This is a genomic window from Cyanobium gracile UHCC 0139, from assembly GCF_034931325.1.
Classification (GTDB): Bacteria; Cyanobacteriota; Cyanobacteriia; order PCC-6307; family Cyanobiaceae; genus Cyanobium; species Cyanobium gracile_B.
The window spans coordinates 1-54,501 of the sequence record NZ_JAYGHX010000010.1 but is presented as its reverse complement, the minus strand read 5'-3'; the positions used below and the strand labels follow the sequence as shown (position 1 = coordinate 54,501).

Genomic DNA, 54,501 nt, shown 5'->3' with positions numbered 1-54,501 from the left:
GCCCCCAGGGAGGCGGAGGGGGACTCCAGCCCCACCGTCAGGCTGGCGCCATGGGTGAGCAGCAGCAGCGGCAGCCGGGCCAGCTGGCGCCTGAGATCCAGGGACTCCAGGGCCGCGGTGCGGGCGGGACCCTGCCGCACCCGCTCCAGCTGCAGGGCCAGCACCCCGGTGAGTCCGCCCCCCCGGCCGCCCTTCAGGGGGCCGTTCGCCAGCAGGGTCAGCAGTGCCGTGCCGGCGAAGACGAGCAGCAGGCTGCCGCCGGGGATGCCCCCAACCCCGCCCAGGGGCCAGGCCTGCTGGAGGCGGAAGCCGAGGGCCGAGAGCCACTGGTAGGGCTGCAGCAGCAGCAGCAGCGGCAGCGCCGCCAGCAGCAGGGCGACCACCTGCCCCAGGCGGAGGCTTCCGTCACGCCGGGCATCGGCGGCATCGATCGCTTCGGGGGGGATCGTCATGGGCTCCATTGCAGGCGCGCTGGAACCGCAGCGTCCGGATCCGTGGGCATGGGCAGCAGTTCGCGCAGCAGTTGGGCGTAGGTGATGTTGACGTTCACGGTGGCCTCCAGCCGCTGGACCAGGCTGGCGATCAGCCGCTCCTGGGTGTTGGAGAGATCCAGCTCGCTGCTCAGCCCCGCCTGGTAGCGCAGCCGGGCGTCCCGGAAGGCCTCCAGACTCGCCGTCACGCCCCGCCTGGCGGCCACCAGCCGCGCCAGGCTGGCCTCGTGGCCCAGGAAGGCCTGCTCGATCCGCAGCCGGATGTCGTTGCGCTGGGCGGCGTACTGCTGGGCCACCGCCGCACCGCGGCGGGCCAGGGCCCGGGCCTGCCCCCGGGTGGTGCCGGCGTCGAAGAGCAGCCAGCTCACCGCCAGGCCCACCGACCAGTCGCTGCCGTAGGTGTTCAGGGAGGTGGCCACCGTGCTGCCACAGCAGCCGCCGTCGGCGATGCGCACGTTCCAGTTGTTGGCATTGCTGGCACCGGCGCCGGCGCTGGCGAACAGCGACAGCTTCGGCAGCAGCTCGGCGGCGACCGCATCCTTCTGGCGCAGCAGCGCCTCGCGGGTGGCCAGGAGGGCTTCCAGTTCCGGGTTGTCCCGGTAGGAGGCCAGCAGGCTGGCCTCCAGGTCAAGGGGCCAGCGCGGCTGCAGGCGGATCGGGTCGCTGGCGGTGGGGGTCAGCTGGGGCGGCAGGTTGAGCAGGGCCGCCAGCCGGCGGCGGGCGACCGCCCGTTCCGCCAGGGCCGCGATCAGCTGCTCCTGGCCGTCCGCTTCGATCGCCTGCCGACGCAGCACGTCGAGCCGGGGCACCAGCCCGGCCTGCTTGAGGTCCAGGCTGTCCTGCAGGATCAGCAGGTCGTTGCGCACGACGGCCTCGCGGATGCGCACCAGCTGGTCGGCCCGCTGCAGCTGGTAGTAGCTCTCGCTCAGGGATAGCTGCAGCCGCCGCAAAGAATCGGCGTAATCCAGACGGCTGCCGCGCAGCCGTGCCAGGGCGGCCCGCACCTTCGGTGTGCGGGCGAAATCCAGCAGCGCGTAGCGGAGCTCCAGGCCGCCGGCGATTCCGTTGGTGTTGGTGTTGAGCGAGCCCCGGCCGCCGGGGGGGATGAAGAAGGGGTTGCTGGGGGCGAACAGGGTCCCGGTGCCGGTGGGGGAGAAGAAGCTGGTGCTCGCCTGGTCGGTGCCGCCGTTGGCATAGGCGGAGATCCGCGGCCAGTAGGTGCCCATCTGGCTCTGCAGTTCGGCCAGGGCCGCCGCCACCGCTTCGCGGCGGGCCTGGAGGCCGGGACTGTTGGCGAAGCCGATCGCCAGCGACTGCTCCAGGCTCAGGGCCTGAAGCTGGCCCGGACGCAGGTCACCGGCCTCCGGCAGCGCCAGCGGCGGCAGGGGAACGAACCGCTCGCCCGTCCCGGGGCTCGCGCCGGCCTCCGCCGGCCCCAGCAGCGCCTCCGGCAGCGGCGGCCTCGTGGGACCCTCACCGGACAGGGGCTCCGCCTCGGCGGGGAGCAGTTCCTCCAGGGCACGGATCTGGCGATCCAGTTCATTCCAGCGGCGCTCGAGGCGCCGGACGTCGCCGGCACTGGCCGCCGGCAGGGGCTGGCCCGCGACGGGCCCCGACCCAAGGCCCAGACCCAGCACCATCCCGGCGAGGATCCAACTGGCCAGGGGCCGCCCCGTTCCGCTGCCCCCCATGGACCCCCGATCTCCCCATCCGGCGCCCAGTTTGCTCGACATCAGCCTCTGCGGCTCTTAGAAGCTGAAACCCAGCTGCAGACCAGCCGCGAACAGGCCCGGCACGCGGCCGGCACCACCGGGATTGAGGATCCACTGCAGGCTGGGCTGCAGGTTGAACGACTGGTTGAAGCGGATCTGATACCCCAGCTCCACCACCCCCTCGTGGCTCAGACCGGGCTGGCTGATCGGACTGAAGCCGGTGCGGGCGACGCCGAGGATCAGCAGGTCGAGGGGACGGCGGGGCAGCACCCCCTGGCTCACCAGACCGCCGCCGATGTAGCTGGGCGTGGGATTGGCGGCGGTGTCGAAGCCCGCGGCGGTGGCGGCCCAGATCCGGTGGTCGAGGCCCCAGGGCAGGGCCACGGGCACGGTGGCGCTGCCGTACAGACCCCGGTTCGGCCCGGTGCCGGCATAGGCCGCCAGCTGCAGCAGCCCGCCCGGCAGCTGGCGCTCCACCATCACGGGCCGGCCGCAGTTCCGGCCCCGGGCCCGGAGGCCACCCCCCTCGCGGCAGGCGGCGATCGGGAGCCGGAGCCGGCGGTTGAGCCAGGGGGCCGCATAACTCCACTGCAGCTGGTGGGTCCAGCCACGGCCGGGGGGGAGGCCGCTGGCGGTCCCCAGGAGCCTGGCAACGGCGTCGGTGGCAGCCAGGTCGAAGCTGGCCAGCCGCAGGGTGGTGGCCGGGGTCGGGCGCAGCACCAGCAGGGCGCCCGGCGCCGCCACGGGAAAGATGGGGAAGTTGGGGATCGTGAACAGCACCGGAGCCCCGTTGAGGGCGTCATGGACGTAGAAGCCTTCGATCGGAGTGCTGAACAGGTCCGGGTCCATGCCCAGCAGCCCCGCCTCCAGGCTCCAGCGGCCGTCGTCGGAGCGGCGCTCCAGGCTGGCGCGGGTGAGCCAGAACCCCACCGGGTTCGCCACCTCCTGCAGGGGCAGCGCCGCCCCCACCCGCTGGGCGTAGGCGGGGTCGCCGTTGTAGCCGGCGACGGCCAGATGCATCGCCCAGCGTTTCCCTTCCCCTCCCGCAGCCGCGGCGGCGGGGGCTCGCAGGGTGAGGGCCAGGGTCGTCTGCTGGATCCAGCTCGCCTCCTTCACCAGACCGCCGACGGGATTGGCCATCGGTTCGGCCAGGATCTCCAGATCCAGATCCAGCCAGGCCGGCAGACCCAAGGTCTGCTGGAGGGTGCCCCAGCCCGGCTCCAGCCGGACCAGGGGCGGCGCTGGTGCGGGGGGTTCCGGTGGCGGTGGCTCAACCACGGGCCCGGCGGGGAGCGGTTCGGCGTTGCCGGATCCGGCAGCGGCCAGGAGCAGCAGCAGGGTCAGCGCCTGGCGGCGCCAGGGGGTCTGCGGTGGGGAAGGGGGCGCGGCAGCCATGGCGTCAGCCGCGGGCCTCGCCCAGGGCCCGCCAGCTGTGCTCCGCCTGCTCGACGCTGCGCAGGGCCTGGCCGCAGAGCATCAACCGGCTGGCATTGCGCTGCAGCAGGGTCAGATCGAAGCTGTCCAGGTCTGGATCGTGCAACGAGCGCTCCAGGTTTCCCCAGCGGGCCGGAGGGCTCATGGACGTGGCCGGGGGCGCGGGCCGGTGGCGGTGCGGCACCTCGAGGCAGTGGCGCCATTGCTCCAGTCGCCCGGCCACGGCCCGCAGCAGTTCGGCCTGGGCGCCGTGGAGTCCCTCCAGGGGCCCCCGATCCGCCGGTGTGTGATCGAGGAGCCGCAGCCCGTCGACCACGCCGACCAGCTGGGAGCCGGCCCCGTTGAGGAGCTGGAACAGCCGGTACGTGGCATGGCTGGTGGGGTTGTTGCCGAGCTCATCGGCCACCGCCGGCATGGCCTGGCGCAGCGCCACCAGTTGGCGCCGCAGCCCCTGGGCCGTCTCCTGCTCGCGCCGCTGGGCGGCCACCAGGGCCCCCGGCGGCGCCGGAGCGGCCGGTGCCTCGAGGCGGTCGGCCTGGGCGACGAGGGCCCCGCCGAGTTCGGCCAGGAACCGGCGCAGCCGCTGCCGGGTGCCCTCCACCGCCAGGTCGGGCCAGAAGAGCCGCAGGGACAGCAGGGCCACCAGGATGCCGGCCGCGGTCCAGAACAGCCGCACCGGGACCCAGATTCCCAGCTCACCGTCGTGGACCAGCCAGCCCATCACGATGATGTTGCTGCCCACCTTGTACCCCACCTCCAGCCCCAGCGCCGCCCCCACCAGCCGCATCGCCACCAGGGACAGGCTCAGCCCCAGGGGCAGGGGCAGGTGGCTGAGACCGGTGAAGGAGACCACCAGCACCACACCCCCCACCACCGACCCCATCAGCCGCTGGCGCCCCAGGCCGATCGAGCCCCCGTAGGTGCCGGTGCAGACCACCAGCACCGCCATCGGCGCGTAGAAGCCATAACCCAAGGGAGCCAGAGCGCCCAGGCCGTTCATCAGACCGGCGGTCAGGGCCAGGCGCAGCTCGGAGCGGCGGATCAGCATCGGGCCACCAGGCTGAGGGTCCGCAGGCTGGCCAGCAGCGGATGCTGCTCCTCGGCCAGGGCCAGCAGCGGCAGCAACGGCAGCGAGTGGCGCCGGGCCAGGCTCTGCCAGGGCCCGGGGTCCGGGTCCAGCAACGGCAGGGTGTCCCCCCGGAGCAGGGCCGCCATGCGTGCCATGCCGGCTTGCAGGGGATCGCCGGTCGGATCCCCGGCAGCCTCCATCTTCGGGGCCAGCCGGTCGGGGAGGCCCCCCAGCAGTCGCTCCCACTGCACCCAGTGGTGCTGGACCGCGCCCCACAGCTGCAGCCGTTGGGACCAGTGCTGCCGCTGCAGGCGCCGGCCATGGGGGCCGCGGCGCTCCTGGGCCAGCAGCTGCTCCATGGCCACCAGGTCGTGGCTGAGTCCGGCCGGGGGCAGGGGCTGGGGTCGCTCGCCACGGCCCTCGAGCCAGTTCCGCTGCTGCTGCAGCTGCGCGGCATAGCCCTGGCGCAGCCCGGCCTCCAGAAGCATCAGACGGTCGAATCCCCTCCGGGGCCAGAACAGCAGGCCCACCACAATGGCGATCACGCAGCCGACGGCCGTGTCCAGGGTGCGGTTGAACACGTAATCCCAGTTCAGGGCGACATGGCTGGGGATCATCAGGAACATCAGGCTGACCAGCGTCGCCGTCCCGGCGGCCGACTGCCAGCCGAGCCAGCGCAGCAGGGGCAGCATCAACAGCAGCGACACCAGCACGCCCGGCCACCCGGACAGCAGGGTGTGGACCAGGAAGGTGACCAGCCCTCCGGTGATCGTGCCGAAGACCCGCACCCTGGCAGCCTGGAGGCTGAGGTCGTCACCGTCCTCCATGACCGTGACCACGGCCAGCATCGGGTACCAGACGTAGGCGATCCTCTCGAACCAGAGCGACAGGGCGGCGGTGAGGAAGGCGGCCACCCCGAGCCTCAGGCTGTTGCGAAGCAGGGCGGACCGCACGGACCTCGAGGCGCAGGGCTGGCAAGAGCCTATGGAGGCCCATGGTCCACGGCCGTTCGCCGATGCGCCATGGTTGATCACTCCCACCGTGCCGCGGACAGCCATGGTCCCTTCGCTGAGCCCGGATCTGGAGGCCCTGCTGCGGCTCGGGATGGCGGTGCTCTGCGGACTGGCAGTGGGCATCAACCGGGCGCACCATGGCAGCCGCGCCCACCCCAACCGGCTGCGGGTTCATGTGCTGGTGGGGATGAGTGCCTGCCTGATGGTCCTGGCGGCCGGCCCCGATGCCCAGGCCCGCAGCCGCGTGATCCAGGGGGTGGCGGCGGGCATCGGCTTTCTGGGGGCCGGCGAGATCCTGGTGCCTCCGGTGCGTCCGAAGCACGGCATCCCGGAGGTGCGGGGTCTGAGCAGTGCCGCCTCGATCTGGTTCACGGCGGCCCTCGGGGTCACGGTGGCCGTCTCCAGTCCGGTGCCGGTCCTGATGGCCCTTGGTCTGGCCCTGATCACCCTTTCCGACCGGGACGGCCACCCGCCCAACGGGGGCGACGCGACGCCAGCCCCGACCGGGGAGGTCAGAAAAGGAAACGGTGGCGGGCGTTCGTAGCGTTGGCCTGGCCCTCGTTGCCGGCCTCCAGGGGGTCGTTCTCCGGAGCCGGCCAGACGGCGTCCCAGTAGCTGATGCCACCTTTGTAGAAGGGGCGACCGTCCAACCGCTGGGTGTCGAGCTGGGTGCTGCCCATGGCCGTGATCAGGCCCCCGAGCTCCATGGGCCCGAGGTCGGTCTTGATGTCCCTACGGGCGGCCATCATCAGCGCCGGCAGCCGCACCAGATACTCGGGCCGGGTGAGCTTGCGGAACAGGGACTTCAGGGCCAGCTGCTGGCGGTCCATGCGCCCCAGGTCACCGGTTTCGTCGTGACGGAAGCGCAGAAAACCCTCCAGATCCTTGCCGCGCAGCGTCTGCATTCCTGGCTGCAGATCGATCGATAACCCTTGGCTGCGGTCAACGTAGACCATGCGCTTGGGAACATCCACCTCGATGCCCCCGAGGACATCGGCCATCTGGCGGATCGAGGAGAGGTTGACAACCAGATGGTGCTGGATGGGGCGGCCGAGCCGCTGGGAGATCTCCCGCTTCACCGCTTCGATGCCGCCCAGGTTGTAAAGGGCGTTGATCTTGACCGGGCCGAAACTCTCGGCCTCGATGTAGGTGTCACGGGGGATCTGGGTGATGCTGGTCTGCTTGCCATCGACGCGCAGGGTGGCGATCACATCGGTGTTGCCACCGCCCACGTCGGTGCCCAGAATCAGGATGTCCTGACGGTCCATGCCGCCGCTCCAGGCGGCGAAGGGATTGGTCAGCGCCGGATTGCCCCCGGCGGTGGCCCTGGCCGAGATCAGCTGGGCCAGGGGGCCGGCGAGCAGCAGGCCAGCCCCGAGACCGCAGACCATGGCGAGGAGCACGGGAGTGCGCCGGCGTGATGATCTGGGCTGGGCCCCTTTTCTGGGTTGCGTCATCTTCATTGAATCCACGCTAAGCCCATCGGGCTCAGCGCAGGGCTTCCTCGGGCCTCAGCCCCGTCTGCACCCGCCAGAGCGCCCCATAGGCGCCGTTCCTGGCCAGCAGTTCGTCGTGCGCGCCGCTCTCGACGATGCGGCCCTGTTCCATGACGACGATGCGGTCGGCGTGGCGCACCGTGCTCAGGCGGTGGGCGATCACCAGGGTGGTGCGGGAGGCCGTGATTCGATCAAGGGAACGCTGGATGGCCGCCTCGGTTTCGTTGTCGACGGCGGCGGTGGCCTCATCCAGCACCAGCACCGGTGGATCCTTGAGGATCGCCCGGGCCAGGGCGATGCGCTGGCGCTGGCCCCCGGACAGGCGCAGTCCGCGTTCCCCCACCACGGTGTCGTACCCCTGGGGCAGCGCGTCGATGAATCCCGACGCCTCAGCCAGGCCGGCCGCCCGCTCGATGGCCGCGCGCGTGGCGGCGAAGCTGCCATAGGCGATGTTCTCGGCCACGGTGCCGTGAAACAGGAACACCTCCTGGCTGACCAGGCCGATCGCCCGGCGCAGGTCCTGGAGGGACAACGTGTCGATCGCCACGCCGTCCAGCAGGATCCGGCCCCCCTGGATGGGGTAGAGCCGCAGCAGCAGCTTGACGATCGTGCTCTTGCCGGAGCCCGTGGCCCCCACGATCCCCAGGGTGGCCCCGGCGGGAATCTCCAGGTCGAAGGATTCGAGAAGCCGCTCCCGGCCGGCGTAGGCGAAGTCGACCCGCTCGAACTGGATGTTCCCGCGGACGGCGGAGATCGGGAGCGGCAGGCTGCCGCTGGGGATGGCGACGGGGGTGTCCAGCAGGTCCATCACCCGGTGGGTGGAGGCCATGGCGCGCTGGTAGTCGTCAAGGGTGCGGCCCAGGGTGGTGAGGGGCCACAGCAGCCGCTGGGTGATGAAGACGAGAAACGAATAGGTGCCGATGGCGATGGCGCCTCTCCAGGCCTGCAGGCCGCCGATCACGAGGATGGCGATGAAGGCGAAAAGGATCGCGAAGCGGATCAGGGGGATGAAGGCGGCCGACAGGCGGATGGCCCGACCGTTGCTGGCCCGGTAGGCCTGGCTCTGGGCGATCAGCCGCTGCTTCTCCCACGCCTCCGCGGCGTAGCTCTTGATGGTGAGCATGCCGCCGAGGTTGTTGCTCAGCAGGCTGGCCAGGTCACCGGCCCGCTCGCGCACCTCCCGGTAGCGGGGGGCAAGACGCCGCTGAAACCGGAGCGAGCCCCAGAGAATCACCGGGATCGGCAGGAAGGAGACGCCGGCCACCGTGGGGGAGAGGACCACCATGGCCCCACCCACCGCCAGAACGGTGGTGATCAGCTGCAGGATCTCGTTGGCGCCCTGATCGAGAAAGCGCTCCAGCTGGTTGATGTCGTCGTTGAGGACCGTGAGCAGACGCCCGCTGCTGCCGGCCTCGAAGAAGCCCATCTCCAGCTGCTGGAGGTGGTCGTAGGCCTCGATGCGCAGCTCATGCTGCACCGTCTGGGCGAGGCGCCGCCAGAGAAGGGCGTAGAGATATTCGAACAGGGACTCGGCACTCCAGATCAGGAACGAGAGCACCGCCAGCACCCCAAGCTGGCCCGGCACGGTGGTGTAGCCGAGCCCGGCCAGCCAGGAGGTGCGCTGCTGGACCACCACATCGACCGCCAGTCCGATGAGGACGGGGGGCGCCAGGTCGAAGAGCTTGTTGAGGACCGAGCAGGCGGCCGCCAGGCCGACAAGCCTGCGGTGGGGCCGCAGGCTGCGCAGCAGGCGACCGAGCCCTGCCGCTGTCGGCTCTGGGTCCGGGGAGCGATCAACGGCCATGGCCGCCGCCGGAGTCACCAGCGATTGCCGCCGCCACCACCGCCGTAACCGCCGCCGCCGCCACCGCCGTAACCGCCACCGCCGGAGCGGCCACCGCCGCCACCGGGGCGACCGCCGCCGCCGCCGTAGCCGCCGCCGCCGGCGCGGCCACCGCCACCACCGCTGCCACCTTCACGGGGCGTGGCTTTGTTGACACGGATCATGCGACCCATCCATTCGACGTCCTGGAGGTCGTCGATGGCCTTCTGCTCGGACGCATCGTCGGCGAGTTCGATGAAGGCGAAGCCGCGCTTGCGGCCGGTCTCACGGTCGAGGGGCAGGCTGCACTGACGGACCTCGCCGTACTGGCCGAAGAGATCGAGAAGGTCCTCGCGTTCGGCCTGGAACGAGAGGTTGCCGACGTAGATGGTCATTCAAAGAAAAAGCTGGAACGGATTCCTCCGGTGTCGGGAATCCCATGGAAAGCAGGCGGTCGGCATGGAGGTCAGAACGGTCCCAGGATCGGGTCCGGTTCTGGTGGGCCTGAGCCGTCGATGCGTGCCGAAGGGAGCCAGAGCGGCATGGAACTCCACGAAGCCTACAACCGTGACCCGGGGCCCCATGGCGAAGTTTGAAGCAGATGCGAAGGAAAACGAAAAAATCTCCCCACCCCCGCCCGCGCCGCTCCATTGTCAGCAAACCCTGATCCAGTTGATCCCATGAAAGCCGCCCCTGTGCCCTGGAGCCTCACCTGGCGTGAGGACGGAGAGCTCGGTTCCCAGGATCTGTTCGACCTGCTGCAGGTCCTGGTCGCCAGCGAAAGTCACGAGGTCCAGATGACACTGATCGCTGCCGTGGAGCAGCTCTCGGTCAGCGAGCTCCAGGTGACGGGCTGTGAGCAGGTCACCCGCCTCTGCGCCTGAGGCCATCTCCTGGCACCTGGTCCGGGTTCAGATCGGATAACGCTTCGAGGTGGCGTCCCGGCAGCTGCTGCGCGCCGAGGCGATGCTGCTGCCGCTGGAGATGCGATCAGCCACGCAGTTGCAGGCGAAGCTGGCCATCCCGTCGGGGGCCTTCTTCCCGGACTGGGCCAGTTCCGTCTCGAAGGCGGACAGGCAGATGGAGCGCACCACCTCGAGGATGGGACCGGAGGCCGCTTCGGCCCGACGCTCCAGCGACCCGAAGGCCGCCAGAACCACCAGGCCGAGGATCAGACCGGCCTGGCCCGGCAGGCGCCGGGAACGGAGGGAAGGCCAAGGGGGCCGCTGCTGGGAAGGCATGGGGGACTGGCGTGTGGAGCGGCCGCTGAGGGGATTCAGGAGCCCAGTCGGGAGATCTGAAGTTCCTTGTTCATCACCCGCAGGCGACGCAGGTCCGCGAAGACGTCGTCGGGCATGCCCTTGGGCAGGTCGACGGTGCTGTGGGCGTCGAAGATGCGGATCTTCCCGATCGATCGTCCGGCCAGGCCGGACTCGTTGGCGATGGCGCCGACAATGTTGCCGGGCTTGACCCGATCACGCCAGCCCACCTCGATGCGGAACCGTTCCATGTTGTCTTCGGGAGCGTCCTCGCCGCGCTCCTGGTGACGGTCATTGAAGGGGCGGCGATCCCCGCCCCGGTCCCGCTCACCCCGGTCACGGTCGCGCTCCCTGGTGGGGGCGCCGGCACGGCCCTGGCCCCAGCGCTCCTCGCCCTGCAGCAGCAGGGGTTTGCCCCCCAGTCCGAGCTCCAGGGCGGCCAGGGCCAGCTGCTCGGGAGTGCAGGCCTGCTCCTGGGCCACCCGCTGCAGGATCTCGCCCAGCAGGGCGCGCTCCTCCGGATTGCAGGCGGGCTGCTGCAGGGCGGTGGTGAGTTTCTGGCGCAGGCGGTCGAGGCGGTGCTGGTTGATGCTGGCGTTTCCAGGCACCTCCATCAGTTCGATGGGCTGGTTCACCGCCCGCTCCAGACCCCCGAGGAAGCGCCGCTCGCGGGGCGTCAGGAACAGGATCGCCTCACCGCTGCGCCCGGCGCGGCCGGTGCGACCGATGCGGTGGACGTAGGCCTCCCCATCGAAGGGGATGTCGTAGTTGATGACCAGGCCGATGCGGTCGACGTCGAGGCCCCGGGCGGCCACGTCCGTGGCCACCAGCACATTGACGCGGCCGTCACGGAGCCGCTCGATCGTGCGTTCCCGCTGGGTCTGGGGAACGTCGCCGTTGAGCACCGCCACGTCGTAACCGTGCTGCTCGAGGGACTCGGCCACCGTGAGGGTGATGGCCTTGGTGCGGGCGAAGATGATCACCCCTTCGCTGCCTTCGGCTTCCAGCACCCGTTCGAGGGCCTCGAGCTTCTGGGGACCGTTGACCACCAGGTGCCGCTGGCGGATGCGGCGGCCGTCGGCGGCCTTCTGGCGGATCGTGACCTCGGCCGGGTTCTTCAGGTGGTTCTGGGAGATCCGCCGGATCTCCGGCGGCATCGTGGCGGAGAACAGCACCACCTGCCGCTCGGCGGGAAGCTGCTCCAGCACCCATTTGACGTCGTCGATGAAGCCCATGCGCAGCATTTCGTCGGCCTCGTCCAGCACCAGGCTGCGCAGCCCGGAGAGGTCGAGGGTGCCCTGGCGCATGTGGTCCATCACCCGGCCGGGGGTGCCCACGACGATCTGCACGCCCCGGCGCAGCTGCTGGATCTGGTCGCGGAAGTCGGCGCCGCCGTAGACGGGCAGCACCTTGACGCCCTTCATGCAGGCGGCGTAGCTGTTGAACGCCTCCGCCACCTGCATCGCCAGTTCGCGGGTGGGGGTGAGCACGAGCACCTGGGGGGTGCGCTGGCCGGGATCGAGGCGCTCCAGCAGGGGCAGGCCGAAGGCGGCCGTCTTGCCGGTGCCGGTCTGGGCCTGGCCCACCAGGTCGCGGCCGAGCATCAGCTCGGGGATGGCAGCCTTCTGGATCGGCGAGGGTTCTTCGAAGCCGATGGCCGCCAGGCCGTCGAGCAGCTCCTGGCGCAGCCCGAAGGCGGCGAAAGCGCTGACGGGGACCGTGGTTTCGAGGCCGGTCGTGTCGTTGGCGGTGGTGTCGTTGGCGGTGGTGGTCGAGGTGGTGGTTTCGGAGACGGCGACTTTGGGGGCGTCGTCGTCGGTGGGGCCATCGGCCTGCTCGGTGACGGTCACCGCAAGGTCGGGTGCCGACAACGACACGGTCTCGCAGGGCTGCGCGAGGGCCGCCTGGGAATCGGCAGCACCGGTGAGGGTGCTGCCGTCAATGATCTGGGTCACGGGATGCGGGAGCCTGGTGAATCCTTTTCAACGCAGGCCGGCAGCGGACCGTTGGAGATGGGTGCCTTGCACCCGGGCTGCCTTGCCCTTGCTCAAAGGTTGAAATGAGACTTTACCACCCTGCCGTAATCGTCGTCGAAACGCTCGATGTCCTCTTCCCGCAGCACGTCGCCCAGCTGCACCTCAATGATCTCCAGATCGGTGGCTCCGGCTGACGCCCGGTGCAGGCCACCCCGGGGGACGAACAGGGTGGCGCCGGGGCAGGCGATGGTGCAGCCGCCGTCGGCTTCCATCACCCCCTCCCCCGCCACCACGACCCAGTGCTCGCTGCGCTGGCGGTGACGCTGCAGGCTGATGCGCTGCTCTGCCGTGATCCGCAGCCGCTTGACGAGGTAGCCAGGGCCAGTGGCGAGGGTCTCGAACCAACCCCAGGGTCGCTGGGTCCGCTCAGCCATCGCCTCGCTCTCCCGGGATCGCAGACAGAGGCACCGACTGCAGCACGGTCAGCGGGTCCGAAACGGTGGCGGTGGCAGGGGGCGAGGGGGATGGGAAAAAGACTGACCGGAACCACCTGGGGCCAGGGAATCCATGGGGTTGTCCCTGTCGACCTCGGGGCACCTGAAGGGAAGGTTCCGGCTGGGCCGGTTCACTCCTTCGTGACGATGCAGGAGGGCATTCCTCAAGGGGGGACTGGAGGAATCAAGGGGCTCCCGAAAAGGGAGAGATCCCAGCGGTGGAGACTATTGGAGCAGGGGCTCCGGTGAGTTCGGCCCGGGGATACCGCGCCGATGGACGAAGTATGGAACGGGGCTCGGAGCTCCCCCCGGGCGGTTCACTTTTCGTAGGCACATTGCCGGCTGTGGCGATGAATGAAGAAGCCTTACGGCCCCTCCCCGGCCGCGGACCCGTCCTCCCCGGCGCTGAACAGCAGGGCCCCCTGCCGCGCCCGGGTGAGGGCGGTGTAGAGCAGCCGCCCGTCGCGGGCGGCGCCGCCGGGCAGCAGCACGATCACCTCCTCGGCTTCGCTGCCCTGGGCCTTGTGCACCGTCAGGGCCAGGGCCGGTTCGGCGGCGCCGGCCAGCTGGCCGGGGTGGATCCAGAGCGGCTCCCCTTCCCCGTCCCCGAACAGCAGGCGCGCCGAGGGCCCGGGGCCGCCCACGAGCAGGCCCACATCCCCGTTGGCCAGGTCCAGTTCCGGCAGGTTGCGACGGCAGAGGACGGGGGTGCCCGGGGGGAGATCCTGCAGATCACCGTCCCGCCGAGCCCCCAGCAGGGTGCGGTGGATCGCCTCCAGCCCCCAGCGTCCCTGGCGTTGGGGGGCCATCACCAGCAGGCGGTCCCGCTCCGCCAGCAGCGCCCGGCATCCCCGGGGGGACCCCGGCCGGCAGCGACCCGCCAGCCCGGCCAGCGCGTCCTGGTGGCGGCGCAGCCGCTCCAGCAGCTCCACCGGCAGGGTCCGGGGGGAGCTGGGGCGCCACTGGAGGTTGTCGGTGCTTTCCAGAGCCTGCAGCAGGGGGCGAATGGCGGCGATCGGATCGGGATCCTGCGGGTCTGGAGCGGATTCCAGCCCCTGGCGGAGGGCGGCAGCCACGGCGGCGATGGCCCCGGCGTTGCGGTAGGTGGTGGTCAGGGTGATGGCGGCGCCCCCCAGCCGGCGGCGGTGTTCGGGCCGCTGCAGTTCCTGCAGGACCGCCCCGGGGGCGATCGGGGGCAGCTGGGCCGGGTCGCCCACCAGCACCAGTCGGCAGGTGCCGGGCAGGGCCTCCAGCAGGGCGCCCATCAGGCCCAGATCCACCATCGAGACCTCATCCACCACCAGCAGGTCGAGGTCGAGGGGGCGGCCGCGGTGGCGGCCGAAACGGTCGCCGCGGCTCTCCAGCAGCCGGTGCAGGGTCGTGCAGGGAAGGGTGCCCCCGGTGGCGGCCCGCAGCCGGCCCGCCGCCTTGCCGGTGGGCGCCGCCAGATGGACGCGGGCGTCGGGCTGCCGTGCCAGGTGGGCCGCGATCATGGCCGCCACGGTGCTGGTCTTGCCGGTGCCGGGGCCCCCCTCCAGCAGCACCAGTCCGTGGCTGAGCACCGCCGCCACCGCCTGCCGCTGCCTGGCATCGAGGCTCCGGGGGGCGCCGGGGTCCGCAGCACCGGGGCCCTGGTCGATCGCGCCCGGCTCCAGACGCCCGGCGCGATCGATCAGGGCCCCGATCACCGCCTGCCGCTGCCGCTGCCAGCGGCGCCACTGCAGACGATCGTCCTCCAGGGCCAGGGGGCCGTCCGGATCGCCGCAGAGCGGACTGGCCGCCAGGGCGCGGCGGTGCTCCTCCGGCCAGGGCCCTTCGCTCACCTCCACTGGTCGCGGGCCCCGCAGATCCAGCTCCAGCTCGCCCCGGGCCAGGGCCCCGGTGAGGGCGGCGATCAGCTCGCCGACCAGGGGATCGGGGGGGGTGCCGTGGAGACGGGGCAGGGCTTCGGCCAGGCTGAGGGCCAGGGCTCCGACCCAGGTCTGGGGGGTGAAGAGAAGAGGCTCTCTCATGGCGCCCCCTCGGCGGTGCCGGCGGCGGCATGGCCGCCCAGGGCCCCGTCGAGGGCCAGGAGCCTGCCCAGGGGCGGGCGCTCCACGAACATGCCCGGCACGGCTCCGCCCGGCGCCATCGCCCCCGCTTCCCCAGGCGCTCCGCGCAGGAAGACGTAGGCGTACCCCCCCAGATGGCGCTCGGGGTCGTAGCCGGGCAGGCGCCAGGCCAGGTAGCGGTGCAGGGCCACCAGATAGAGGTGGGCCTGGAGGGGGTAGTGGCTCTGGGCCATCAGGGTGGCCATCGCCTCCCGGCCGTAGTGGCGGGGGCCGCAGGCCAGGGGCCTGCCCTCGGCGTCCCGCCGGCCCAGCCAGTTGCTCTTCCAGTCGGCCACCCACCAGCGCTCTTCCCCATCGGCATCGCTGGCGGTGAAGATCAGGTCGATCGAGCCGGTGAGGAAGCCGCGGCTGGCGACCGGCAGGCTCGCCACGGTGGCGGCATAGGCGGCACCGAAGGCGCCGCCGGGGTGGTCGGCGAAGGCCGCCGCCAGCTCCGCCGCCCTGGCGAAGCCGAGGGTCAGGTCGAAGCTGAGTTCGTTGAGTCGGCGCTCCGGACCCAGATCGGCCACCCGCAGTGACCCCAGCCCGCCGCCGAAGGGGGTGAGGCGTACCTGCTCCAGGCCCCGCAGCAGGGGCTCCAGGTCCTCCGCCTCCAGCCCGGCCCGGCGCAGCTCCCGTTCCACCAGCTCCCGGCTGGCGGGCGTGTTGGTGGGAAGCCGGTAGTCCAGCTGCTCCAGCATCCGATGCAGACAGTCCCCGGCCCCCGGGCCGCGGGCGAAGCCGGCCAGGGGACCCTGCTCCGGCCACAGGGCCACGTCGCCCCCTTCCGGGGCCTCGCCCTCGGGGCTGGGATCGCTGGTGTCACGGCCCTGCTCGATGGCTGCCTCCGAGACGCCGGCGCCGTGGGTGGCGCGGGTCCAGCCGGTGTAGCTGCTGCGGCCCCAGCTCGTGTCCAGCGTGCGCCGGGGCACCGGTCCGCAGCGCAGGGCCTCCACCGCCGCCGGTCCTGGCGCCAGGGTCCGCTGGGTGCCCGGCTCCAGGGCGGGCTGGCGCAGCTCGACCCCCAGGCCCCGACGCCCGATCTGCTCCTGCAGCCGTAGGAGCCAGTCCCCGTCGCTTCGCCCGCCGATGGGGCCATCGTCCTCTGGGTCGGGGAGGGGCTCGCCAGGGAACAGCCAGGGGAACAGGGGGTTGGCCTGCTGGCCCTTCGCCGGCCCCCAGGCGAGCAGCAGCAGGTGCTGGGCCCGGGTGACGGCCACGTAGGCCAGCCGCTCCCGCTCGGCCCGTTCCGCCTCCCGGTGCTGGCGCAGCGCCTGCCACCCCTGCCCCCAGCCGGGACGGAGGTGGAGGTCGAGGCGGGCGCCCGCGCCGCCGGGCGGATGCCAGCGGAGGCCCACCCGGTGGCCGCCGGCGGGGGCGGTGCCGGCCGCCTGCCACAGGTAGGGACAGATCACCACCGGGAACTCCAGACCCTTGCTGCGGTGCACCGTGATCACCGTCACCGCCTCGTCGGCCTTGTCGCTGTGGGCCTGGTGCGACTCCGGAATGGTGCCGCCGGCGCGGGTCTGGTCGAGGCGCAGGCGCCGCAGCCAGTCGGCGGCGGCCACCAGGGCGAGCTGTTCGACGTGCAGTCGCTCCTGGAGCAGTTCGGCCACCTGCTGCAGGTCGGCCAGCAGCCGGCCGCTGACGCTCAGCCGGGCCAGCCCCTCGCCGTCCACCAGCCGCGACAGCACCCCGAGGGGCCCCTGATGGGGCAGGTCCCGGGCCAGGGCCTGGAGCCGGCCGGCCAGTTCGCTCCACTCGGTCGGTGCGGCTTCGGCGATCCGCCGCGCCGACCAGCCCAGCAGGGGGGAGGCGGCCAGCAGCCGCAGGCGGCCCGGATCGGCCGGATCGGCCAGCGCATCGAGCAGCCGCTGCAGGGCGGTGGCGGCCGGGCTGGCGAACACATCGGCCTTGCTCACCAGCCGGCTGGCGATCTGTCGACGCTCCAGGGCGCTGCGCAGGTCCTCCGCCTGGCGGTGGTTGTGGACCAGCAGGGCGATGTCGCTGGCACGCAGGGGCGAGGGCGGCCTCCCGTTCCCCACCGCCAGGCCGGGGGCCTGCTCCAGCAGCGCCAGGACGGCGTCGGCCACCAGGGCGGGCAGCCGGTCCTCCTGCGCGCCCCGGCTCGGCAGGGAATCGCCCGCCCCCCGCTCGCCCCCCAGCCAGAGCAGATGCACCGGCGCCATGCCGTCGGGCCCGCTCCGCTGTGAACGGGCCAGCACCGCCGGCACCGGCAGGCCGGAGCGGGGCAGGCCCGCCGGTGCCATCAGGCCGTTGAGGCTCTCGATCAGCGCCGGACTCGAGCGCCGGTTCTCCTGCAGCGCCAGCACGCGCGCCGCGCTGCGGCGGGCCAGCCGGTAGGTGTCCAGGTCGCCGCCGCGGAAGCGGTAGATGGCCTGCTTCGGATCCCCCACCATCACCAGGAGATGGGCCTCCCCGGGGAAGGCCAGCCGCAGGATCCGCCACTGCACCGGATCCGTGTCCTGGAACTCATCGATCAGGGCGGCCCTGAAGCGCTGCCCCACCGCCCGCAGCAGGGGGGTGGGAGCGGTGGCGTCCGGGCCTGGGTCGAGCCCCTCCAGCAGCTGGGCGAAGCCGAGGCTGCCGCTGCGGGCCCGGCGCCGGGCCAGCTCCGCCCGCCCCCAGTGGCAGCCATGCAGCAGCACCGCCTCCGCCGGGCCCTCCCGCAGGGCGGCCACCGCCTCCAGGAGCCCGGGGCCGGGCAGCCGGATCTCCCGCTCCGCCCCTTCTGCCTTGCGGGCCGCCCGGCAGAAGGGATCGGGGTGGAAATAGGACCCCAGTTCCTTCTGGGCCATCAGGGCGGCGTAGCTGCCCCCCTCGGGCTGCTGGGCGAGCCAGGCGTCGACCAGCTCGCTGCGATCGCTTCTGGGTTTTACCGCATAGGGGGCGGTGGCGCTGGCCCCGGCGCCCCGCCACTGGGTGGCGGCGGCGCGGAAGGCCTGCTCCAGGTCCCGGCCCCCGGCCGACCAGGCCTGCCGGAACCGCGCCCAGGGCTGCTCCCACAGTGCCGCCATCTGCTCCGCCAGCGGGCGCTCCAGGCTCAGACCCGCCGGCAGGGGATCGAGGGCCAGGCCGGGGTCGCCATCGAGCTGCAGCAGCTGCCGCTCCAGATCCCCCAGGTCGATGGCCGCCGTCAGCCCCTCCACCAGGTGCAGGGGCAGGGCCAGCACCTGCTGCTGCCAGTAGTCATGGGCGACCTGGCGCACCAGGTCGGCGGCGTCTGTCTCCAGCGTCAGCTCGGGAGGGCGGGCGGCCTCCATGGCGTGGCGCCGCAGGGTGCGCTGGCAGAAGCCGTGGATGGTGGTGATGTCGGCGGCGTCGAGCTCCTCGAGGGCCAGCAGCAGCAGGCCCTGCACGGTGCCGCGGGCGCCGGGGTCGGCCGGCTGGCGCTCCAGCCATTCGGCCAGCACCGGATCGGGCGCCGTCCAGCCGGCGGGGGGCTGGAGGCCGGTGAGGGCCTCCTGGAGCCGGCGGCCGATGCGATCGCGCAGTTCCGCTGCCGCTGCATTGGTGTAGGTCACCACCAGCAGTTCCCGCAGGCCGAGCCGCTTCTCGGCCAGGAGCCGCAGCACCAGATGGGCCAGGGCGAAGGTCTTGCCGGTGCCGGCGCTGGCCTCCAGCAGCACGACGCCGTCATCGAGGCTGACGTCGTTGGCCTCGAAGCGCTCAGGGGCGCCGTCGCCGGCGACGCTCATCGCTCCACCTCCGCCGCCAGCAGGGGGGAGAAGAGGTCGCCGGCCAGGTCAAGGACCTCCGGCGTCAGCAGATCGTCCGCCGGCAGGCCGGGACCGAAGCAGGCCTCCATCTCGGCCCGATCCCGCTCGCCGGCGTGGAAGCCGGAGCCCTCCCAGGTGGCGGCGGCCTTGGCCCGTCCCTGGCCGGGTTTCCTGCGCTCGCCCGCCACGTGGCTCCAGCCCGTTTCCGGCGGCACCGGCCATCCCCTGGTGCGCCACTGGCGCTGCAGGCCGGCCAGACGCTCCAGTTCGTCCCGTGCCGCCACCGGGTCTGGTGCGGTGAGCTCCAGCACCGGCACGTAGCCATCGCCGTCCCGGGCGATCAGCACCCCCCGGCGCGGAGCGGCACTGGCGGCGGCGGCCAGCAGCAGCTGGAGCCAGAGCTCCAGCCGGTGGCTGACCCGGGCCTGGGCCGTGTGGGCCAGCACGACGGCCTCGCCCCGCCAGGGGATCGCGGCCTGCCAGGGGCCCCAGTGGTGGTGGGGGCGCCGGGGCGGGCCGAGGGCCTCCAGGGCGTTCGCCAGGCCCGTCCAGCGGCGCTGCAGGAGCTCCGCCTCCATTGGGCCCGCCGCCCCGGGCGGCAGCAGGCCCTGGCCCCGGTGCCGCTCGAGCCAGTCGGCGGCCGACCGGGGGGCCTCCCCGCCGGCGTCCCCTTCGCTGCGCTGCAGGGTTTCCCGCAACAGGGACGAGCGCTCCCGCTCCCCCAGGGCCAGGGCCTCGAGGTCGTCGACCCGCTTCTCCCACTCCCCGGGCCGCAGGCCCAGGGACCGCAGCCAGTGCTTCTGGGGCGCCACCAGCCAGTCCCGCAGGTCGGCATAGGCCTCGCCCTCGCCGGCGGGAGGAGCCTCCCGGGGGGCCGCTCCGGCCAGCAGCGCTGGAGGTGGCGCCGGCCGGTCGGTGGCCAGGCGACGTACCGCCTCCAGCAGCCGCCGGTCGCAGCTGGGTGCCTCTCGCCCGCCGGCGGGCAGGTAGTTGCGCCGGTCGAGGGGGTTGGCGGCGTGCTCCACCAGCAGCCGCCCCATGGCCTTCGCCTCCAGCTGGCCGGCCAGCCACTGCAGCCACTGGCCCACCGGGCCGGAGGGGGGCAGGGCGGCGCCGGTGCGGTCGTCGCGGCAGCTCCAGCTCAGCAGCAGGTGGTCCCGGGCGGAGAGCAGGGCCTCCATCAGCACATAGCGGTCCTGGTCGGCCGGGTGGGGATCGCCGAGCTGCCGCTGGCCCTCCATCAGGTGGAAGGCGGGCCGGTCGCCCGGCCGGGGAAACAGGCCCGCATCCAGCCCCATCAGCACGATCACCCGGTAGGGGATGGCCCGCATCGGTTCGAGGGCACTGATGGTGAGGGCGCCGCTGCGGTGGCCGAAGCGACCGCTCTCGGCCCCCATCAGCTCCCCCAGCGCGGCCGCCGCCACCGGCGCTTCCAGGGAGAGAGCGCAGGAAGCGGCGGCCGTCTGCCAGGCGTCGATGGCCGCCATCAGCTCGGGTCGCTCACCGGCGTCGTCGTCCGTGTCCCCGAAGAGGTCGTCGATCAACCGCCGCAGCCGCTCCGCCCAGACGCCGACCGTCCCTCCCCGGCGCAGCTCCGCGAGCCAGTGGCGCAGCCGCCCCAGCAGATGCAGCCAGCGGCCGGCCAGCTCCAGGGGCACCCCGGCCTCCCAGGGGGCCGTTTCCCCGGGCGCCAGGCCCGCGTCGGCGGGCTGGACCAGGCCGAGCAGCAGTCGGTCGATCGTCCAGGCCAGGCTGTGGCAGGGCGGGTCCTTCTCCTGGCCGTCCAGGCCCCAGCGGAAGCCCGCCTCCTGCAGCGCCTCCACCAGGCGGGCCGCCTCGGCCAGCTCGAGGCCGAACCGCTCCAGCAGGGGCCGGCAGCCCAGCAGGGTCTCCAGGCCGGTGGCGGTCAGCCGGGTGCCGGCCAGCTCCAGGAGCTGCAGCAGGGTGCTGCCCATCCCCGCCCCGTCCTGCTGGCTGCGGTCGGTCAGGCGCCAGGGGAGTTCCACGCCCGTGGCGTGGGCATCGCCGAACACCGAGGCCACCAGAGGGGCGAAGCCGTCGATGTCGGGCGTCATCACCAGGATGTCCCGCGGTTCGAGACCGGGGTCGGCCGCCAGGAGCTGCAGCAGCCGGTCGCGGACGATCTGCACCTGGCGCAGCCGGCCGGGACAGGCATGGAACTCCAGGGAGTGATCCTCCGGATCCAGGGCCAGGGACGGGATCCGCCCGGCGTCGGCCAGCTGCTCCTGCAGCTGGGCCAGCAGGGGGGGCCTGGCGGTGCCGGCGGCTGGCGCGAAGAACAGGTCGCGCTCCTGCTCCTCCCCCAGCTGGGCCTCGCCGGTGCCCTCAAGCAGCTGCTGGAACTCTCCGCCCAGGCGGCCGAAGCGGGCCTCCAGGCCAGGGGCTTCCAGCAGCCAGCCGGCATCGAGCGGCTGGCGCAGGGCCAGGGCGTCGCTGAGCTCCCGGCGGCGCTCGCCGCAGCGCTGCCAGAGATCGCGGCACGGCGTCAGCAGGTAAAGGTCCACCGGCCGGTGCCGGCTGAGGGCCTGCAGCAGCTGCACCTGGATCGGCGCCATGCTGCTCAGGCCGAAGAGTCGCAGGGGGGCGCCGCCCGCTTCGGGGCAGGGTCCGCCGCGCCGCAGCCGGGCGATCAGCTCCTGCACCCTGCGGCCGAACGGTTCGGCCCCCAGTTCGGCGAGCAGGGCGCGGTAGAGCAGGGGCTGCCAGCGCTGGCTGTCGGGCAGCGGCCGGCCGTGGCCATCGATCGGCTGCCCGCGCTCCCAGGCCCGCAGCAACTCGGGCCGGTAGAGGGCGTAGTCGTCAAAGGCATCGGCGATCGCCCGCCCCAGTTGCCAGTGGCCCAGTTCCAGCAGGGATCCCGCCCCCCTGTCCGCGAGCCAGCGGCGCAGCGGCTCCCCTTCCGGTGCGGCGGCCACCGCCGGCAGAAGGCCGAGCAGGGGCCAGACGAGCCGGTCGGCCCGCCAGGGATCGACGCTCCCGGCCGGGTGCGCTTCCCCGCCGGGGGGCAGCAGCTGCTCGACCAGCTGGCGCAGGTGGCTGCCCGGGAAGGGAAAGCGCAGGTTGGCGGCGATGCCGCCGAGGTGCTCGGCCAGCTGCTCGCCGAGCCAGCGGCTGGTGGGCCACGTGTTGACCACCACCTGGACCTGCTCGAACGGGTCGGGCGGGTGCAGGCGGAGCTGGGTGGCCAGCAGGCGGGCCAGGAACTCGGCCCGGTTGCTGCGAAAGACCGTCAGCAAAGGGGCGGGCTCAGAGGGCGCGGCTCATTGCCGAGCCGGGGGACGGGGCTGTCAGCGGGCCGCCCGCTGCTGCCAGGTTGCTGACCTGGCGCGTCTGTCGTGTTTCGGGGCAGTAGGCGGTGAGGTCGCCGCCGTAGCAGGCGCCGGTGTCGAGCAGGACGATCGAGCCCACGCGACGCAGTCCGGGCCCCGGGGTGTGGCCGACGATCACCTCGCCGAAGCGGTCGTCGTAGGCCTGCCAGAAGGCCAGCCTCACGTTGAGGTCGGGCTGCCAGGTGCGGGGATCGAAGCCCGCATGGGTGGCCACCCAGCCCTGACCCCAGTAGGCGAGGGGCAGCTGGTCGAGGCGGTCGCGCCAGAGGCGGCAGCGGGCCGCGCCCAGCTGGCGGTAGGTGTCGTTGCCGTTCAGGTCGGGACGGCCGGGCGCCAGGCCCGTGTCGAGCTGACGCACCAGGTCCCGCTCATGGTTGCCCTTGAGCCACACCGCCCCCTGGCGACGCACCAGATCCCAGACCAGTTCCATGGCCTCCTCGATGCGGGAGCCGCGGTTGATCACGTCGCCGCAGAACACGAGGCGATCGCCGGCCGGCAACTGGACGAGAAGGCGTTGCAGAGCATCCGCACATCCATGCACATCGCCGATGACCCAGTGGTGGGGTGGCCGGTGATGGGGTGGACGCCGGTCCGGGAACGTCATCAAAAAGGAGGCTTCCCCCCAAGTGTTGCCTCTGGAGTGGGCTTCTGTCACCCCCGCCGGCGGCGGCGGGGCTCCAGCGCTGATACGGTGCGCCCTCGGTGCACCCCAGGAGGCAACGGGCGATGGACCTGAAGGATCTGCCGGTCACGCAGCGCGTCAACGCCCTGGTGAAGGCCCTCGACGGGGCGAAGCGGACCAACGAGGCCCTGGCCCGCTGCAGCGACGGCGAACAGATGCTGGACGTGCTCCTCGACGCGTCCTCCCGGCTGGGGCTGGGTCTGACCCGCTGGGAACTGCAGAACACGCCGCCGATCCGGGACTGGATCTGGTGGAAGAACAAGGAAGCTCCCCTGACCATCGGCGACAGCAAGCCGCGCTACCAGCAGGACGGCGGCCAGGGCAAACCCCGCCCCGCCGCATCGGAGCAGGACGATCCCCCCCGGCGCCGTTTCCTCGGGCTGTTCTGAGCGGCCGGGCCGGCGCCCGACCCCGCTCCTGCCCCTGGGTCAGCGCAGGGTGGCCAGGGGGTCGGGAATGGTGGCGCTGGGGGCCTCGAAGCTGCCCACGGCCACGAATTCCAGGCGCAGCTTCATGAACGTGATGAACTTCTCGTCGGTGGACACCACCGCCGCCGCCGGCCTCGGCACGGTGGCCAGGCCGGCGGCCAGCTCGGGGGCCTCCAGGAAGGCGGGACGCTCCAGGAGCCAGAAGTCGATGGCCTTGTCCTTCTCGGCGTAGTTGCGCCTGCGTTCGCGCAGCACCTCCTCCAGGGGTTCTTCCTCGAGCAGGAAGGCGCGGCTGGCGGCGACGAAGTGGTAGCGGGTCATGGCGGGAGGGGCCTCAGGGCTGGCGGTCGCCGAAGAGCGGGTCGCGGCGGGGATTCTGCACCAGCGCCCGCATCTGGCGCACCGCTTCCTGCAGCCCCACCAACAGGGCGCGGGCCACGATCGTGTGGCCGATGTTCAGCTCCTCCATCCCCTCGATCGCGGCGATCGGCTCGACGTTGTGATAAGTGAGGCCATGGCCGGCGTTGACCCGCAGGCCGAGGCCCCGTGCGATGGCGGTGGCTTCGGTGATCCTGGCCAGCTGGAACGGCTGCTCCCCCCAGGCGGCCTCGGCATAGGCGCCGGTGTGCAGTTCCACCCAGCGGGCGCCGCAGTGGCGGCAGGCCTCCAGTTGGGCGTCGTCGGGATCGACGAACAGGCTGACGCCGATGCCCGCCTCCATCAGCCGGCCCACCATCGCGGCGAGACCGTCCCGCTGGCCGGCCACGTCCAGTCCCCCTTCGGTGGTCACCTCCTCGCGGCGTTCCGGCACCAGAGTCACCATGTCGGGCCGGACCCGCAGAGCGATCGCCTCCATCTCGGCGGTGGCGGCCATCTCCAGGTTGAGCCGGGTGCGGACGGTGGCCCGCAGCAGCTCCACGTCCCGGTCCTGGATGTGGCGCCGATCTTCCCGAAGGTGCACGGTGATGCCGTCGGCGCCGCCCAGCTCGGCCAGCAGGGCGCAGCGCACCGGATCGGGTTCCACGGTGCGGCGGGCCTGCCGCACGTTGGCGATGTGGTCGATGTTGACCCCGAGGCTGGCCATGGGCGGCAGGTGGCTGAAGCGATCCTGAGAGCACCGTATCGGTCGCCCGGGGAACGGCCGCAGGCCCAACTGCCCGTCGCCGGCCGGCAAGGGGGGATCCAGCCCCTAGCTTCAACATCGACGTTCTGCCGGATCGAGAGTGTTGGCGGCGCAGACGCCCTCCGGACCAGGCCTTTCCGCGGTGATCAGCCGCCGGGAGAGCTCCCTCTGCAACGGCATCAGCCCCTGGCTGTCCCCGGTGGCGATGGTGGTCACCATCGATCTGGTGCTCCAGGGCTATTTCAGTGAATTGACGGTGCTCGATCGCCAGCACCTTCCCCTGGACGGTGCGGTGCTGCTGGCCCCCACCCACAGGGCCCGCTGGGACGCGTTGATGCTCCCCTGGGCGGCCGGCCGTCGGGTCACCGGCCGAGACTGCCGTTTCATGGTCACGGCCGATGAGATGAAGGGTCTCCAGGGATGGTTCCTGCACCGTCTCGGCTGTTTCCCGGTGAATCAGGGCCGCCCCACCCTGGCCAGCCTGCGCTTCTCCGTGGAGCTGCTGGCCTGCGGACAGCAGCTGGTGGTGTTTCCCGAGGGCCGCATCCGGCGTGAAGACGGGCCGATCCGCCTGCACCAGGGACTGGCCCGACTGGCCCTGTTGGCCGCCAGCCAGGGGGTGGAGGTGCCGGTCGTGCCGGTGGGCATCGCCTACGGCCATGCCGATCCCCGCCCCGGCGACCAGGCCGCCCTCTGTTTCGGCCGCCCCCTGAGGGCGGAGGGCCAGGGTCGCCAGGCGGCCCTGGACTTCAGTTGCGAACTCGCCGCCGCCATGGAGTCGGCCGAGCAAGCGGCCCGCGCCGTGGTGGGTCGGCCGATCGGCTCCCCGTAAAGTTCGGCCGTTACCCGTCAGGCGTCGACGTGATCAGGCCTTCCGCCGTTTCTTCTCTTCGATCCGCCCGGCCATCGGGCCTGGCCGGGGTCTGCGGTAGCTGCCTGGCCCTGCTGGCCCTGGCCCAGCCGCTCCTGCAGCCTCCTGCCCGGGCCCAGGCCACCCCCCAGACGGTCCAGCCCGCCGGCACCGATCTCAACCTCTCCGCGGTGAAGACGCTCCTGTCACGGGGCGATGCGGCCGTGGCCAGTGGCAACCTGGTGGAGGGCCGGCGCCTCTATGACCTGGCCCGCGATGCCAGCCGACGCCTGCTCGGCTTCTACCGCGACCTGAGCGGCTCCTTCCGCGGACTCGACGCCCGGATCCCCCGCGAGATGGACGACAAGGGGCGCGAAGCCCTGACGCTGCTGGCCGAGTCCAATCTGCGGCTGGCGGCCCTGTTCCGCCGTCAGAACGAACCCGAGGTGGCGATCCCCCTGCTGGTGGAGGTGGTGAAGATCATGACCCCCACCAACGAGGGCGGCCGCAAGGCCTACCAGCAGCTGGTGGAGCTGGGTTTCGTGATCACCCCCTACACCGCCCCTGGATCGACCGCCGGTGGGTGATCGTCCTTAGATTCCAGCCTTCCGTCATCTCCCCGATCCCCGCCGCCATGGTGCAACCGGAGCAGGTCAAGGACGCGATCCTGCGCGCGCTCCCCGATGCCGCCGTTGAGGTGGAGGATCTCACCGGGGGTGGCGATCACCTGCAGGTGAAAGTGGTATCGGGTGCCTTCGCTGGCCTCAACCGGGTGCGCCAGCACCAGCTCGTCTACGGCGCCCTGCGCAGCGAGCTGGCCAGCGAGGCGATCCATGCCCTGGCGCTGCAGACCTCCCTTCCCTCCTGACGTTCCCCTCCACGACTCCGACCATGGATGCCAGCACCCGTCAACGCATCGACGCCCTGATCACCACCAGCCCGGTGATGGTCTTCATGAAGGGCAACAAACTGATGCCTCAGTGTGGATTCTCTAACAACGTCGTCCAGATCCTGCAGTCGCTCGGTGTGCCTTTCGAGACGTTCGACGTCCTCTCCGACATGGAGATCCGCCAGGGGATCAAGGAGTTCTCTGACTGGCCCACCATTCCCCAGGTGTATGTGAAAGGGGAGTTCCTGGGCGGTTCCGACATCCTCATTGAGATGTACAACAGCGGCGAGCTGCGCGAGAAACTGGAAGTGGCCCTGGCCTCCTAGCGGCTGCGTTCCATCAGCAGGCGGGGCTGGCCATCGGGCCCCAGGAAGCTGGACGGATCCTGGATCCAGCGGTCGATCAGTTCCTCCAGCCGGCGCTGAGAATGGTGGTCCAGCACAGCCGTGCGACGCAGGGCGTGCAGGTAGCCGTCCGCGTACAGCCGCAGTTCGGAGGGTCCGTGGTGACGATCGGACAAGGCCTGGCAGGCATCACACAGGGACTGGAAGTGGCGGATCGCGTCGGGGTGTTGGAGTGCTGTCATGGCTGGGGTCGGGCCCCTGGCGTCATTGTGGCGGCGATAGCCGGCGGATGGCACCATCCTGCCGTGTCGGGACCGTCTTCCGGGAGCGGACAGTTGACAAGGCATCGCCCGTCACCGGCGTGTCCGCACATTTCCAGTTAGCGTTGTCACACTCAATCGGCTGTCGGCACTTCCGCTTCTGATTTCATCGTGATGCCGAGGAGATGCCCGTGGCCCAGGACAAGCTGACCGATCCAGGAGGAACCCCTCGCAGAGTTCTCGTCGTGGATCCCCACGCGACCCTGCGCACGGTTCTTGCCCAGCGTCTCCGTCAGGATGGCCACCTGGCCGCGGCCGTCGCCACCGCTCGCGAAGCCCTCGAGATCTGCCAGGAGCAGTCTCCCGACCTGCTGGTGAGCGCCGAATTGCTCGAAGAGACCTCGGCCCTGCGCCTGGCCGCCCAGCTGCACTGCCAGGTGATGGTGCTCACGGCCCGCTCCGGATCCGAGCCCGTGGTGGCCCTGCTGGATGCCGGCGCCGATGACGTGCTGCGCAAGCCCTTTGGGCTTGAAGAGCTGGCGGCCCGCTGCCGCACCCTGCTGCGCCGCAGCGGCAGCGGCCTCCAGGAACGGGTCTGCGTGGGCCCCCTCGAAGTGCACCTGCTGCTGCGGCAGGTCACCCTGCGGGACCAGCCGGTGGAACTCAGCCCGCGGGAATTCGCGCTGCTCTGCGCCCTGCTGATGCCCCCGGGGGTGGTGCGCAGCCGCCAGGAACTGCTGCGCATGGCCTGGCCCCCCTTCAGTGGCGGCCCCCGCTCCGTCGACACCCAGGTGCTCACCCTGCGCCGCAAGCTCGAACAGGCCGGCCTCGGGGAAGGCGGCGCCATCGAAACCATGCGGCAGCAGGGCTACCGCTTCAGCCTTGACACCTTGCCCGAGCTCAGCGAGGAGGCCGCTGGCGCCTCCGGCTCCGGTCTGCTGGTCACCTCCCCCAGCAGCGCCTCCCGCCTCAACTAGAGCCGTTCAGGCGGGCCGCAGGATCAGGGCGACGGCTTCTCCCGTCAGCAGGAGCCCGCAGAGCAGGGCCAGCAGCCGGTAGGTCCAGGGCGGGCTGATCCGGCCGATGCCCTCGGTGGTGATGCCCGTGGCGGTGCTGAAGCGCTCCAGGAAGTCCTCGAAGCGGGCCACCCGCTGGGGCAACAGCCAGGCGGCGCCGCTGCGATCCCCCTGCTCGCCCCCACTGCGCACGTAGTAGACCCTGCCCCCCTGGCTGGTGGTGACCGGGGTGAGGGCGGTGACGCGATCCCAGGGCAGCTGCCAGCCGCGGCGCAGCAGCCAGGAGCACCAGGGGGGATAGCCCACCCGCAGCTCCCGCTCGTCGAGCTCCACCCGTTCACTGGTGATGGCGACCACCAGCAGCAGGCCGGTGATGGCGGCCAGCAGGAGGGGGAGGCGCAGGGATCCGGGGGCCAGCACCGGCAGGGGCAGGACCAGGGCCAGGTAGAGGGCCAGCAGGGTGAACCGGATCAGCGGCGCCATCGGATAGCGCTGGGCCGTCGGGGTGGCGATCATCGGTCGTCAGGGGAACCGGGCAGGGGTTCGATGACCTGGGAGGGCTGGTAGCGGCCTCCGAACACCTCCGCCTCCCGCCCCTTCCAGAACTCGCCCAGTCGCATCAGGTCGGCATGGGCCTCGCCGAGCCGCTCGACGTACTCGTTGGGCTCCATGGTGTCCTTGGCTTCCTTGAGCTTGCTGAGCCGCAGCAGGTGCCACACCCAGGGCTTGCCCATCTCACCGCGGGCTTCCAGGTAGCGCGCCAGGTCGGAGGAGCTGGGGATGGGGACCGCCATGGACACGCAATAAATGTTTACACAGATTACCGCCGCCCCTTCCGCCGGTGTGGCCCCGCGTCCTCCCGGGTGGGCCGCGCTCAGTAGAGATCGGGCCGCAGGTCCTCGTGGTAACGGGTGGCGGCGGGATGGGTGGGGCCGTACTCGCCGGGCCGGCAGTCGGCGATCAGCAGGGTCGGTTCGGCTCGGGCCGCCGCCAGCACATCGCCATGGGGGCCGCAGATGACGCTGTTGCCCAGGTAGGCCGCCATCACCCGCCCGTTCACCGTCTCCTCGCCGCAGCGGTTGGCGTAGGCCACGAAGCAGCCGTTCTGGAAGGCATGGGCGGGGATCAGGGTGCGGGACACATCCGGATAGGGGCGGTCGGTGCGCTCGCCGGTGCTGAGCTCGGCCCAGGCATCGGCGGCCGTGGGGATCAGCACCAGCCGGGCCCCCGCCAGCGCCAGGCGCCGGGTGAGCTCGGGAAACTCGGCCTCGTAGCAGTTGAGCAGGCCCACCCCCACCCCGTTCACCGCCTGCACCGTGAAGGCCGCCCCCTCCTCGGGATGGCGGTAGCCGGCACTCCAGCAGCGCTTCTCGTCCGGTCCCCAGAGGTGGGTCTTGCGGTAGTTGCGCAGCAGGCTGCCGTCCCGGTCGAACAGGGCGATGGCGTCGTAGAAGCGCTCCTCGCCGGCCACGCTGGCCCGCTCGGGGTAGGGACAGGCCACCGCCAGGCCGTGGCGGCGCGCCGCGTCGGCCACCCGCCCAAGACTGGGGCCGTCCACGGGTTCGGCCAGCCGCCGCGCGATGGCGGGCGTGACGATGTAGCCGCTCAGATAGAGCTCGGGGAAGGCCAGCAGCTGCACTCCGTGGCCTGCCGCCAGCTCGCAGACCTGCTCCAGGCGCTCCAGGTTCTCGTCGACGGCCTCGGGGGTGCCGGCGCTGCCGCTGCCCTGCCAGATCCCCAGCCGCAGGCCCTCGCCGGCGGCCGGCGGTTGCGGCCGCACGACGCAGTGCAGGCGATGGTCGGGAACCATGGGCTGCTTCACGCCGGCAGGTTCCAGGGATTGAGGCCCAGGTCGGCACCGATGCGGTGGGCGCAGGCGAAGCCGCTGAAGGCCACCGCATTGAGGCCCTGGCCGGGGAAGCAGGAATCCCCCACGCAGTAGAGATCGGGGATGGCGGTGCGGTTGAAGGGCATCGGCAGCAGGCCGGGCAGCCGCAGGGCCGGCACCGGCCCGTAGCTGCCGCCGTGGCGACCCAGGAAGCGGCGGTGGCTGCGCGGGGTGCCGATCTCCCGGTGGGTGATGGCCCCCTCCAGGCCCGGCAGGATCGCCTCCAGGCGCCGGATCAGCCGGGTGGCGGCGGCCTCCTTGGCGGCCCGGTAGGCCCCCGGGGCCAGCCCCTGCCATGGGGCCATCTCCGAGGGGGTGAAGGTGTGGACGATGTGGTGGCCGGCCGGGGCCAGGGAGGGATCCAGCAGGGTGGGGATCGAGACGAAGATCACCCCCTGCTCGGCCTCCATGTCCTCCCAGCGCTCCAGCAGCAGGTGGTGGACATGGCTGCCGGGGGGAATCGCCTCCGCCCGCACCCCCAGGTGCAGGGAGAGGAAGGAGGAGGAGGGCCGGTAGCGCCGCCGCCAGGTGTGCTCGGCCGCCGGGGTGTGGGCCTCATCCACCAGGGTGCCGAAGGTGTCCCAGCGGGTGGCGTTGCTCACCACCCGGCGGGCGCGGATCTCCTCGCCGCCGGCCAGCCGCACCCCCACGGCCCGGGCCTGGGGTCCCTCGCCCTCCAGCAGCACCTTCACCACCCGCGAGCGGTAGTGGATGACGCCGCCATGGCGGCGCAGGCCTGCCGCCAGCTTCTCGGCGATCACGCCGACGCCGCCTTTCGGGTAGTTGATGCCGCCGGCGTGGCGATCGGAGAACACCATGCCGGCGTTGATCATCGGCGTGCGATCGGCGGGCATCACCGACCAGCAGAAGCACTCCATGTCGATGAACTTGAGCAGGGCCGGATCGCTGATGTGCGCACGGGCCACGGCGCCCACGTTCACCGGCAGCCAGCGGGCCAGCCCCAGGCAGGCCAGGGGGGCGCGGAAGAACACCTTGGCCAGGTAGGCGGGGTCCTCCAGCGACAGCAGCGGCATCGCATCGAGGCAGCGGAACACCTGCCAACAGGTGTCGTAGAAGGCGCGGATCCCCTTGGCCTCATGGGGGAACAGGGCAGTGAGATCAGCGATGAAGCGTTCGTAGTCGCGGTCGACCGCCACCGACAGGCCGCCGGGCAGGTGGTAGGCCAGCTGGGCCGGGTCGGGGATCGTCTCGCAGTGCTCGCCCACGTCGGCCAGGGCGCGGGTGAGCAGGTTGGTGTGGCCCTGGGTGCCGAATCCGAAGATCATCGAGGCCCCCACGTCGAAGGTGTAGCCCTCGCGCCGGAAGCTGCCGCCGCTGCCGCCGGGGATCAGGTAGCGCTCCAGCACCAGCACCGAGGCCCCCTTGGCCGCCAGCTGGCTGGCGGTGACCAGCCCGCCGATGCCCGAGCCGATCACGACGACGTCCCAGGGGCGGCCATCGGCCGCGGTGAGGGGGGCGGCGGCGGAGGAAGGGACGGTGACGGTCACCGGAACCAGGCGAACGGGAGCGGCCCGACCCTAGGAAGCGATCAGCCCGCGACGGCCGCCGGCACGGCGCCGCTGGCCCCCGCCCTCCGCTGCGCCTCCCAGGCGGCCAGATCCGCCAGGGCCCGGTCGCGGTAGGCGCCATAGCGGCGGCGTTTGTCGCGGATGCGCTCCGGCAGCTCCGGCATCAGGCCGAAGCTGGGGGGCATGGGCTGGAAGCCCCCCTTGCGGGAGCCGTGGCTGCGCTCCTCATCGGAGATGAAGCTCAGCAGGGCGCCGGCCATGGTGGTGGGCGGCAGGCTCAGGGGCGGCAGTCCCCGCACCAGTCGCACGGCGTTGGTGCCGGCCAGCCAGCCGCCCGCCACCGCGGCGGCGTAGCCCTCGGTGCCGGTGATCTGACCGGCGGCCAGCAGGGTGGGCCGCTGGCGGAACTGCAAGGTGGGCTGCAGCAGCTCGGGGGATTCCAGGAAGGTGTTGCGGTGCATCACCCCGAAGCGCACGAAGGAGGCGTTCTCCAGGCCGGGGATCATGCGCAGCACCCGCTGCTGCTCGCCCCATTTGAGGTTGGTCTGGAAGCCGACGAGGTTCCAGAGGCGGCCGTCCCGGTCCTCCTGGCGGAGCTGCACCACAGCGTGGGCCCGTCTGGCGCGGCGCACGTCGCGGTCGTGGAGGTCGCCCCAGCGCGGATCCCAGAGGCCGATCGGCTTGAGGGGGCCGTAGCGCATGGTGTCTTCGCCGCGGCGGGCCAGCTCCTCGATCGGCAGGCAGCCCTCGAAGAAGGTGGCGGTCTCCTGCTCGAAATCCTTCAGCTCCGCCTTCTCGGCCTCCAGCAGGGCGGTGCGGAAGGCGAGGTACTGCTCCCGGTCCATGGGGCAATTGATGTAGTCGGCATCGCCCTTGTCGTAGCGGCTGGCCCGGAAGGCCACCGACAGGTCGATCCCCTCCCCCTCCACGATCGGGCTGGCGGCATCGAAGAAATGGCACGACTCCCGACCGGTGAAGTGCAGCAGGTCGTCGGCAAGGGCGGCGCCGGTGAGGGGGCCGGTGGCCAGCACGGCGATCTCTTCAGGGTCCGGCAACGCCAGCTGCTCGCGGCGCTCCACCGTCACCAGGGGATGGGCCTCGACGGCGGCCGTGAGGGCGGCGCTGTAGCGGCCCCGATCGACGGCCAGGGCGCCGCCGGCGGGCACCGCATGGACATCGGCGGTGCGGATCACCAGCGATCCCAGGCGCCGCAGCTCCTCCTGCAGCAGGCCTGCGGCCCGGTCGGGGGAGAGGGCGCCGAAGCTGTTGCTGCAGACCAGTTCGGCGAAATCGCCGCTGTGGTGGGCCGGGGAGGGGCGCACGGGCCGCATCTCCACCAGCCGCACCGGAATCCCGGCTTCGGCGATCTGCCAGGCGGCTTCGGTGCCGGCCAGGCCGGCACCGATGACGACGACCATCAGGCGCGGGCGCGCTTGAGCATCAGTTGCAGCTGACCCACGGCGGCGCGGCCGATGTTGAAGGCGGCCCAACCCACGGCCAGGAGGATCGGAGCAGCGACGAGCAGCAGCCGGAGGTCCATGGCGGGAGATGGGAAAACGTTGGGGGGATCCTAACGGAGTCCAGCGTGAACCTCCGCCAGCTGGCGATAACGGCGGGCGTGCTGGCGCTGGGCCTCGATCGCGGCGGCATCCAGCTGGCGTTTCACCACCGCCGGAGCCCCCATCACCAGGGCGCCGGCGGGCACATCCCGGGTGACCACCGCGCCGGCCGCCACCAGGGCCCCGGCCCCCACCGTGACGCCGTTGAGCACGATGGCGCCGATGCCGATCAGGCAGCCGTCCTCCAGCGTGGCGCCATGGACCACGGCCCGGTGGCCGATGGTCACATCGGCGCCGATGGTCACGGGCTGGCCCGGATCCCCGTGCAGCACGGCGCCGTCCTGCACGTTGCTGCCTTCCCCCACCCGGATGGCGCAGACATCCCCCCGGGCCACGACGGTGGGCCAGAGGCTGGCCCCCGCCGCCAGCTCCACATCGCCGATCACCACCGCCGACGGCGCCACCCAGGCGGCGGCATCGATGCGGGGAGCATCCCAGCGGCTGGGCCAGGCGTCGGGACTGGTCATGGGGCGTGGCCTCGAAGGGGGGTCAGGGTGCGGCGCCCGGTGGGCTTGGAGAGGGTCACCGCCGGGTGATAGCTTCCCCAGCGACGGGTCGCTAGCTCAGCGGTAGAGCATTCGGCTTTTAACCGACTGGTCCTGAGTTCGAATCTCAGGCGACCCATCCCTTTCCCTGAACGGCTTCCCTGAAGGTCCGAGGCGTCGGCCTTGATGGTGCGGCTTCAGCCCAGCTGGACCATCCCGCAACGCACCCCCTTGAGCACCGCCTGCAGGCGGTTGTTGACGCCCAGGGTCTGGAGCAGGCGCTTGGTGTAGGTGCGGGCCGTGGCGTCGCTCACCACCAGCTTGCTGGCGATCTCCCGGTCGCTGAGGCCGCTGGCCAGCAGGTCGAGCACCTCGTACTCCCGCGGCGTCAGCCGCGGACAGCTGAGGTAGGGGAGCTTGCCGGAGCGCAGGGAGGGGCTGCGGTAGGAGTGGTGGCCCATCACGGCGATCACGGCGGCCTGCAGGGGCCGCTGGTCGTCGACGATGTCGGCTTCGGCCACCACGGCCTCCAGCCAGGGGGCGTGCTCGTACTCCGCCGGAATCACGTCCCCGAGGGCCAGCATCACCACCTTGAGGTCGGGGTAGAGCTCTTTGGCCCGGCGGGTGAGATCGAAGCCGTTGCCGCTCTCCAGGTGGTCGGTGCAGAGCAGCAGGTCGTAGGGCTCCCGTTGCAGATAGTCGAGGCAGCCCTGCTCGTGGGTGATGGCGCAGCCGATCAGGCGGCGGTCGCTGATGCTCTCGCACAGGGCCCGCAGCAGGAAGCGGCCCTTCATGGCGATCGCCACCTTTCCGCCGGACGCCACCGAGAGCAGCACCGCATCGAAGGTGTTGCCCTCCAGGCTGCCCAGGAACGGCGTGAGATCCATGGTGGCCAGGCCATCCAGGTCTCCCTCATCATCCGTTCCCGTGGGCCGGGATCAGAAGCGGAACGTGGTCTTCACCAGGCCACCCAGCTGCCGGAAGCTGGTGTCGGGGGTGGTGAACTGCCCCAGGGGCCGGCTCAGATAGAAGAGGGCTGGTGTCACGCTGATGTTGTCTGTGACCTGCCACTTGTACCACCACTCCCAGGCGAAATTGCCGTCCTGGGGCGTCTGACCATCGGCCAGGGCCGTGGCGAAGATGGGTTGGCCCACCGCCATGCCGAGGGCGTTGCCTTTGACGAAGGCGTCGTCCCACTGCAGGCCCACCATCCACGACTGGCTGGTGCGCAGGGCGCCCGGCGCCTGGGCGGTGTCGTAGCTGGTGCCGTTGATGCCCCAGCCCAGGCTGATGGAGGGAATCCAGCCGGAGTTGGCCGGTTGCCAGTAGCCGCTGACGCCGAAGGCATCGGTGCGGCTGTTGGGGTTGGCTTCGTAGGTGAGGCCGGTGAAGGGGGTGGTGCCCGGCACCCCCACGCCTGACTGGATGCGGGAGTAGATCGCCGCCAGGCCCCACTGCTCCTTCGCGTAGCCGATCTGCACCGTGCCGGTGCCGGCCGAGGCCACGGTGCCGATGCCGCCGATGTTGGGGTCGCCCACGTCGCCGTTGGCGGCCACGTAGTTGGCGCTGATGCTGAAGCCGCCCTGCTGCCACCACAGACCGGCCCCCGGACCGAGGTTCTTGTTGTAGGCCGCCGGGGCGCCGTTGAGGGTGAACAGGTTGAGGATCGTGTCGGAGGGGTAGGCGCTCGGCCAGAGGGCGAGCATGTCCTCCTGGCCCACCCGGCCCCCGAAGGTGGCGGTGAACTGGCTGCCGATCGGGAACTGGTAGAAGATCTTGTCGATGGCCACCACGTCGCCGCAGTCGACACCGGTGCCGCAATCCTCCTGGAAGGCCGCCTCCAGGGTGGAGAGCCCGCCGGTGGGGCCGGCGCCCCCGAAGGCGGAATCGGCGAAGTTGCCGGCCCGCAGGATCGTGCGCAGCAGGTCCTTGCCGGTGAAGCTGGTGTCGAAGCTCAGCTGGATGTCGTAGCTGAAGGTGGTGGCCCCCACGGCGGCCCGGGCGGCATCGACGTTGGCGGTGTCACTGCCCGAAAACGCATTGGCACCGATCACGAAGGTGGCCTGGCCGCTCAGCTTGGTGGTGGTGGAGAACTGGGTGGCTTCCAGCTCGCCCACCTTGGCCTCCAGGCCATCCACCCGGCCGCGCAGCACGGCGAGCTCCTTCTCGAACTCGGCCATCAGGCGCTTCAGCTCGTCGGTCACCTCGGTGATCCGGTCGAGGCAGGCGTTCAGCAGGGCCGCCGCTTCATAGCGGGTCATGGCCTGGCCGCCCTTGTAGGTGCCGTTCGGGTAGCCGGCGACGCAGCCGTAGCGCTCGATCAGGTTGGAGAGGGCCTGAAAGGCCCAGTCGGTGGGCTTGACGTCGGAGAACTGGTTGATGCTGGTGACCTGCTCCTGGCTCTGTCCCGCCCCGGACCGGGCGTAGCGGTTGACGCCCTCCAGGTTGAGCTCGCCGGCGCTGGCGCCGAGCGGGGCCAGGGGGGCCAGCAGGCCGGCGGTGGCGACGGGAATCAGGTGACGCAGGGGAAGGCCCATGGAGGTGGAAGTGTTGACGGAGGAAAGGGAAGGGGAATCCAACCGGCCAGCGCTTGAGCACCGGCCGGAGACCAGAGGGAGACCTACCGGAAGAGGATCGGTGCTGAGAACGATAATTGTTATCAGCAATGGTGCCCCCTGGTGGGACCGGTTGTTCCGCCGGCCGGGGCGCCGTTGCCGCTGGCCCATCCTGTCCCGGAGCTGCCGTGGAAGGCCACCACCAAAGGAACGGTGGCCAGTGCCATCGGGCACGCGGCCCGGTCCCCTGGCGTCAGCTTCTCCGACACACCAGGGGGACAGTGATGGGAGTTGCCCCGTCATCCCGATGGCACCGAACTTCCGCCGCCGTCGAACCCTGGCCCTGGGCCTGCCGCTCTGCCTGGGCCTGGCGATCTCCGCCTGCAGCCCGTCCCCCGGGACGGCGGCGCCGACGGAGCGGGCCGTGGCCCAGTCCTTCGTGGAGAGGCTGGTCCTGCCGAACTACACCCAGCTGGTGGCGCAGACGGCGGCCCTGCAGGAGGCGATCCAGCGCCTCAGCGAGAACCCATCCGATGCGCAGCTCGCGGCCACCCGTCAGGCCTGGCTGACAGCGCGACGGACCTGGGAGACCAGTGAAAGCTGGGCCTTCGTCCCTGCCGAGACGGACGGCTTCGACGGGGCCATGGACGATTGGCCCGTGAACCGCAAGGATCTGGCCACGGCGCTGGGCAACGAGCACTTCGGCCCCGACACCTTCGCCGCCCTCAGCGATACCGCCAAGGGCTTCCACGGCATCGAGTGGGTGCTGTTCGGCGGTCGCACCGGCACACCGCCCACCGCAGCCCAGCTCACTGCGAGCGAACGCACCTACCTGCGCCTCGCGGCCGATGATCTGCACCGCCAGGCAACCGGATTACTGGCCAGCTGGTCGGGCCCCCAGGGTTTCGGCGCCCGGTTCAGCCGCCCCGCCGAAGCCGGCACCGCCGTGCAGGAGATGGTGCAGGGGGTCATCGGTCTGCTGCAGGAAGGGGGCGACGAGAAACTCGGCCAACCGTTGAACACCCGCGACCCCCGCACCCTCGAGAGTGCCGACAGCGGCAACACCCAGGCGGATCTGGTGGCCAATGTGGAAGGGGCCCGCCGGGTGTTGATGGCCACCGGTCTGGTGGACCTGATCGGCAGCCGCGACCCCGATCTGGCCCGGCAGATCGACCGCCAGAGCGCTGCGGCGGTGGCGATGGCCAAGGGGCTGCCCGACCCCCTCAATGGCGCCCTCTCCGATCCCGCTGCCCGCCGGGCGATGGAGGCACTGATCAGCCAGCTGCACAGCACGGCGAAGCTGGTGGAGCGCTCGGTGCCGCTGTTGTCCTGATGGCCCGTCCCTCCCGGGTTCTGCGGAGCGCCTTGCTGGCCGGGCTGGCATTGGCTGTGGTGCTTGGCCTCGGCCTGCGGCAGGTCTGGGGGGCCGCCGATCCCCGCCAGGCCGCTGGAGCGATGACGGTGGCCAACCGCACCTCGGCTGCCTTCGAACAACCCGCCGCCGGCCTCACCCCCGCCGAACTGGAGCGCCACCTGGTGGCCGATGTCCTGTTCGATCGCACCCACGTGCCCCTGGAGGGTGCCCCCGGGGCGGGTCTGGGGCCCCGCTTCAATGCCGCCTCCTGCATCGCCTGCCATGTGCGCAACGGCCGGGGCCGGCCCCTGATGGGGGAATCCCTGGTGCGGGTGGCGCTGCGGGACGGTCAGCCGGTGCCGGGCCTCGGCCACCAGGTGCGGGACCGTGCCGTGCTCGGCGCCCGGCCGGATGCGGCCGTGACAGTGGCCTGGCAGGAGCGGGATGGCCTGCGCCGGCCGGAGGTCCAGCTCGAGGGCGGCACGTCCCTCGACCTCTCCGAGCGATCGGTGGCCCGCTCCCTGCGGGTGGCGCCGCCCCTGATCGGCCTGGGCCTGCTGGAGGCGGTGCCGGAGGCGGCGATCCTGGCGCACGCCGATCCCGACGACCGCGACGGTGACGGCATCTCGGGACGGCCCCACTGGCTCGCAGAGGGGGAGCGGCCGCCGCGGCTGGGGCGCTTCGGCTGGAAAGCGGGGGCCGCAACGGTGCGCGATCAGACCGCCGACGCCTTCCTGAACGACATGGGTCTGACCACGGCGGCTCGGCCTGACGGTGCGGGGGTGGTCGACATCAATGGGGCGGAGCTGACCCTCGTGACCTATTACAGCCAGACCCTGGGTGCGCCCCGCACCGCCCTCCCCGCATCGAGCCCTGTGGTGCGGCGGGGCCGGGAGCTGTTCGACACCCTGGCGTGCTCCCGCTGCCACGTGCCTCGGCTGACCACAGGCCGCTCCCCGGAGGCGGTCGCCGGGGTGATCAACGGCCAGCCGATCTGGCCTTACACCGATCTGCTGCTGCACGACATGGGCGACGGCCTGGATGACGGGGTGGTCGAGAAGGGGGCGCCTGGGCGGGAATGGCGAACGGCTCCGCTGTGGGGCGTGGGCCTGGCCCAGCGGGTGAATGGGTCGGCGGGGTTCCTCCACGACGGCCGGGCCCGCAGCCTCGAGGAGGCGATCCTCTGGCACGGGGGGGAGGCTGCCTCTGCCCGGGAGCGCTTCACGGCCCTGGCTCCGGAGCAGCGGCGCCGGTTGCTGGGCTGGCTGCAGCAGCTCTGAGCTTCCGGCGGCCTCAGAGCGCGAAAAGGACGTCGTAGCGTCCGTACTCCGGCTTGTGCAGTCCTTCGCTGGCCAGCATGCGCCGCAGCTGGATGATCTCGGCCCGCTGGGCCACGATCACATTCCGCGCGAAGCGCCGGATGGTGGGGTTGGTGCTCTTGGCCAGGGCGTCGTGGGCCATGATCAGCGCCCCGCCGTGGTGATGGAGCATCCCCTCCAGAAACCAGACGACGCGGTTGTCCGGGGTGGGAGCGTCCCCCATCATCCGCATCCCATCGATCTGGGCCTGGCTCATGCGGGTGAGGCCGCTGAGGCTGTCGGGGTTGCCGCCGCTGGCCAGCGCCACCGGATACACGGGGGCCTGGGGATACCAGGCCTTGCGCCACAGTCCCATGGCCCGGATCTCGTTGGCCTGGTCGCGCCAGATCGTGGTGGCCAGCGCACCCACCCCGGGGGACCCGATGCCGAAGACGAACTCACTCATCCGCAGGGCGCCAGTGTGGTGCTGCACCATCCCATCGATGAAGCGCAGGTCGTAGGTGGCACCGGCGGGGCCCACGTCGTGGGCGTGACCGGCGTGGGCCGCAGGGGCGGCAGGGGCGCCGCTTGGTGCGGCCTCGGCCGGCGCGGCCTGATGGTTGTGGTGGTGGTGGTCGTGGTCCATGGCGCCCGGGCTGCTGCCGCCCCGCTCCTGCGCCAGAACGGGCTGGGTCAGCGCCAGGGCGCCGAGGATCCCGAGAGCGGCGACGGAACGGCGGCGGTGGGGCATGGGGACACCGGAGGGATCCCAACCGTATGGTCTCCCCCCGGCAGGAGAGTCAAGGAACCGACTCGCTCCCGTCCTCCGGGCCGGCGCCGGCCGCCGCGGCCGCAATGATCGCCTGGGTGGAGGGTTCCACCTCCCCGGCCACTACCGCCAGGGAGGGATTGCACACCTCGAAGATGCGGCACTGCTCCTGGAAGGCCAGGCCCTTGCTGGGCAGCGTCTGGCCCAGGTCAGGCACGGCGAGCACGCCGGAGCCGTGGTCCGGAGCCGCCTGCTGCAGGGACGCGCAGGCCTCCTCGAAGGATTTCGCGGAGTCGCGGATCAAGAAAGGATCCATCGATGGGGCCTCGCGGGGTCGGGGGCAGGCCGGCCAGGGCCGAGTGGGATGGGGTTCAGGGCGTTTCGTACCAGCGGCGGTACCACTGCGCCATCTGCTCGATCTCCTGGCTCTGGACCTTGACCATGGCCTGTTGCAGCGCCCTGAGCTGCGGATGCTGGCTGTTGGTCTGGGCCATCGAGGCCATCATCACGCCCATGCGGTGGTGGGGAATCATCTGCTCGATGAAGGCGCGATCGAAATCTGGGGCGTTCCTGAGCCATTCGACATCCGTCGCCATTCCCATCATCCCCATGCCTCCACCGCGGCCCATTCCTGCCCCGCGGCCCATGCCTCCGCCGTGGCCCATCCAGCCGCCCCAGCCGGAATAGGCTCCGCGGCCATAGCTGCCGCCCCAGGCGGGCACATCGCCGCCGAACCACTCCCGGTACCAGGCGCGCATCTGGGCATTCTCCCGCGTCTGGCTGTCCCGGATGCTGCGGGCCAGGGCCTTGATCTCAGGCCGCCTGGACCGGGTGAGGGCCAGATCCGCCATGGCGATCGCCCCGTCATGGTGCGGAATCATCATCACGATGAAGTGCTGATCCATCGCCTGAGTCGTCCCCCGCCAGGCGCCAGGCATCCCCAGGCCCGCTCCACTGCCCGTCGGGGTCGGAGAGGCGGGCGGACCGGAACAGGCTGGCGTCCCCAGCGACAGGACCAGTGCCCCAAGCCCGGCAACGACGGCTCCTCTGCGCGCAACGGAATGGATCGGGCCTGCGAAGGTTCTGGAGTTTCCCATCTGCGCTCCTCCATGACTTCTCTCCATCACCAGCCTGGAGATGGCGCCGGGAGCCGGAGGCGGTTCCGGGACATTGCTTCACCTGGGGGGCGGCTCCGATCGCCCCGGGCCCGACGCCGGACCGTTCCTTCACACCCGAAGATTGGGACAGATCACCTCGCTGTCCTTGGCCGGATGGCTCTGCCAGCCGGCCAACAATCCCTGCAGTTCCTTCCTGAGCTGGTGCAGCTCCTGGATCTGGCCGTCGATCCGGCCGATCTGGCGTTCCAGCTGCCTCTGGATGTCGCCGCAGGGCAGGTCACCGGCGTCGTGAACCGCCAGACAGCCCTGGATCTCCTCGAGGCTGAGCCCCAGGGTCTTGAGGCGGCGGATGAACTCCAGCCGCTGCAGGCTCTCCTCGGCGAACAAGCGGTAGCCGCCCTCACTGCGGCCGATCGCCGGCAGCAGTCCCAGCTCCTCGTAGTACCGAAGGGTCTTGACGGTCATGCCGCTGCGGCGGGACAGCACGCCGATCTTCATGCCGATGCTCTGCATGGCTCCGACTCTCCATCGCGCGGGAGAGTCTAGGCGGGTCGCCCCCGGGACGCTCGGCGCCGCTCCCGGGGCCCTGGTCACCGCCCGGGACCGCTCAGCCCTTGTCGTCGGCCAGTTTGGCGGCGGCATCACTGACTTTCCTGGCCACGGCTTTGGCGCCCTCCTTGAGATCTTCAGCGACAGTCATGGCCGAGGCCTGAACCTGCTTGGCCTTGCCCTTGATCTGGTGGCCGGTGTCGCCGGTCAGATCACCCAGGGCTGATTCCAATCTGCCTTCGGCATCCTTGGCGGCGGCGGCGTTCTTGTTGGTCATGGTTCCGTTGGCGATGGGTCTCGATGCTGTGCAGATCGTCAGGGGCAATCCCGAGGGATGGTGTCGATGTCTGCCCTCCTCGCACCTCTGGAAGCTGCCTCTCCAACCTAGTGATTCCTGCGGGATCCGCGTGTCGAATGGGGCCCACCATGGCCCACTTAAGCGCCGCATGGATCCCGCCGATGAGTGCTGGCAGGCATGGCCGGCCGGTCACGATCGATAGGGCGCCTGATGCAGTCTGCAGCAGTGATCTGCATCGCCACGGCTTCACTGCATCAGCCGATTCGTCTGGCGATTCCTCCTGCCATCCCACTTCCATTCCGCCTTGTTCGGTGCTGCAGATCAGCGGCCTGATGGTGCACCACAGAGGCGCTCGTCCTGTGAAAGAGTGATCTCAGCGGGGTCTGAACCATGGCACAACCGTTGCTGCAACCCCTGGTGCAACCGTTGGTGCAACAACGCAAGCAGGCCTGTTCCTGTCTGGAAGGCGTGGCCTTCCGGGTCTGGGCACCCCACGCCATTCAGGTCTCCGTCGTCGGCACTTTCAACGACTGGAACGCCAGCGCCCATCCGATGCAATCAGAGCCGCGAGGCTACTGGTCTGCCTTCGTTGAGCGCGCCAGGATCGGCGACCCCTACAGCTACCAGCTGTCCACCGATTGGGGCGTTCACCAGCGCGCCCCATGCTGATGCGCTCAGCCAGCCGAGCCCGTTCTTCCCATGACGGCGATGGATGAAGACCGCGGCCTCGTCCGCGCGCTTCAGCGCTGACCTGGAATCTGTCCCCGGCGACTGGGACGGACTCCCCTGCCATGCCACCTGCAGCATCGGCCCCTACAGCGCCCTGATCTATTCCCAGTGACCGCGGGCTCCCCGCTCCCGTGCCGCGCCCGCCAGGCTGGTGGCGGCAAGGATCCCTGGCCCGAGGTCGTCACGTTGCAGCACGAACCCCTGCTGGGGCCCGCAGATCCTGCTGTCTTCCGGATCGTCAACCCCGCCGGGCGCTCGCCGGTGCTGCTCACGGCCGACCACGCCGGCCGCGCCATTCCCCGGCGCCTGGGCGACCTGGGCCTGAACGATCGCCAGCTCGCCAGCCACGCCGCCTGGGATCTGGGCGTGGACGGCCTGGGACGGTTGCTGGCGGCGCGGCTCGACGCCTTTCTGATCCTGCACAGCTATTCCCGGCTGGTGATCGATGCCAACCGGCCGCCCCGGGCGCCGGATTCGATCGTTGGCCACTGCGAGCAGAGCGCCATCGCCGCCAACCTGGCCATCGGCACGGCCGGGCGTCAGCGACGGCTCGAGGAGCTCTTCCACCCCTACCACCGCCGCATCGCCGCCGAGCTGGAGGCGCGGCAGGGCCAGGCCCGGCCCAGCGTCCTGGTCACCCTGCACAGCTTCACGCCGGTGCTGGGCGCGGAGGTGCGCCCCTGGCATGTGGGGGTGCTGCATGGCCGTGACGCCCGCCTGGCCAGCCGGGTGCGCCGGGGGCTTCAGCGCGAGCGGGACCTGCGGGTGGGCGACAACCAGCCCTATGCCGTCAGCGACGCCAGCGATCACACCCTGGTGGTGCACGGGGAGGGACGCCGGATTCCCCATGTGGAGCTGGAGGTGCGCCAGGACCTGCTCGCCACCAAGGCCGGCCAGGAGGCGTGGGCGCAGCGACTGGCCGGGGTGCTGGAGGCCGCCCTGGCGGAGGGATTCCCGCCGCTTCCGGACGGCACGGCCTCCATAGGGTGAGCCATGGACAAACCAGCCACCGACCCGGCGCCGCCGATCCAGCCGATCGAGATCGAGGTGGGTTTCGATGTGGTGATGCGCTTCGGCGCCCCAACGCCCCTGATCGTGACCCTGGGGGTGCACGCGAGCCGGGCCGAGGATCTCCTGGAGCCCGACCTGTTGCAGGTGGACCCTCCGGTGCCGCTACGCCCGTATGTGGACTCCTTCGGCAACCACTGCCAGCGACTGGTGGCGCCGGCCGGCGAGCTGCGGCTGCACGGCCATGGGGTGGTGGCCGATTCCGGCCGGCCCGATCCGGTGCTGCCCGCTCTGCCGCAGCAGCCGGTGGAGGAGCTGCCGGAGGAGACCCTGCTGTTTCTGCTGGCCAGTCGTTTCTGCGAGTCCGATCTCCTCTCGCCCCTCGCCTGGTCACGGTTCGAGGCGGTCCCGGGCGGCTGGGGACGGGTGCAGGCGATCTGCGATTTCGTCCACCAGCACGTGCGCTTCGACTACGGCCGCTCCAGCCCGACGAAGTCGGCGCTTCAGACCTATGAGAGCCGGGAGGGGGTGTGCCGGGACTTCGCCCACCTGGCGATCGCCCTGTGCCGCTGCATGAACATCCCGGCGCGATACTGCACCGGTTATCTGAGTGATATCGAGGTGCCGCCGCCCCACACGGCCATGGACTTCCATGCCTGGTTCGAGGCCTACCTCGGCGACGGCTGGCACGTGTTCGATCCGCGCAACAACACCCCCCGGATCGGCCGGATCCTGATGGCCCGGGGCCGGGATGCGGCTGACGTGGCCCTCACCACCAGCTTCGGCCCTTCGGAGCTCGTGTCGTTCCAGGTGTGGACGGCATGACCTATTGCGTGGCAGTGCTCCTGGAGAGCGGCATGGTGTTCGCTTCCGATTCGCGCACCAATGCGGGACTGGATGATTTCGCCAGTTTCTGCAAGATGACCGTGTTCGAGCGCAAGGGCGACCGGGTGCTCGTCCTGCTCAGTTCCGGCAGCCTGGCCGGGACCCAGGCGGTGATCGGCCTGCTGCGCCAGCGGGCCGAGGCCGGCGACGGGGAGCCCACGGTGTGGACGGCCCGGACCATGTTCGATGTCATGGTCCTGGTGTCGGATGCGGTGCGGGCGATCGAGCAGCGCGACGGCCCCTATCTGAAGGCCTCGGGCTCCAGCTTCAATGCCTCCTTCCTGGTGGGTGGCCAGATCAGGGGCGAGGCTCCGCGGCTGTTCCGCATGTACGCGGAGGGCAACTTCATCGAGGCTGGCGAAGACACGCCTTTTCTGCAGACGGGCGAAGCGAAGTACGGCAAGCCGATCATCGACCGTGTCATCCATACCGACACGACGTTGGCGGAGGCCTCCAAGTGCGTGCTGGTGTCCTTCGACTCGACCATGCGCAGCAACCTGTCGGTGGGCATGCCCATCGACCTGCTCGTCTACCAGCGGGACAGCTTCGAGATCCTCCACCGTCGCCGCTTCAGCGAGGGGGACAGTTACTTCAAGGACCTCAGCGCCGAGTGGAGCGTCGGGGTGCGGAAGGTGTTCCGGGAACTGCCGGAACTGGTCTGGTAGGTGGCCCCCGGCCCCGCGGGTGACTCCCCACCGCTGGTGCTGATCCATGGGATGTGGGACACCCCCCGGCTGTTCGACCGCCTGCAGCACCAGCTGGCGGGGCGCCGTGGGCCCCTGCTGATCCCCCACCTGCCCCATCGCTTCGGGCTGACGCCGATCGAGGAGCAGGCCGACCTGCTCGGCCTCCACATCGAGGCGGCCTTCGGTGCGGTGCAGCCCATCGATCTGCTGGGCTTCTCGATGGGCGGGGTGATCGCCCGGACCTGGATCCAGCTGCGGGGCGGCCACCGGCGCACGCGGCGGCTGATCAGCGTCGGCAGCCCCCAGCAGGGCACCCTCACCGCCGGTCCCTGGCCCAGCTGGCCGCTGGCCGGCATCGCCGACCTGAAGACGGGCAGTCCGCTGCTGGTGCGGCTCAACAGCCAGCTGGCCACCCTGGAGCCCGTGGAGTGCTGCAGCTTCTACTGCCATCCGGACCTGATGGTGATGCCGGCCTGGCGCGCCGTGCTGCCGCTCGGCCCGGGCCGCTGCCTGCCGGTGCGGTATCACCACCAGCTGATGACCCACCCGGCCGCCCTGGAACCGCTTCTTCACGAGCTGCTACGTCCCTAGGTTGAAGGGACAAGCAGGGGTGCCGACCGTGGATCTGTTGGCCATCTCGCTGCTGGTGCGCTGGCTGCTCGGCTGGGCCCTGTGCCTGCGCATGCCACGGCTTCCCGCCTCCAGGGTCCAGGGCCAGCCGACGGTGTCGGTGCTGATCCCGGCCCGCAACGAGGAACACACCCTGCCGAAACTGCTCGCCGCCCTGCGGCTCCAGAGCCTCAGTGCGCAGGAGGTGATCGTGATCGACGACCACTCCGATGACCGCACCGGCGCCATCGCCGCCGCCGCCGGCGTCACGGTGATGCGTCCGCCGCCGCTGGCCGAGGGCTGGTGCGGCAAGACCTGGGCCCTCCACCACGGTGTCCGCGCCAGCCGGGGGGACACCCTGCTGTTCCTCGACGCCGACACCGAACCCCATCCGGAGTTCCTGCAGCGCCTCGTGGCGAGCCAGCAGGAGCTGGGCGGGCTCGTTTCGGTGCAACCTTTCCACCGCACGGAGAAGCCCTACGAGCTGCTCTCGGTGCTGTTCAACCTCGTGGGGCTGATGGCGGTGCCGATGGGCCGGGGCTGCGGGGTGGCCTTCGGGCCGGCCATGGCCACCAGCCGCAGCGACTACGACCGCATCGGCGGCCATGCGGCGGTCGCCGGCAAGGTGGTGGAGGACTGGTTCCTGGGCCACCTCTACGAGCAGGCGGGGTTGCCGGTGAGCGCCTACATCGGCCAGGGGCTGCTCGACTACCGCATGTACCCCGGGGGGTTCCAGGACATGGTGGTGGGCTTCGCCAAGAACTTCGCCACCGCCGCCGGGGAGGTGCGCTGGCTCTGGATGCTCGGTGTGATCCTCTGGATCTCCGGTCTGTTCTGGTCGGCCTGGTGCCTGCCCGCCTCCCTGCTGGGCTGGCCGATGGTGGGGGATACCGCTGTGCTGCCCAACCTGCTGCTGTACGTCGCCTTTGCACTGCAGCTGCTGGTGGTCACCCGCCGGATCGGTGACTTCGGCTGGATCTGCCTGATCTTTCCGATTCCCGTGCTCTTCTTCCTGGGGGTGTTCGTTCTGGCGATCCTGAATCTCGAGCGGGGCACGATCGAATGGAAGGGCAGGCGGTTTCCGACGCGCTAGCGGTCCTGGCCTGCGCCCTGGGCTGGCTGCTGTGGTCGGTGCTGGTCGGCTGGCTGGCCCACCGGCTGCCCCCGCGGGCCCTGGACCATGACACCTGGCTCACGGGACGGCGCCCCTGGCCGGAGAGCCGCAGCGGCTTCGAGAAGCGGCTCGCCATCCGCCGCTGGAAATCCCTGCTGCCCGATGCCGGCACGGCCTTCCCCGGGGGGGTGGCCAAGAACAGCCTGGTGGGACGGGACCGCGCCACCTTGCAGCGCCTGCTGGCGGAGACCCGCCGGGCCGAGCTGGTGCATCTGGCGCTCTGGCCCTTCTGGATCGTCACGGCCCTGTGGCTGCCGCCGGCCGGGGTGCTGATCAACCTGGTCTTCGCGACCCTGTCCAACCTGCCCTGCCTCTGGCTGCAGCGCTACAACCACCTGCGGGTGGAGCGCGCCCTGCAGGGCCGGGTCCGCCGCCCCGGCGAGGGCTGAGGCCTCCCTCAGGGCCCCACCGCCCCGCTCTCCAGGTCGAGGTCCACGCCGATGCCGACGTCCTCGGCATGGCGGGCCACCAGCAGCCGGTGGCGGCCGCCCTCCAGGACGAACCCGTCGTGGTTCTCGTCAAACCAGGCGAGCCGGCGCAGTGGAATCCGGATCAGCAGCCGCTGGCTCCGGCCTGGCCCCAGGCTCACCCGAGCGAAGCCCACCAACGTGCGCTGCGGCCGCTCCGTCGCCTCCCCGGGCGGCTCGAGGTAGACCTGCACCACCTCGGCGGCCTCCACCGTGCCGGTGTTCGTCACCGTGACGGCCAGCTCCACCGCTACCTCGGCCCCCGCCGCGGTGGGGAGCCACGCCACCGCCGGGTCGGTGTGGCGGAAGCGGCTGTAGGAGAGACCGAAGCCGAAGGGAAAGGCCGCCGGACGCCCACTGCGGGCCAGCCGCCGGTAGCCGTGCCAGAGGTCGTAGGTGATCTGCCGGGCCCGGGGATCGAACGGCGGCAGGTGGCTGGCCTCGGTGGGCACCGAAAAGGGCATCCGGCCCGACGGGGAGATCCGTCCCAGTAGCACGTCGGCGAGGGCCGCGCCCCCCAGCTCGCCGGGGTACCAGAGCAGCAGCAGGCCCGGCACCCGCTGCCGCCAGGCTTCGCAAAGGATCGCCCCACCGCCCATGAGCACCACCACCGTGCGCGGGTTGGCGGCGGCGACCGCCAGGATCAGGGCCTCCTGCGCTGGCGGCAGCTGCAGCACCGTGCGATCGCCGGAGGCGAAGGAACCGCCGGCCCGGGCCGAACCGAAACGTGTCGCGCTGGCGAGCATCGCCGCCACCACCGTCCAGATCGGCAGCAGCCGGCGGCGGCCGCACAGCCGCAGCAGCCAGGCCGGGGGCGGCGCCTGGCGCAGGATCGGGGCCAGATCGCCTGGGTGGATGTGTTCCCCCTCGTGGCGCCAGTCCAGGCCCACCACCACCAGGGCCGCCTCACTGCGGGCCGCCAGGGCCGCGGCCAAGGCCGGATCGCTGCCGTCGTCGTGGGGCAGGCGCAGCTCCGGCGCCGCCGCCCGCAGCCCGGCCAGGGGTGTCACCACCGATCCCGGTGCCGGCCGGGTGTCGGAGGACCCCCGGTCCCCCAGATTGGCGGCGTCCGCCAGCGGGCCGATCACCGCCAGCGAGGCGATGCCGCTCAGGGGCAGCACGCCGCCGTCGTTCCTGAGCAGCACGATCGAGCCGGCGGCGGCGTCCCGCGCCAGCTGCCGGTGGGCGCGGCAGCCCCGCAGGGCCGCCGGATAGGCGCCGGTGGGCACCGTGGCCTGGGCCACCAGCATCCGCAGCACCGCCGCATCGACCAGGGCCTCCGGCACCCGGCCCGCCGCCACCGCCTCTGGCAGGGTGGCCGCGAAGATCATCCGGAAGGGCAGCTCCAGGTCCTGGCCGGCCTGGATGGCCGCCACGCCGTCGCGGAGGCCGAAGATGAAGTCGGTCAGCACGAAGCCGCGGAAACCCCAGCGGTCCTTGAGGATCTCCCGCAGCAGGTGGGGATGCTGGCCGCACCAGGCCCCGTTGACGCTGTTGTAGGCGCTCATCACCGCCAGGGCGCCGGCCTCCACACCGTCGCGGAACTGGGGCAGGTAGAGCTCCTGCAGCACCCGCTCACTGGCCGTCACATCGACGCGGAACCGGGCGCTGTCGATCGAGTTGAGGGCGAAATGCTTGAGGCAGGCGATGGCATGGCGCTGCACGCCCCGGGTTGCCGCGGCCCCCATGGCGCCCACGTGCACCGGGTCCTCGCCGTAGGTCTCCTGGGCCCGGCCCCAGCCCGGATGGCGCAGCAGATTCACGCAGATCCCGCCGAACAGGTTGGCCCCGAAGCTGCGCGCCTCCGCCCCCATGGCCTCGCCGATCCGCTCCTCCAGCGCCATGTCCCAGCTGGCTCCGCGGCCGATGGGGGCGGGGAAGGTGGTGGCACCGCCCTCCAGCACCACCCCGCGGGGGCCATCGACGAAGTGCAGCCCGCCGATGCCCAGTCGCTCCACCACCCCGGCCGGCCAGGGGCGGCGGTGGGAGGCGTCGTGGAGGGCGATGGCCGCCAGTCCCCCCCAGAACGGAGTGTCGCCGTCGAGCATGGCGAGCTTTTCCCCCAGGCTGAGCCGCTGCAGCTGGGTCCGGGCCTGCGTCTCCAGGCGACTCCAGTCGTGGCAGGTGGGCACGGATCCAACCTAAGGCCGGGGCTTGACTCTCCAGCCCAGGGGAGCCCATACGGTGAAGACCAAGCTCCACGCCCGGTCCGCCAGCGATGAGCATCTCCACCCTGGGCTCCCCCTGCTGCGCCGCCGAACCGCCGGCCATCCCTCCGACGGGCATGGAGAGGGAGCTGGCGCGGGAGCTGACCGTGCTGCGCTGCCGGGTGTCGGTGGCGGCCGTGCTCACCCTGCTGGTGATGGTGGCCACCCTGCCCCACATGCTTGGCGTCCACATCGGCTGGCTGCCGGCCTGGTTCACCAGCCCCTGGACCCAGCTGCTGCTGAGTACCCCGGTGCTGTTCTGGTGTGGGCGGGAGTTCTTCAGCGGTGCCTGGTCGTCGCTGCGCCGCCACAGCGCCGACATGAACACCCTGGTGGCCGCCGGCACCGGCATCGCCTGGCTGGCCTCGCTGCTGGCCACCGCCTTCCCGGGGGTGCTCATCGCCGAGGGCCTTCCGGCCGATGTGTACTACGAAACGGCTGCGGTGATCCTCACGCTGGTGCTCCTTGGCCGGCTGCTGGAAGCCCGGGCCCGCGGCCAGACCTCCGAGGCGATCCGGCGGCTGCTGCAGCTCCAGCCCCCCACGGCCCGGGTGCTGCGGGAGGGGGTCGCCACGGACATCCCCGTGGCGAAGGTGGTGGTGGGCGACCTGGTGCAGGTGCGTCCCGGGGAGAAGCTGCCCCTCGATGGCGTGGTCGTGGAGGGCAGCTCCTGGGTGGAGGAATCGATGCTCACCGGCGAGCCGACGCCGGTGGCCAAGGGCCCCGGGGACGGGGTGATCGGCGCCTCGATGAACCGCAGCGGCAGCTTCAGCTTCCGTGTCACCCGGGTGGGTGCCGACACCATGCTGGCCCGCATCGTCGAGCTGGTGCGCCAGGCCCAGAGCTCCCACACCCAGGTGCAGCGCCTGGCGGATCAGGTGGTGGGCTGGTTCGTGCCGGTGGTCATCGCCATCGCCATCGCCACCTTCGTGCTGTGGTTCCTGGTCAGCGGCAACGTGGTCCTGGCGACCCTGTTCCTGGTGAGCGTGCTGGTGATCGCCTGCCCCTGCGCCCTGGGCCTGGCCACCCCCACGGCGATCATGGTGGCCTCCGGCAAGGGGGCCGAGATCGGCCTGATCTTCCGCAGCGCCGAGGCGCTGGAAACGGCCGGCGGGCTGCGCACCATCGTGCTCGACAAGACCGGCACCCTGACCATGGGCCAGCCGGAGGTGACCGATTTCGAGCGGCTCCATGGCGGCCGGATGCCCGTCGGGACGCTCCTGGCCCTGGTGGCGGCGGTGGAGTCCCGTTCGGAACATCCCCTGGCCGAGGCGATTGTGGCCTACGCCACAAGTCGTCGCGGCGACGAAGAGCCACCGGATGTGGAGGCGTTCGAGGCCATGGCGGGTCTTGGCGTCCTGGCGACCGTGGGCGGGCTAGAGGTGCGGGTGGGCAGCCCCCGCTGGCTGGAAGCCTCGGGCCTGGACACCACCCCGCTCGATCCGGTGGTGGCGCGGCTGGAGCGGGCTGCCCGCAGTGTGGCCGCCGTGGCGGTGGACGGGCGGATCGAGGCCTGCTTCGGCATCGCCGATCCGATCAAGCCCGAAGCCCATGCCGCCGTGGCGGCCCTGCGTCGGCTGGGTCTGGAGGTGGTGCTGCTCAGCGGTGACGCCCGCCGCACCAGCGAAGTGGTGGCCGCCGATGTGGGCATCGTGCGGGTGATCGCCGAGGTGCGCCCGGGCGACAAGGCGGCGGTGGTGCAGCGCCTGCAGGAGCAGGGCCAGGGGCCGGTGGCGATGGTGGGCGATGGCCTCAACGACGCTCCGGCCCTGGCCCGGGCCGAGGTGGGCATCGCCATGGGCACGGGCACCGATGTGGCGATCGCCGCCAGTGACATCACCGTGCTCTCGGGCCACCTGGGGGGCGTGCCGGCGGCGATCGAACTCAGCCGCCGCACCATGGCCACCATCCGCCAGAACCTCTTCTTCGCCTTCGCCTACAACGTGGCGGGCATCCCGATCGCCGCCGGCCTGCTGTTCCCGCTCACGGGGTGGCTGCTGAACCCGATGCTGGCGGGGGCCGCCATGGCGTTCAGTTCGGTGTCGGTGGTGAGCAATGCCCTGCGGCTGCGCCGCTTCCGGCCCGCCCATCGCTCCGTGGGGGCCGCCGCATGACGCCACTCGTTCTCTCCGCGCCCCTCGTGCTCGCAGCGCCTCTGTGGCGCACGATTCCCCAGCCCCTGGTCCTGCGGGTGCTGGTGGCGGCGGTGGGGCTGGTCCTGATCGCCGCTGAACTCTGGTGGTTTCTGGGCCGCCATGGTGGTGACGTGGTGGCCAGCGAAGGGGAGCAGGGGGTGCAGGAGATCACCATCGCCGTGGATGGCGGCTACTCCCCGTCCCAGATCAGGGTGAAGGCGGGCCGGCCGGTGCGCCTCCGCTTTCACCGCACCGACCCGAGTGGCTGTGTGGCCCAGGTGATTTTCCCGGACTTCCAGCGCACCCTCGACCTCCCCCTGGGGGCCACCACCAGCATCGAACTGCTGCCCACCCGGCCGGGGCCTTACCCGTTCCACTGCGGCATGAACATGGTGCGCGGCAGCATCGAAGCCGAGTAAGAGGGCAGCCAGGCTGCCCGGGCCCGGGGAGAGCCACCTTGGCTGGTGATCCAATCGATGGCCATTTCTTCTGCTTTGATGCTGCAGATGATTTGGCTACTTAGGAACAAAAGACCTGCTCTGTTATGTTCGACTTCAATGATCAAGACATGATGAAGAACCTATTTAGCGCCTTTTCCAAGCACACTCTTTCTCGCCCTCTCGCCGGCGCGTTCAAGTCTTCAACAGTTCTTTTCGTCGCCCTGCCCGTTCTGGCGACATCCCCTGGGGCCTTGGCTCAGGGCAATCCCTGGGGGTCCCCCACCCAGCCGTCCCAGCCCCAGAATTCCCCCTGGGGTGGCGGTGGCAGATCCCTGACATTCCCTGTCCAGGGGGTGATCTGTGACGGCTCCGTGAGCGTCTGTTTCAACGCCAACGGTGCCGCCCTGGCGGAAACCGAACAGGAGTTCGGCCGTCGTGCGCGCCGCAATCTGGAAAACAATCTGGTCAACAATCCGATCGTCGATGTCACCTTCGCCAATGGCCGCTATTGCAACTTCAACCTGCGCGGCTGCTGGACGAACAGCCAGCGCACCTCCTACGACCCACGGCTGAATCCCTGGCTGTTCGGCTCCAATGCCGGGGGCGTCAACCAGGGCGGCCAGGGCACGGTGATCGGCGGCTCCGGATCCACCTGGGGAGCGGGCAGCGGCCTCAACCCAGGACAGCAACCCAACAACAGTTTCCGCCCCCCGTTCACCCGCACCCGCCAGAGCGGCACCTGTGCCTGGACCAATGCGGGCATCTCGATCTACAACGGCACCTGCCGCTACGAGATCGTCCAGAACAACGCCAACGGCTCCAAGACCCTGGCCTTCACCTTTGACAGGTTGCCGGTCTCGAATCCGCTGCGCACGATCCGCTTCACGGCCCAGGGCAACAACAACAACAACAACCCGTGGAGCATCCAGCTGCCGAACGGCTCAACGGCGGCCGTCGTGTCCAAGGTGAATGCTGACCAGTACCGCACCGACATCCAGCTGGGTTGGAGCAACGTGTTCAACCTGGGCTTCCGAAGCTCCACCCAGGCCGCCACCGCGCAGTTGAATCAAGCTCTGCAGCCGGTGGACGCCTATGGACAGGTGGTCCAGGGAGGCGACACTGAAGGCCTGGGTCAGGCCCTGGGCGGGTTGCTGCAGCAGCTGTTCGGCGGCCAGTAACGGCCCTCAGCCCGCCACGGTGCCCGCGCCATCGGACGTGTTGCTGAAGAACCGACGCAGGTTCACGCCTGCCTCATGGGCGGCCACGGTGACCTGGAGTTTCTGCTCCGCATCGAGCCCATCCCAGAAGGCATGGAACAGATCCAGGGAGGCCTTGGCACTGCCCAGCACCCCCATGACCGCCATCGGTGCGGCCAGCCAGGGGAAGACCAGCAGCACCACGGACAGCGCGGCACCCACGGCCACACCGGTTTTGGCGGATTCCAGGCTTGTGCTCAGCACCAGTCTCACCTGGGTGATCCGGTCGATCTCGCCCCGTTTGCGCAGGGCCTCGGTGCGCAGGGCGGTGAGCAGCGCCTGGTAGGTGGCGTAAAGCACCACCCCTCCAACGGTCGATTCTGAAAAGAACTCGCCACCAGTGACGGCTCCACCGTTGTGGTTCAGATCCACCGAGGCCAGACCCGCCAGAGGTGCGACCTCCCAGCCGGCGCGGGGAATGCGGAAGGGGTCGTGCTCGCGGGTCATGGCCGTGGGGATCCATTGCCTCCAGCCTGCCGTGATCGGGGGGATGGGCGCAATGGCGGCTCACCCCGACAGCTGCGGCAGCTGGCCGGAGGTGGAGAACTGGTAGTTCCAGCTGCGGCTGGCATCGAAGGTCTGGTTGGTGAACAGGTCGGTGTAGATGGCGTTCCAGTTGGAGATTCCCCCGTCGCCCATGCCGATCGCCAGCACGTTGACGTTGCTGGCGCCGGCCCTGGCGGCCACGGTGTCGAGGGTGTTGTTGAGGGAGGTCTGGGCCTGGGCCCAGATGTCGACCCCGCCAGCCGTCGGCACCCGGATCGGGGTGCCGCTGCTGGTGTAGCGCAGTCCCGAGCTGAGGATCGGATCACCGTCGAGCCAGGAGCTGGTGGGCAGGGGAACGTTGGTGCCGCTCCAGCCCTGGCCGAAGTCGGGCCGGTTGTCCCACCAGGGGCGCCGTTCGGGGCGGCCGTCCGTGATCATCGCCACCGAAACGATCGTGTCGAGGGCCACGTTGGGCAGCTCCTTCACGAGCAGCCGGTCGAGGGCCACCAGGGCGCCGAGCATCTCGGTGCCGCTGTAGCGGTTGCCGCTGGTGCCGGGGGCGGTGTAGGCATCGAGGGAATTGGGTGCCGGCAGACCGCGGGCGATCCAGTCGGGGCTGGTGGTGGCCCCGTAGGTGAGGTCGGGGGTCTGGGTGAGGAGCACATCCCGGGCCAGCAGCTCGCCGAAGTTGGGATTGCTGCCGGTGAAGGTGGTTTCGCTGTGGGTGACGAGATAGCCGAAATCGATGGTGTGGATCGTGATCGACTTGGCATTGCTGCTGCTGCCGTCGGTGGGATCGTCCACCAGTTCGTAGTTGAGGATGTCGCTGGCGAGGGTCTGGCTGCTCGTCAGATTGGTGTCATCGAGGAAGGGCTGGAAGGTGGAGCTGCCCTTGAGGGAATAGCCGTAGCCGGCGGCGGCGAGGCCCGATTTGAGGCTTTCGAAGGCCAGCCGGTTCTGGGCCTCGATCCTGGAGACGCCGCTGGGGTCGCCGCCCTTCATCGAGGTGGAGCTGTCGAGCAGCAGGTACAAGTCGACGTGCCGTGGCTCCGCAGCGGGTAGGGCGGGACTGGTCAGCAGGTTGTCGTAATCGATGCTCACCGTGGCCGGGTTACTGATGGCTCCCTGCTGATCCGTGACCGTGTACTGGATGGGTGTGGGATCCCCGAAGAAGCCGGTGCTGGGGGTGAAGCTGATCTCCTGAGTGGAGAGGTTGAGGCTCCATGTGCCCTGACCGGGCACCACCAACGGCTGGCCGGGAGCGGTGCTTCCGACGATGGTGAGTGCGCTCGGGTTCAGTGGTCCGTCGAGATCGCTGTCGTTGTCGGTGACCCTGACCGTCACGCTGGAGCCCCCGGGTGGACGGCTGAGGCTGCCGATGAAGTCGTCGCTGGCCACGGGGGGATCGTTCACCGGGTC

At 71.1% G+C, this 54,501-nt stretch carries 56 protein-coding genes and 1 tRNA gene (1 of these 57 only partly in view); 22 read left to right on the top strand and 35 right to left on the bottom strand.

The window, feature by feature from the left end:
• The 5 genes in view from VB738_RS14030 to VB738_RS14010 are tightly spaced (at most 15 nt apart) and all read right to left on the bottom strand, a layout consistent with a single transcriptional unit that may run on beyond the window.
• A protein-coding gene (locus tag VB738_RS14030; RefSeq protein ID WP_323306330.1) for a chloride channel protein crosses the window boundary here: on the bottom strand, positions 1-452 show its beginning. It extends 955 nt beyond the left edge of the window; the window shows 452 of its 1,407 coding nt (coding positions 1-452); it begins with the start codon at positions 450-452; the stop codon falls past the left edge of the window.
• Positions 449-2,224, bottom strand: a complete 1,776-nt coding sequence (locus VB738_RS14025) for a TolC family protein (RefSeq protein WP_323306329.1) — start codon at positions 2,222-2,224, stop codon at positions 449-451. The genes VB738_RS14030 and VB738_RS14025 overlap by 4 nt, the downstream gene beginning before the upstream one ends.
• Positions 2,225-2,239: 15 nt before the next feature.
• Positions 2,240-3,598: a carbohydrate porin gene (locus tag VB738_RS14020; RefSeq protein WP_323306328.1), complete on the bottom strand. Its 1,359-nt coding sequence runs from the start codon at positions 3,596-3,598 to the stop codon at positions 2,240-2,242.
• A gap of 4 nt (positions 3,599-3,602) precedes the next feature.
• Positions 3,603-4,685, bottom strand: a complete 1,083-nt coding sequence (locus tag VB738_RS14015) for an FUSC family protein (protein ID WP_323306327.1) — start codon at positions 4,683-4,685, stop codon at positions 3,603-3,605.
• Positions 4,679-5,659, bottom strand: a complete 981-nt coding sequence (locus VB738_RS14010; protein WP_323306326.1) for an FUSC family protein — start codon at positions 5,657-5,659, stop codon at positions 4,679-4,681. The genes VB738_RS14015 and VB738_RS14010 overlap by 7 nt, the downstream gene beginning before the upstream one ends.
• Positions 5,660-5,762: 103 nt before the next feature.
• On the opposite strand from VB738_RS14010, the gene VB738_RS14005 reads away from it, so the two are divergent.
• A complete protein-coding gene (locus VB738_RS14005; protein WP_323306325.1) occupies positions 5,763-6,263 on the top strand; it encodes an MgtC/SapB family protein in 501 nt (166 codons plus the stop codon).
• Here the strand turns inward: VB738_RS14005 and VB738_RS14000 are convergent.
• From VB738_RS14000 to VB738_RS13990, 3 genes are all read right to left on the bottom strand, one after another.
• Complete coding sequence (locus VB738_RS14000) at positions 6,232-7,110, bottom strand: LCP family protein (RefSeq protein ID WP_323306324.1); 879 nt, start codon at positions 7,108-7,110, stop codon at positions 6,232-6,234. The two genes, VB738_RS14005 and VB738_RS14000, sit on opposite strands and share 32 nt — an antisense overlap.
• 97 nt (positions 7,111-7,207) lie before the next feature.
• Positions 7,208-9,019, bottom strand: a complete 1,812-nt coding sequence (locus VB738_RS13995; protein WP_323306323.1) for an ABC transporter ATP-binding protein — start codon at positions 9,017-9,019, stop codon at positions 7,208-7,210.
• A 14-nt stretch (positions 9,020-9,033) separates the two neighbouring features.
• A complete protein-coding gene (locus VB738_RS13990) occupies positions 9,034-9,432 on the bottom strand; it encodes an RNA-binding protein (RefSeq protein WP_323306322.1) in 399 nt (132 codons plus the stop codon).
• 285 nt (positions 9,433-9,717) lie between these two features.
• Here VB738_RS13990 and VB738_RS13985 point away from each other — a divergent pair, with 285 nt between their 5' ends.
• Complete coding sequence (locus tag VB738_RS13985; protein ID WP_323306321.1) at positions 9,718-9,921, top strand: hypothetical protein; 204 nt, start codon at positions 9,718-9,720, stop codon at positions 9,919-9,921.
• A 27-nt stretch (positions 9,922-9,948) separates the two neighbouring features.
• On the opposite strand, the gene VB738_RS13980 is transcribed toward VB738_RS13985, so the two are convergent.
• The 7 genes from VB738_RS13980 to VB738_RS13950 form a co-directional block, all read right to left on the bottom strand.
• Positions 9,949-10,278, bottom strand: coding sequence for a hypothetical protein (locus VB738_RS13980; RefSeq protein WP_323306320.1), 330 nt, complete (start codon positions 10,276-10,278; stop codon positions 9,949-9,951).
• Between the two features lie 35 nt (positions 10,279-10,313).
• A complete protein-coding gene (locus VB738_RS13975; protein WP_323306319.1) occupies positions 10,314-12,251 on the bottom strand; it encodes a DEAD/DEAH box helicase in 1,938 nt (645 codons plus the stop codon).
• Positions 12,252-12,343: 92 nt separating this feature from the next.
• A complete protein-coding gene (locus VB738_RS13970; RefSeq protein WP_416233182.1) occupies positions 12,344-12,706 on the bottom strand; it encodes a phosphomannose isomerase type II C-terminal cupin domain in 363 nt (120 codons plus the stop codon).
• A 425-nt stretch (positions 12,707-13,131) separates the two neighbouring features.
• Positions 13,132-14,778, bottom strand: a complete 1,647-nt coding sequence (locus tag VB738_RS13965; protein WP_323306318.1) for an ATP-dependent DNA helicase — start codon at positions 14,776-14,778, stop codon at positions 13,132-13,134.
• Complete coding sequence (locus tag VB738_RS13960) at positions 14,775-18,575, bottom strand: UvrD-helicase domain-containing protein (protein WP_323306317.1); 3,801 nt, start codon at positions 18,573-18,575, stop codon at positions 14,775-14,777. Before VB738_RS13960 ends, VB738_RS13965 begins: the two co-directional genes overlap by 4 nt.
• Entirely contained in the window at positions 18,572-21,853 is a 3,282-nt protein-coding gene (locus VB738_RS13955; protein WP_323306316.1) for an exodeoxyribonuclease V subunit gamma, read from the bottom strand. Before VB738_RS13955 ends, VB738_RS13960 begins: the two co-directional genes overlap by 4 nt.
• 10 nt (positions 21,854-21,863) lie before the next feature.
• Positions 21,864-22,550, bottom strand: a complete 687-nt coding sequence (locus VB738_RS13950; protein WP_323306315.1) for a metallophosphoesterase — start codon at positions 22,548-22,550, stop codon at positions 21,864-21,866.
• 122 nt (positions 22,551-22,672) lie between these two features.
• Between VB738_RS13950 and VB738_RS13945 the strand changes: the two genes are divergently transcribed.
• Entirely contained in the window at positions 22,673-23,017 is a 345-nt protein-coding gene (locus VB738_RS13945) for a hypothetical protein (RefSeq protein ID WP_323306314.1), read from the top strand.
• A 39-nt stretch (positions 23,018-23,056) separates the two neighbouring features.
• Here the strand turns inward: VB738_RS13945 and VB738_RS13940 are convergent, their stop codons facing one another.
• On the bottom strand, positions 23,057-23,377 hold the full coding sequence (locus VB738_RS13940) for an MgPME-cyclase complex family protein (protein WP_323306313.1): 321 nt from the start codon (positions 23,375-23,377) through the stop codon (positions 23,057-23,059).
• 13 nt (positions 23,378-23,390) lie between these two features.
• Complete coding sequence (locus tag VB738_RS13935; RefSeq protein ID WP_323306312.1) at positions 23,391-24,140, bottom strand: pyridoxine 5'-phosphate synthase; 750 nt, start codon at positions 24,138-24,140, stop codon at positions 23,391-23,393.
• 142 nt (positions 24,141-24,282) lie between these two features.
• Between VB738_RS13935 and VB738_RS13930 the strand changes: the two genes are divergently transcribed.
• Genes VB738_RS13930 through grxD form a run of 4 tightly spaced genes read left to right on the top strand, consistent with a single transcriptional unit; the run spans position 24,283 to position 26,244 of the window.
• Entirely contained in the window at positions 24,283-25,011 is a 729-nt protein-coding gene (locus VB738_RS13930; RefSeq protein WP_323306311.1) for a 1-acyl-sn-glycerol-3-phosphate acyltransferase, read from the top strand.
• Positions 25,012-25,040: 29 nt separating this feature from the next.
• Positions 25,041-25,616, top strand: coding sequence for a hypothetical protein (locus VB738_RS13925; RefSeq protein WP_323306310.1), 576 nt, complete (start codon positions 25,041-25,043; stop codon positions 25,614-25,616).
• A 47-nt stretch (positions 25,617-25,663) separates the two neighbouring features.
• Positions 25,664-25,897 (top strand): BolA family protein, encoded by a 234-nt coding sequence (locus VB738_RS13920; protein ID WP_015108536.1) that lies wholly within the window; start codon positions 25,664-25,666, stop codon positions 25,895-25,897.
• A gap of 23 nt (positions 25,898-25,920) precedes the next feature.
• Entirely contained in the window at positions 25,921-26,244 is a 324-nt protein-coding gene (gene grxD, locus VB738_RS13915) for a Grx4 family monothiol glutaredoxin (RefSeq protein ID WP_323306309.1), read from the top strand.
• Here grxD and VB738_RS13910 read toward each other — a convergent pair.
• Complete coding sequence (locus tag VB738_RS13910) at positions 26,241-26,504, bottom strand: DUF6761 family protein (RefSeq protein WP_015108534.1); 264 nt, start codon at positions 26,502-26,504, stop codon at positions 26,241-26,243. The two genes, grxD and VB738_RS13910, sit on opposite strands and share 4 nt — an antisense overlap.
• Before the next feature lie 203 nt (positions 26,505-26,707).
• On the opposite strand from VB738_RS13910, the gene VB738_RS13905 reads away from it, so the two are divergent.
• A complete protein-coding gene (locus tag VB738_RS13905) occupies positions 26,708-27,499 on the top strand; it encodes a response regulator transcription factor (RefSeq protein WP_323306308.1) in 792 nt (263 codons plus the stop codon).
• A 6-nt stretch (positions 27,500-27,505) separates the two neighbouring features.
• Here VB738_RS13905 and VB738_RS13900 read toward each other — a convergent pair whose 3' ends face one another.
• From VB738_RS13900 to VB738_RS13870, 7 genes are all read right to left on the bottom strand, one after another.
• The gene (locus VB738_RS13900; RefSeq protein ID WP_323306307.1) at positions 27,506-28,054 is read right to left on the bottom strand and encodes a hypothetical protein; all 549 of its coding nucleotides are present in this window, start codon (positions 28,052-28,054) and stop codon (positions 27,506-27,508) included.
• The gene (locus VB738_RS13895) at positions 28,051-28,332 is read right to left on the bottom strand and encodes a hypothetical protein (RefSeq protein ID WP_323306306.1); all 282 of its coding nucleotides are present in this window, start codon (positions 28,330-28,332) and stop codon (positions 28,051-28,053) included. The genes VB738_RS13900 and VB738_RS13895 overlap by 4 nt, the downstream gene beginning before the upstream one ends.
• 80 nt (positions 28,333-28,412) lie before the next feature.
• Positions 28,413-29,348, bottom strand: a complete 936-nt coding sequence (locus VB738_RS13890; RefSeq protein WP_323306305.1) for a carbon-nitrogen hydrolase family protein — start codon at positions 29,346-29,348, stop codon at positions 28,413-28,415.
• An 8-nt stretch (positions 29,349-29,356) separates the two neighbouring features.
• The gene (gene crtH, locus VB738_RS13885) at positions 29,357-30,934 is read right to left on the bottom strand and encodes a carotenoid isomerase (RefSeq protein ID WP_323306304.1); all 1,578 of its coding nucleotides are present in this window, start codon (positions 30,932-30,934) and stop codon (positions 29,357-29,359) included.
• 41 nt (positions 30,935-30,975) lie between these two features.
• Positions 30,976-32,373, bottom strand: coding sequence for an FADH(2)-oxidizing methylenetetrahydrofolate--tRNA-(uracil(54)-C(5))-methyltransferase TrmFO (gene trmFO / locus VB738_RS13880; protein ID WP_323306303.1), 1,398 nt, complete (start codon positions 32,371-32,373; stop codon positions 30,976-30,978).
• On the bottom strand, positions 32,373-32,495 hold the full coding sequence (locus VB738_RS13875) for a photosystem II protein Y (protein WP_015108528.1): 123 nt from the start codon (positions 32,493-32,495) through the stop codon (positions 32,373-32,375). The genes trmFO and VB738_RS13875 overlap by 1 nt, the downstream gene beginning before the upstream one ends.
• Positions 32,496-32,525: 30 nt before the next feature.
• Positions 32,526-33,041, bottom strand: coding sequence for a gamma carbonic anhydrase family protein (locus VB738_RS13870; protein WP_323306302.1), 516 nt, complete (start codon positions 33,039-33,041; stop codon positions 32,526-32,528).
• A gap of 85 nt (positions 33,042-33,126) precedes the next feature.
• On the opposite strand from VB738_RS13870, the gene VB738_RS13865 reads away from it, so the two are divergent.
• Positions 33,127-33,198 (top strand) — tRNA-Lys (locus tag VB738_RS13865).
• A 58-nt stretch (positions 33,199-33,256) separates the two neighbouring features.
• Here VB738_RS13865 and VB738_RS13860 read toward each other — a convergent pair.
• Both VB738_RS13860 and VB738_RS13855 read right to left on the bottom strand, forming a co-directional pair.
• Positions 33,257-33,946, bottom strand: coding sequence for a response regulator transcription factor (locus VB738_RS13860; RefSeq protein WP_323306301.1), 690 nt, complete (start codon positions 33,944-33,946; stop codon positions 33,257-33,259).
• A 51-nt stretch (positions 33,947-33,997) separates the two neighbouring features.
• On the bottom strand, positions 33,998-35,596 hold the full coding sequence (locus VB738_RS13855; protein ID WP_323306300.1) for an iron uptake porin: 1,599 nt from the start codon (positions 35,594-35,596) through the stop codon (positions 33,998-34,000).
• 325 nt (positions 35,597-35,921) lie between these two features.
• On the opposite strand from VB738_RS13855, the gene VB738_RS13850 reads away from it, so the two are divergent.
• Together VB738_RS13850 and VB738_RS13845 are read left to right on the top strand one after the other, a co-directional pair.
• Positions 35,922-36,947 (top strand): imelysin family protein, encoded by a 1,026-nt coding sequence (locus VB738_RS13850; protein WP_323306299.1) that lies wholly within the window; start codon positions 35,922-35,924, stop codon positions 36,945-36,947.
• Positions 36,947-38,248 carry a di-heme oxidoredictase family protein gene (locus VB738_RS13845; protein ID WP_323306298.1) on the top strand — a complete coding sequence of 434 codons (1,302 nt, stop codon included), beginning with the start codon at positions 36,947-36,949 and terminating at the stop codon, positions 38,246-38,248. The genes VB738_RS13850 and VB738_RS13845 overlap by 1 nt, the downstream gene beginning before the upstream one ends.
• Positions 38,249-38,261: 13 nt before the next feature.
• Here VB738_RS13845 and VB738_RS13840 read toward each other — a convergent pair whose 3' ends face one another.
• From VB738_RS13840 to VB738_RS13820, 5 genes are all read right to left on the bottom strand, one after another.
• Positions 38,262-39,017: a DUF305 domain-containing protein gene (locus VB738_RS13840; RefSeq protein WP_323306297.1), complete on the bottom strand. Its 756-nt coding sequence runs from the start codon at positions 39,015-39,017 to the stop codon at positions 38,262-38,264.
• A 49-nt stretch (positions 39,018-39,066) separates the two neighbouring features.
• Positions 39,067-39,351, bottom strand: a complete 285-nt coding sequence (locus VB738_RS13835) for a DUF302 domain-containing protein (RefSeq protein WP_323306296.1) — start codon at positions 39,349-39,351, stop codon at positions 39,067-39,069.
• Positions 39,352-39,406: 55 nt separating this feature from the next.
• Positions 39,407-39,940 carry a DUF305 domain-containing protein gene (locus tag VB738_RS13830; RefSeq protein ID WP_323306295.1) on the bottom strand — a complete coding sequence of 178 codons (534 nt, stop codon included), beginning with the start codon at positions 39,938-39,940 and terminating at the stop codon, positions 39,407-39,409.
• A gap of 321 nt (positions 39,941-40,261) precedes the next feature.
• On the bottom strand, positions 40,262-40,666 hold the full coding sequence (locus VB738_RS13825; RefSeq protein ID WP_323306294.1) for a heavy metal-responsive transcriptional regulator: 405 nt from the start codon (positions 40,664-40,666) through the stop codon (positions 40,262-40,264).
• A gap of 94 nt (positions 40,667-40,760) precedes the next feature.
• Positions 40,761-40,979 carry a CsbD family protein gene (locus VB738_RS13820; RefSeq protein WP_323306293.1) on the bottom strand — a complete coding sequence of 73 codons (219 nt, stop codon included), beginning with the start codon at positions 40,977-40,979 and terminating at the stop codon, positions 40,761-40,763.
• A gap of 411 nt (positions 40,980-41,390) precedes the next feature.
• On the opposite strand from VB738_RS13820, the gene VB738_RS13815 reads away from it, so the two are divergent.
• Genes VB738_RS13815 through VB738_RS13780 form a run of 8 tightly spaced genes read left to right on the top strand, consistent with a single transcriptional unit; the run spans position 41,391 to position 46,480 of the window.
• Positions 41,391-41,669 (top strand): hypothetical protein, encoded by a 279-nt coding sequence (locus VB738_RS13815; RefSeq protein ID WP_323306292.1) that lies wholly within the window; start codon positions 41,391-41,393, stop codon positions 41,667-41,669.
• A 43-nt stretch (positions 41,670-41,712) separates the two neighbouring features.
• On the top strand, positions 41,713-41,841 hold the full coding sequence (locus VB738_RS13810) for a hypothetical protein (protein ID WP_323306291.1): 129 nt from the start codon (positions 41,713-41,715) through the stop codon (positions 41,839-41,841).
• A complete protein-coding gene (locus tag VB738_RS13805; RefSeq protein ID WP_323306290.1) occupies positions 41,838-42,719 on the top strand; it encodes an N-formylglutamate amidohydrolase in 882 nt (293 codons plus the stop codon). Before VB738_RS13810 ends, VB738_RS13805 begins: the two co-directional genes overlap by 4 nt.
• 3 nt (positions 42,720-42,722) lie before the next feature.
• Complete coding sequence (locus VB738_RS13800; RefSeq protein WP_323306289.1) at positions 42,723-43,562, top strand: transglutaminase family protein; 840 nt, start codon at positions 42,723-42,725, stop codon at positions 43,560-43,562.
• An 8-nt stretch (positions 43,563-43,570) separates the two neighbouring features.
• A complete protein-coding gene (locus VB738_RS13795; protein ID WP_323306288.1) occupies positions 43,571-44,287 on the top strand; it encodes a peptidase in 717 nt (238 codons plus the stop codon).
• A gap of 51 nt (positions 44,288-44,338) precedes the next feature.
• Entirely contained in the window at positions 44,339-44,899 is a 561-nt protein-coding gene (locus VB738_RS13790; RefSeq protein ID WP_416233183.1) for an esterase/lipase family protein, read from the top strand.
• Between the two features lie 28 nt (positions 44,900-44,927).
• A complete protein-coding gene (locus VB738_RS13785) occupies positions 44,928-46,010 on the top strand; it encodes a glycosyltransferase family 2 protein (protein WP_323306286.1) in 1,083 nt (360 codons plus the stop codon).
• Positions 45,980-46,480, top strand: coding sequence for a hypothetical protein (locus VB738_RS13780; protein ID WP_323306285.1), 501 nt, complete (start codon positions 45,980-45,982; stop codon positions 46,478-46,480). Before VB738_RS13785 ends, VB738_RS13780 begins: the two co-directional genes overlap by 31 nt.
• A gap of 8 nt (positions 46,481-46,488) precedes the next feature.
• On the opposite strand, the gene VB738_RS13775 is transcribed toward VB738_RS13780, so the two are convergent.
• On the bottom strand, positions 46,489-48,690 hold the full coding sequence (locus tag VB738_RS13775) for a beta-glucosidase family protein (protein WP_323306284.1): 2,202 nt from the start codon (positions 48,688-48,690) through the stop codon (positions 46,489-46,491).
• Positions 48,691-48,776: 86 nt separating this feature from the next.
• On the opposite strand from VB738_RS13775, the gene VB738_RS13770 reads away from it, so the two are divergent.
• The 3 genes from VB738_RS13770 (at position 48,777) to VB738_RS13760 (ending at position 52,518) form a co-directional block, all read left to right on the top strand.
• On the top strand, positions 48,777-50,879 hold the full coding sequence (locus VB738_RS13770) for a copper-translocating P-type ATPase (RefSeq protein ID WP_323306283.1): 2,103 nt from the start codon (positions 48,777-48,779) through the stop codon (positions 50,877-50,879).
• On the top strand, positions 50,876-51,319 hold the full coding sequence (locus VB738_RS13765; RefSeq protein WP_323306282.1) for a cupredoxin domain-containing protein: 444 nt from the start codon (positions 50,876-50,878) through the stop codon (positions 51,317-51,319). Before VB738_RS13770 ends, VB738_RS13765 begins: the two co-directional genes overlap by 4 nt.
• A gap of 392 nt (positions 51,320-51,711) precedes the next feature.
• Entirely contained in the window at positions 51,712-52,518 is an 807-nt protein-coding gene (locus VB738_RS13760; RefSeq protein WP_323306281.1) for a hypothetical protein, read from the top strand.
• 6 nt (positions 52,519-52,524) lie between these two features.
• Here the strand turns inward: VB738_RS13760 and VB738_RS13755 are convergent, their stop codons facing one another.
• Positions 52,525-53,043 (bottom strand): hypothetical protein, encoded by a 519-nt coding sequence (locus VB738_RS13755; protein WP_323306280.1) that lies wholly within the window; start codon positions 53,041-53,043, stop codon positions 52,525-52,527.
• Positions 53,044-53,103: 60 nt separating this feature from the next.
• On the bottom strand, positions 53,104-54,501 hold a 1,398-nt coding region (locus VB738_RS13750; protein WP_323306279.1), incomplete at its 5' end, for an Ig-like domain-containing protein.

Bases quoted from the DNA above. Each gene is read 5' to 3' on its own strand.
- VB738_RS13845 (WP_323306298.1), top strand. From the start codon at position 36,947: ATGGCCCGTCCCTCCCGGGTTCTGCGGAGCGCCTTGCTGGCCGGGCTG.
- VB738_RS13870 (WP_323306302.1), bottom strand. From the start codon at position 33,041: ATGACCAGTCCCGACGCCTGGCCCAGCCGCTGGGATGCTCCCCGCATC.
- grxD (WP_323306309.1), top strand. From the start codon at position 25,921: ATGGATGCCAGCACCCGTCAACGCATCGACGCCCTGATCACCACCAGC.
- VB738_RS13965 (WP_323306318.1), bottom strand. From the start codon at position 14,778: ATGAGAGAGCCTCTTCTCTTCACCCCCCAGACCTGGGTCGGAGCCCTG.
- trmFO (WP_323306303.1), bottom strand. From the start codon at position 32,373: ATGGTCGTCGTCATCGGTGCCGGCCTGGCCGGCACCGAAGCCGCCTGG.
- VB738_RS13935 (WP_323306312.1), bottom strand. From the start codon at position 24,140: ATGGCCAGCCTCGGGGTCAACATCGACCACATCGCCAACGTGCGGCAG.
- VB738_RS13905 (WP_323306308.1), top strand. From the start codon at position 26,708: ATGCCCGTGGCCCAGGACAAGCTGACCGATCCAGGAGGAACCCCTCGC.
- VB738_RS13770 (WP_323306283.1), top strand. From the start codon at position 48,777: ATGAGCATCTCCACCCTGGGCTCCCCCTGCTGCGCCGCCGAACCGCCG.
- VB738_RS13755 (WP_323306280.1), bottom strand. From the start codon at position 53,043: ATGACCCGCGAGCACGACCCCTTCCGCATTCCCCGCGCCGGCTGGGAG.
- VB738_RS13895 (WP_323306306.1), bottom strand. From the start codon at position 28,332: ATGGCGGTCCCCATCCCCAGCTCCTCCGACCTGGCGCGCTACCTGGAA.
- VB738_RS13985 (WP_323306321.1), top strand. From the start codon at position 9,718: ATGAAAGCCGCCCCTGTGCCCTGGAGCCTCACCTGGCGTGAGGACGGA.
- VB738_RS13950 (WP_323306315.1), bottom strand. From the start codon at position 22,550: ATGACGTTCCCGGACCGGCGTCCACCCCATCACCGGCCACCCCACCAC.
- VB738_RS13960 (WP_323306317.1), bottom strand. From the start codon at position 18,575: ATGAGCGTCGCCGGCGACGGCGCCCCTGAGCGCTTCGAGGCCAACGAC.
- VB738_RS13900 (WP_323306307.1), bottom strand. From the start codon at position 28,054: ATGATCGCCACCCCGACGGCCCAGCGCTATCCGATGGCGCCGCTGATC.
- VB738_RS13970 (WP_416233182.1), bottom strand. From the start codon at position 12,706: ATGGCTGAGCGGACCCAGCGACCCTGGGGTTGGTTCGAGACCCTCGCC.
- VB738_RS13860 (WP_323306301.1), bottom strand. From the start codon at position 33,946: ATGGATCTCACGCCGTTCCTGGGCAGCCTGGAGGGCAACACCTTCGAT.
- VB738_RS13910 (WP_015108534.1), bottom strand. From the start codon at position 26,504: ATGACAGCACTCCAACACCCCGACGCGATCCGCCACTTCCAGTCCCTG.
- VB738_RS13835 (WP_323306296.1), bottom strand. From the start codon at position 39,351: ATGGATCCTTTCTTGATCCGCGACTCCGCGAAATCCTTCGAGGAGGCC.
- VB738_RS13840 (WP_323306297.1), bottom strand. From the start codon at position 39,017: ATGCCCCACCGCCGCCGTTCCGTCGCCGCTCTCGGGATCCTCGGCGCC.
- VB738_RS13940 (WP_323306313.1), bottom strand. From the start codon at position 23,377: ATGACCCGCTACCACTTCGTCGCCGCCAGCCGCGCCTTCCTGCTCGAG.
- VB738_RS13820 (WP_323306293.1), bottom strand. From the start codon at position 40,979: ATGACCAACAAGAACGCCGCCGCCGCCAAGGATGCCGAAGGCAGATTG.
- VB738_RS13890 (WP_323306305.1), bottom strand. From the start codon at position 29,348: ATGGTTCCCGACCATCGCCTGCACTGCGTCGTGCGGCCGCAACCGCCG.
- VB738_RS13855 (WP_323306300.1), bottom strand. From the start codon at position 35,596: ATGGGCCTTCCCCTGCGTCACCTGATTCCCGTCGCCACCGCCGGCCTG.
- VB738_RS13875 (WP_015108528.1), bottom strand. From the start codon at position 32,495: ATGGACCTCCGGCTGCTGCTCGTCGCTGCTCCGATCCTCCTGGCCGTG.
- VB738_RS13920 (WP_015108536.1), top strand. From the start codon at position 25,664: ATGGTGCAACCGGAGCAGGTCAAGGACGCGATCCTGCGCGCGCTCCCC.
- VB738_RS13810 (WP_323306291.1), top strand. From the start codon at position 41,713: ATGAAGACCGCGGCCTCGTCCGCGCGCTTCAGCGCTGACCTGGAATCT.
- VB738_RS13850 (WP_323306299.1), top strand. From the start codon at position 35,922: ATGGCACCGAACTTCCGCCGCCGTCGAACCCTGGCCCTGGGCCTGCCG.
- VB738_RS13825 (WP_323306294.1), bottom strand. From the start codon at position 40,666: ATGCAGAGCATCGGCATGAAGATCGGCGTGCTGTCCCGCCGCAGCGGC.
- VB738_RS13980 (WP_323306320.1), bottom strand. From the start codon at position 10,278: ATGCCTTCCCAGCAGCGGCCCCCTTGGCCTTCCCTCCGTTCCCGGCGC.
- VB738_RS14015 (WP_323306327.1), bottom strand. From the start codon at position 4,685: ATGCTGATCCGCCGCTCCGAGCTGCGCCTGGCCCTGACCGCCGGTCTG.
- VB738_RS13800 (WP_323306289.1), top strand. From the start codon at position 42,723: ATGGACAAACCAGCCACCGACCCGGCGCCGCCGATCCAGCCGATCGAG.
- VB738_RS14005 (WP_323306325.1), top strand. From the start codon at position 5,763: ATGGTCCCTTCGCTGAGCCCGGATCTGGAGGCCCTGCTGCGGCTCGGG.
- VB738_RS14025 (WP_323306329.1), bottom strand. From the start codon at position 2,224: ATGTCGAGCAAACTGGGCGCCGGATGGGGAGATCGGGGGTCCATGGGG.
- VB738_RS14020 (WP_323306328.1), bottom strand. From the start codon at position 3,598: ATGGCTGCCGCGCCCCCTTCCCCACCGCAGACCCCCTGGCGCCGCCAG.
- VB738_RS13790 (WP_416233183.1), top strand. From the start codon at position 44,339: ATGTGGGACACCCCCCGGCTGTTCGACCGCCTGCAGCACCAGCTGGCG.
- VB738_RS13780 (WP_323306285.1), top strand. From the start codon at position 45,980: ATGGAAGGGCAGGCGGTTTCCGACGCGCTAGCGGTCCTGGCCTGCGCC.
- VB738_RS13815 (WP_323306292.1), top strand. From the start codon at position 41,391: ATGGCACAACCGTTGCTGCAACCCCTGGTGCAACCGTTGGTGCAACAA.
- VB738_RS13765 (WP_323306282.1), top strand. From the start codon at position 50,876: ATGACGCCACTCGTTCTCTCCGCGCCCCTCGTGCTCGCAGCGCCTCTG.
- VB738_RS13990 (WP_323306322.1), bottom strand. From the start codon at position 9,432: ATGACCATCTACGTCGGCAACCTCTCGTTCCAGGCCGAACGCGAGGAC.
- VB738_RS13830 (WP_323306295.1), bottom strand. From the start codon at position 39,940: ATGGATCAGCACTTCATCGTGATGATGATTCCGCACCATGACGGGGCG.
- VB738_RS14000 (WP_323306324.1), bottom strand. From the start codon at position 7,110: ATGGTCTGCGGTCTCGGGGCTGGCCTGCTGCTCGCCGGCCCCCTGGCC.
- VB738_RS13945 (WP_323306314.1), top strand. From the start codon at position 22,673: ATGGACCTGAAGGATCTGCCGGTCACGCAGCGCGTCAACGCCCTGGTG.
- VB738_RS13995 (WP_323306323.1), bottom strand. From the start codon at position 9,019: ATGGCCGTTGATCGCTCCCCGGACCCAGAGCCGACAGCGGCAGGGCTC.